Here is a 54,921-nt window from a genome sequence, read left to right on the forward strand (position 1 = left end):
GGGCTGGTTTCAACGGTGTGGCTATACCCTCACCCGGCAACCCTTATGAGCGCCGTCCTAGGCTCAGACCGGCCCTGCCCCTATCAGTGTGTCCCCCTCAGTGCCCTTCCAGATCGAAGTCCCACTCGAAACTCCGGCCCCAGGGCAGCGCCGCGTCCTCCAGGCGGTAGGTCAGGCCGACGCGCAGGGGAAAATAGGCGCGGGCGAGGTCGAGCAGCCTGGCCTGTCCGGCGGGGGTATTGAGCTGGTCTTCGGGGATGGCCTTGCGGAGCGCCGCCCGCACCTCCGCGCTGTAGATCACGTCGTTGGCGTATTCGCGGGCCAGCAGGGCGTCCTGGCGCACGGGGTCGGCCCCTTCCAGCGACAGGCGGGCGTGCGCCAGCGCCGTGCCGAGGTTGTTGCCCGGGGTGCCCCAGGCGGCCAGCGCGCGCAGGTTGGCGTGCTGCCGCAGCGTGGCGAGGTCGGTCCACAGGCGGGTGTTGCCCAGGTTGACCTGCGCCACGTCCGCGACGGCGACCGGCCCCCGGCGCAGCAGGCCGCTGATGCGGACCGCCGCCTGACGCGCGTCCCCGCCGTTGTACACGAAGAGGGTCAGGTCGGCCGGTCCCGATTCCACCACCCGGAAGCCGCTGGCCTGCGCGTGGTTCGCCGCGCTCTGGGTCAGGGGGATGCCCTCGTACCTGATCACGGCCTGCGCCTTCGCCGGGTCGCTGTACACCACCCGCACCGTCCGCTCGGCGGGGGCGAGGGCACGGGCCGCCAGCATGCTCAGCACCTCGTCGGCCCCGGGGTAGACGCGCACGTTGGCAGGAGCTTCCTTGGCCAGCGCCGCGCCCTCCGCCGGGGCCGGGCTGCCGGGCAGGGCGTCGTCCCAGGTCACGTGCAGTTCCCTGAACACGCCGTCGCGCGCCCACCCCAGCATCTCCCGCACCACCACCAGATTTCGCGCGCGGTCGGTGGCGTCCGGCTCACGCGGCAGGGTGATGAAGGCGTAGACCGGCTGCCGCGTCCGCGCCTGCCAGTCCCGCAACGGCTGGAGGCGGGCCAGGGCCTCGGGCACCGTCAGCGGGCTGGTCCGCGACTGCACCAGGCCGCCGTACGCGAAGGTGTCCAGTGCGGCGATCAGGGGCTGGTCGGTCGGCTGCGCGTTCAGCCAGGCCGTCAGCGCCGCCACGTCAGCCCCACGCTCCGCGTTGCCCAGCAGGTCGGCGGCGGGCACGTGGACCGGGCCGCCCTCCAGCCCCGCGATCAGGGCGGGCAGCACCCGCGTCGCCGGTCGGGAATCGAGCGGCACCAGAATCTGCGCCCCCGCGCAGGGAGCGAGCAGCAGCACAGGCAACAGGGCAACGCGGCGCATCATTCGGGCAGCCTAGAGGCCGCACGTGAGGGACAGCCGAGCGGACGGTGTAGAGGCAAGCCCCCGTCCCCGCACAGGGAGACAGGGGCCACAGCGAAGCCGGCGGACACTCTGCAACGGGAGAAACCCGCTTCAGGAACGCGGCACGTCGTCACTGACCGGGGTCGCCGGGGCCGGCGTCACGGTCTGGGGGATCACGGCCTGGGGAGCCACTGGGGTGACGGCCTGCGCGGGGGCGACGGGCGGCACGACGGCCTGGGCGGTGATCGTCTGGGCGGGGGCAGGCGCGGCGGTCTGGGCAGGGGCCTCGCGGAAGCTGCCTTCCAGCTCCTCCTTGAGGCCCTGGGTGCCCTTGCGGAACTCGCGGATGCCTGCGCCCAGGCTCTTGCCGAGTTCGGGAAGCTTCTTGGGGCCGAACACCAGCAGCGCGATCAGCAGGATGACAAGGAGTTCACCGGGTCCGATATTGGGCATGTTCTTACCTCCGTAACCTGACGGGCGCGGGCGAGAGCGGGCGCGTCCTGCTCGGAGTCTACGCCCGCCGGACGCCCCCAACCCTCAGCCCCGGATGAGAAGAACGGCGGGCGGCCGCAGGTTCCTCAGCGGTACGCCCGCAACGTGCCGTTCATAAAAGCGACGTAGAGGGTCCCAGCGGCGGCCAGCGGCGTCGCCTGCACGCCGTCGCGCTCGCGGCCGCTCCAGCGCACGGCCCCGCTCTGCACGTCCAGCGCGACGAGTTCGCCCGCCTCCGAGGCGAGGAAGACCAGCCCCGCGCTGACGACGGGGCTGGCGGTCACGCGCCCCTCCAGGGTGCGCGTCCAGGCGTCCTCGCCGTCCGCGAGGTGCAGGGCGCGCACCGTGCCGCCCCAGCCGGCCACGATCACCAGCCCCTGGCTGACGGCGGGAGCGGCCCAGATCTCGTCTTCCACGTCGTAGGTCCAGAGGGTCGGATCGGGGGCAGCGAGTTGAGCGCGGCCCGAGGCGGCCGTCAGGCTCAGGGCATGGACCTCGCCGGGCCAGGTGGGCACGATCAGGGTGGCCTGGCCGGGCGCGGTCGGCATCAGGGTGGGGGTGGCGTGGACGGTGCCGACCTCCACTTTCCAGAGGGGCGTGCCGCTGCGGGCGTCGAGGGCGTGCAGCCAGCCATTCTCGTCGCACAGCAGGGCCGCGCCCGCCCACACCAGAGGGCTGGCGGCGACCGGGCCGCCCGCGCGGTAGGCCCAGGCGAGTTCGCCGGTCTGGGCATTCAGCGCGTGCAGGTGGCCGTCACGGCTGGCGGCCAGCACCCGGCCCCCCCAGAGGGTCGGGGCACCTGTGAACTCGGCGCGGGCCTGGTGCTGCCAGCCCTCCTGCCCGTCTTGCAACCGCACCCGCCGCAGGGTGCCGTCCCACGCGCCGTACAGGATGTGGCCGTCCAGAAAGGTCGCCGGGGCCGTCACCTCGTCGCGGGCCGCGTAGGTCGCGTAGGGCCGCCCCGAAGCGTGCATCAGCACCAGTTGTCCGCCGCGTGTGCCGACCGCCAGCAGGTCGCCTTCCCCCACCACGGCGGCAGGCCACGTCACTTCGCCGGGGAGGGGGACGCTCCAGACCTCGCGCAACCCCTCCACGCGGGCGGGACCGTCGGGGTGTTCGCCGGTGCGTGCGCGGCCCCCCCGGTACTGGCCGCGCACGTGTTCGGCCCACACGTCCCGCCGGGCGAGCGCCCACAGGTGCGCGGCGGCCTCGCCGTTTTCCGGGCGGTCCTCCGGCTTCTTGGCGAGCAGGGCCAGCAGCACCCGCGCCACGGCGTCGGGGACGGCCGGGTTCAGGTCGCGCGGGTCGGCAGGCTCCTCGTACACATGCTGGAACAGCACGCTCTGGTCGCTGTCGCCCACGAAGGGCGGCGAGCCGCAGGCCACCCGGTACAGCACCGCCCCCAGCGCATAGAGGTCGCTGCGCGGCCCCACGCCCACGCCGCGCGCCTGCTCGGGGGCCATGTAGGCGGGCGTCCCCAGCGTCACGCCGCTGCGGGTGAGGTGGCGCGAATGCTCACTCAGCGCCACCAGCCCGAAATCCATGATGCGCGGCAACCTGGCCCCGTCGAGCAGGACATTTCCGGGCGTCAGGTCGCGGTGGACGATGCCCTGCGCGTGGACGTACCCCAGGGCGCGGGACGCAAAAGCCGCCGCCGTCAGGAACTGGGCCAGCGGCCCCGGCGCGTCCTCCAGCGGGCCGAGCGCCGTGACCGGGCCGCCCGTCAGCAGCGGCATGGTGAAAAAGGCGCGCACCGCCCCGCCCGCCTCCTGCGTCTCGCCCAGGTCGAGCACCGGGACCACCCCGGGATGCGTCAGGCGGGCCAGCGTCCGCACCTCCCGCAGAAAGCGGGCGCGGTCGCCGTCGGGCAGGTGGGGATGCAGAACCTTCACGGCCACCTCGCGGTCGAGGCGGGGGTCATAGGCGCGGTAGACCTGGGCGCTGCCGCCCTCGCCCAGCAGGGAGCGCAGCACGTAGCGGTCGTTGAGGGTCGCGCCAAGCTCCATCAGGGGGAGTGTAGCGCCGGAAGGAGGCAGCGGGCGGCCACGGGCAGGGCAAAGCAGGCGGAAAAGAAGGCAGGGCCAGGTATGCTCCCCCCATGCCTTCCCCTTCCCTGGACGCCGTGATCGTCGGAGCTGGCCCTAATGGCCTCGCCGCCGCCGTGACCCTCGCGCGGGCGGGCCTGCGGGTGCGGGTGCTGGAACGGCACTCACGGGTCGGCGGGGGGCTGAGCAGCGCGGCACTCACGCTGCCCGGCTTCGTTCACGATATGGGAAGCGCGGTTCATCCGCTGGGCTTTGCCTCGCCCGCCTTCCGGGAATGGCCGCTGCACGCTTTTGGGCTGGAATGGGTGCAGCCGGACGCTCCCTTCGGCCACGTGCTGGAGGACGGAACGGGCGTAGTCGTGGAACGCGACCTAACGGCAACGGCGCGGAGCTTCGGGGTGGATGCCGAAGGATGGCTGGCCCTCTTCGGGCCGCTGGTGGCCGACTGGCGCGGCCTGCTGGACGACGTACTCAGGCCGCTGCCCCGCCTGCCCCGGCACCCGCTGACGCTGGCGCGGTTCGGGGTGCGCGGCCTGCCTCCCGCCACCCTCACGGCGCGGCTTCTGAGAACGGCGGAAGCGCGGGCCGCCTGGGCGGGGCTGGCCGCGCACGCGAATCTGCCCCTCACGGCACTCGGCTCGGGTGCGGCGGCGCTGATGCTGGGCACGCTCGCCCACGCGGCCAGCTGGCCCTTTCCGCGCGGCGGGGCACAGGCACTCGCGGACGCGCTGGCGGCCTACCTGCGGTTTCTGGGTGGGGAGCTGGAGACGGGGGCAGAGGTGCGCTCGGCCCGTGACCTCCCCCCGGCCCGCGCGGTGTTGGTGGATTCCAGCCCCGCCGTGCTGCTGGACATCCTGGGCCGCCGGGCCACACCCGCCTACCGCGCCTGGCTGCGCCGCTACCGTTACGGCCCCGGCCTGCTGAAACTCGACTACGCCCTCAGCGGCCCGGTGCCCTGGCGCGACCCCGCGCTGAGGCGGGCCGGAACCGTGCATCTCGGGGGCGGGCTGGAAGCTATCACCCGGGCAGAAGCGAGCGTGGCGCGGGGCGTGGCCCCGGAGCGGCCTTATGTGCTGGCCGCCCAGCCCACGCTGTTCGACCCCAGCCGCGCGCCGGCAGGACACCACACCCTCTGGGCCTACGCGCACGTGCCGCCCGGCACACCGGACACCTACGCCGAGGCCATTGAGCGACAGATTGAGCGGGCCGCCCCTGGCTTCCGCGACCGGGTGCTGGCCCGCACCACGACGGACGCGCGGCAGCTTCAGGCCTTCAGCCCGGTCTTTCAGGGCGGCGACGTGAACGGCGGGCGGGGCGACCTGTGGGGCCTGCTCGCGCGGCCCGTGCCCACCGCCACCCCGTACCGGACACCCGTGCGCGGCGTGTACCTGTGCAGCAGCGCCACACCCCCGGGCGGCGGCATTCACGGGATGAGCGGGTTCTGGGCGGCACGGACGGCACTCCAGGACCTGTTCGGGCAGCACGGGTAAAACCCCCGCCTCCGACGCTCAGACGGTTTCCGTCCAATCCGTTATCGAAGCGAGAAAGCGCCGCTTCGATAACGCCTTTCCCGGCAACCGTCTCTTTCCGGCTCGCTCCGCTCGGGTTGAACAGTTTTTGTCACTGTTCAACCGGAATTCGTATCAGTCCCCCAGAAACACCTGCCGCACGCACCCTCCCCCGGCTTCCAGCGGCGGCAACCCGGCCTCGGCGGCCTCGCGCAGGCGTTGCAGGACCAGCGCGCGGGTCGGTCCCTCGCCGTAGATCTTGACGGCGTCCCCGGTCAGCAGGATTTCCAGGGCACCTGCTCCCCGCGTCACGCGGAAGACGCGGCCGGCGGGTTCCTCGTAGGTGGTGACCTGCGCTCCGGCGGGAAAGCCCTCGTGTTCCACCTGGGTCTGAAAGTCCATGCGGCTATTGTGCGGGGTTCAGGCCGGGGCTGCCGCCTCGCGGAGCTGGCCGGGCGTGACGGGCTCTTGCAGCAGGTGCGCGAAGTTCTGGGCGCCTTGCCCCATCCACCGCTCCACCAGATCGCCGCCCACACTGTAGGTGAAGATGTACGCGCGGAAGTTGGGCTGCGAGATGAAGCGCAGGCTCTGGCGGGCGCGCTCCTCGCCCATCACGCCGTAGCGCTGCAAAAAGGCCAGCACCTCGGCCTCCGGCGCGCCGCCTTCGTGCAGCATCAGCGCCGCCGTGCCGCTGACGTTCTTCAGGTGTTCGCGGGCGCGGCTGGCGGCCAGGTACGCCCGCAGGTCGTCCGGGTCCAGCCCGGCCAGGCCCGCCAGTTCGCCCGTGAGCCACGCTTCCAGCTCCTCGCGGTCCATCAGGGCGGCGCGGGCGTTCACGGCGACGCCCTCACTGACCACGCACTCGGGCGCATTGATCAGCTGAATGCTGTGTTCCTGCCAGCCGCGCCCCCGCACCAGCCGCGCCTCCTTGGTCGCGTGTTCGGTGTGGTGGCCGGGGTAACCCTCGTGGGCCAGCAGGTCGGGCAGACCCGGCAGCAGCACGGGGAGGTCGGTGTTGAGGTCGATCCGGCTTTTCAGATTCCCCAGCGGCCAGTTGTACCCGCCCCAGGGTTTGTCCTGCACCAGCCCGATGGAGAAGTCCTCGCCGTCCGGCAGGCCGAAGCGTTGGCGCGTCCGTTCGCGCAGCACGGCCAGAATCGGCTGCGCCACCCGCAGGATGTCTTCTCTAGGAACGACCACCCGTGCCCGCAACGCCTCCTCGCGCTCGGTGAGGGGGCCGGAGCCGGGCAGCACTGCGTTAAGCGCCGCCAGCGCCGTCTCCAGCTCCACCGTATCCGTCCGCACGGGGTCGATGTCGTACAGGCCGCGCACCTCCTCCGCGTAGGGCAGCGTCTCGCCCGACAGCAGGCGGGTCATGGTCTGCATCGCCCGCACCTGCACGGTCAGGAAGGTCCGGCGCGCGGCGTCCTCCACCCCGGCCACCTCGTCCAGCAGCGCGCCCACCTCGGCGCGGAGTTCGGCGGGGTCGCGCCGCGTCCGGTCGGCCCACGCTCGGGGACCGCCGTAGCCGTCTATAAAGCCCTCGGAGTGGGCATCGATGGCGTGGGCAAGGCGGACATAACGTTCAGCGGGGTCGGGGGCAGAGATCATGGGGGCAGGATAGGGCGTGCAGCCTGTCGCTGGCAGCGCACAGACTGGCAGCGCGCAGAGGAGAAACGCAGAGGAGAAAGAGGAGAAGCCCAGAGCGTTGGCTCATCGACAAGCCACAGGCCACATGCCACAGGCTCCTCCCCCGCTATCCTCCCTCCCGTGACCCTCTTCGATCCCCCCGCTCCCCTTCCCGAACGCCTGCGCCCGCGCACCGTGGCCGAGGTGGTGGGCCAGTCTCACCTGCTGGGGCCGGGCAAACCGCTGACGCGGGTGCTGGCGTCGGGGCGGCTGGGGTCGCTGATCCTGTGGGGGCCGCCGGGCGTGGGCAAGACCACGCTGGCGCGGCTGCTGGCGGCGGAGGTCGGCGCGCACTTCATCGCGCTCTCGGCGGTGTCGGCGGGCGTGAAGGACGTGCGCGAGGCGGTGACGGAAGCCGAACGCCTGAAGGCCAGGGGCCAGCGCACCATCCTCTTTCTGGACGAGATTCACCGCTTCAACAAGGCCCAGCAGGACGCGCTGTTGCCCCACGTCGAATCCGGCCTGCTGACCCTGATCGGCGCGACCACCGAGAATCCCAGTTTCGAGGTGAATCCGGCCCTGCGCTCGCGGGCGCGGACGCTGGTGCTGGAGGCGCTGACGCAGGAGGAGGTGCGCGGCCTGCTGGACCGGGCGCTCTCGGACCCGCGCGGGCTGCCGGGGGTCACGGCTGCCGGGGAGGCGCTGGACCTGCTCGCCCGGCTCTCGGAGGGGGACGCGCGGCGGGCGCTGGGAACGTTGGAGGTGGCGGCCACCCTCGCCAACCCGGTGACGCCGGAAGCGGTCACGGAGGCGTTCGGCAAGCACCTTCCCGCGATGGACAAGAACGGCGAGGACTTCTACAACCTGATCTCGGCGCTACACAAGAGCGTGCGCGCCTCACATGTGGACGCCTCGCTCTACTGGCTGGCCCGCATGATTGAGGGGGGCGCGGATATCCTGTACGTCGCCCGCCGCATCGTCCGCATGGCCGCCGAGGACATCGGCCTGGCCGACCCGCAGGCGCTGCGGCTGTGCGTGGCCGCGCGCGATACCGCCGAGTTCCTGGGCAGCCCGGAAGGCGACCTCGCGCTCGCGCAGGCGGTCGTATACCTGGCGTTGGCTCCCAAGAGCAACAGTGTCTACGTGGCCTGGAAAAACGCGCTCAACGCCGTGCGGGAAGGCGAAACCTTGCCCGTCCCGGTTCACCTCCGCAATGCGCCCACCGCCCTGATGCGCTCGCAGGGCTACGGCAAAGGCTACGCCTACTACTTCGACGACCCGGAAGGCAGCTTCGGGCAAAACTACCTCCCCGAAGGCGTGCAGCTTGACCTCTACGAACCGACCGGCGAGGGCTGGGAGGCGCGGGTGGCCGAGCGGTGGCGCAAATTGCGGGAAGCGCACGGGGAGGGAGAAGAGTAAGAACGCCACCTCCAGCGGGGGAAGTGGCGTCCTCGGGGGCGCGGGGAACGTCGCAACCGTGGTCGTGAGGTGTGACGTGTGCGAGGTGAAAAGTGAACCGTGCTGGGCGTGACCTGTGAAACGGGAGTCGAACCCGGACGCAGCCCCGCGTCACCCTGCGGTTGCGGCTTGACCCTGCCGCGGGGTTGGTTGCCGCCCGCCACCCGCGCCCCACGCCTACTCTGCGCCAGTTACGGCAGGTCGGTCAACCAGTTGGTCTGCTGGATGCGGGCTTCCAGTTCGCGGCGGTCACGGGCCAGCGCGTCCACCTGTTTCTGGAGGTCGCGGGCGGGGACCACCGCCACCATCTTCACCTCGCTGTTGCTGTAGCGGGTCTGTTTCAGGGTGGCGGCCTCCGCCATGCCGCGCAGAACACGCAGGCGCAGGTCGAGCAGGTCGCGGCGGGTCAGGGCCTCGGTCAGCGTGAGGCCGCCCTCCAGCACCGTCGTCAGGTTGGCGCGGTGGATGCGGGGCAGCAGGGTTTCCAGCGCCGCCGTGACGGTCAAAAACTCGTTCAGCAGCAGCAGGGGGTCCTCGGCGGGAAGGTCGCCTTCCTGCACCTGCATATTCGCCAGAATGCGCGCTTCCAGTTGCGCGGCCCGCTTTTGCAGGTCGGCGCGCTCGATCAGGGCCTCAGCGAGTTTCATGGGGGCAGGTTAGGGCATCACCGCGTTCAGTTCGTCCCTGAGCCGCCGCGCCGCCGCCCGGCTCGCCGCCACGTCCAGCCCGTCCGCGTACTGCACGGCGCGGCTGGCGCTGGCGAGGGCACCCGTTCCACCCGGCTGGAAGGCCGGGGCGAGGTCCGCCGCCGCCGCCCCCTGCGTCCCCAGGCCGGGCAGCAGCAGCAGCGCACGCGGCATCAGCGCGCGGAAGGTGGCGAGGTCCTGCGCATGTGTGGCCCCGACCACTGCGCCGACGCTGGCGTACTCGCCCTCTTCCTCCGCATTCAGGCGGGCGACCTCCACCGCCACGCGTTCGCTGACGCCCTGGCCCTGGAGATCACCCTGGTCGGGATTGCTCGTCTTGACCAGGACGAAGAGGCCGCCGCCGTTCGCCCGCGCCGCTTCCACGAAGGGCACGAGGGTCCCGAAACCCAGAAAGGGATTGACCGTCAGCGCGTCCCCGGCGTGGGGTCCCGTCAGCCAGCCGCGCGCGTAGGCTTCGGCGGTGGAGCCGATATCGCCGCGCTTGCCGTCCAGAATCACGGGGAGGCCCAGCGTGCGGGCAGCGGCGCAGACTTCCTCCAGCAGCGCGAAACCGGGCAGGCCCAGCGCCTCGAAAAAGGCGAGTTGCGGCTTGACGCAGGCGGCAAAAGGGGCGGTGGCCTCCAGCACGTCCAGCGTGTGCGCGCGCAGGTGCGCCGCGTCGCGGTAGGGGCTGACGCGGGGATCAAGGCCCACGCACAGCCGGGTCTGGAGGCGGCGGGTGCGGTCGGTCACGGCAGCGGCGAACGTCATCCGGGCGAGGCTAACACGGCCCGCGCCGCCCGCACGAGGTCGGCGTTATCCAGAGCGGGCGTGCCGTCCGGCCGGGCGAGGGTGTCCTCCAGGCCGGTGCGGGTGGACAGGCCCAGGCGGGCCGCCTCATGCAGCAGGGGCCACGCGCTGCGGCCCTCCCCGTGCAGCAGGCGGGGCGGCCTGACCCTGGTCCCGTCCAGCAGGGTCAGAATGCGGGCCGCGTCCGGCAGCGTGTCTTCCCGGTCCGGAAGTTCCACCAGCACACGCAGCGCCTCGTCTCGCCGGGGCCAGCGCAGGAAGGCGCGCGCCGCCTCCACCGTCCAGATTCCCGCCTCCACGCCAATGCCCAGTTCCAGCAACGTTCCCGCCAGGGGAACGGCGTGGGATTCGTGCCAGTTCACCGACACGAAGTCGGGGCGCACCGTCCAGGCACGGGCGGCGGCCAGTTGACCCGCGACGTCCGGCAGAATCCAGAAGCCGCTGGAGAGGCCGACGGGAACACCGGGACAGGCCGCACGCACGGCATTCAGCGCCGCCGCGACCGCCGCCGCGTCCAGCGTTTCGCGGCCCCGGTGATCCCGGGGATGCAGGTGCAGCGCCCCGGCACCTGCCGCCACGCTCCGCCGCGCCTCCCGTGCCAGTTCATCCGGCGAGACGGGCAGGGCCGGGTGGCTGCCCGCCGGACGGTTGCCGTTCAGGCAGGCTTGCAGGAGCGGCGCAGGGGGCATCCGGGGGAGGGTAAGCCCAGATGGCGCGGGTTCGCAAGAATCAACCGGGCAGAGCTGCTACCTTTTCCCATGACCTTTTCCATCGTGGGCCGCGACCCGCTGACCGGCGACCTGGGCGTGGCGGTGGCGAGCAAGTTTCTGGCGGTGGGCGCGCTGGTCCCGTTCGCACGGGCGGGCGTGGGGGCGGTCGCCACACAAAGTTACGTGAATCCGAACTTCGGGCCGGACGGGCTGCGGCTTCTTTCCGAAGGCTGTTCCCCGCAGGAGGTGGCCGCGCAGTTCCAGGCGACCGATACCGACATCCAGCAGCGGCAATTCGGCCTCGTGGGGGCGGACGGGCGCAGCGTGACTTTCAGCGGCGGGGCGTGCCATGCGTGGGCGGGGGGCGCGGCGCGGGAAAACGTGGCGGTTCAGGGCAACATCCTGACCGGGCCGGAGGTGGTGGCGGCGATGCTGGAGGCGTGGGACGCGGCAGAGGGCCGGCCCCTCCCCCACCGGCTGCTGCGGGCGCTCCAGGCCGGGGACGCGGCGGGCGGGGACAAACGCGGGCGGCAATCCGCAGCCCTACTGTGCGTGGGGCCGGGACGCGGATACGGCGGCCTCACGGACGACTGGGTGAACCTGCGGGCCGACGACCACCCTGGCCCCTGCACCGAGCTGGAGCGGCTGCTGGGCCTCCACGACCTGCTGTTCGGGCGGCCCCGGACCACGCGCGAACTGACCGTGGAGGAACTGGAATGGCTGCGCGCCCTCTTGATCTACGAGGACTATGCGACCTCTCTTCCCGCCGGTCCCTGGGACGCCGACACCGAGGCGGCGGCCTGGGCCTTGTACGGCACCGAGAATCTGGAGGAACGCTGGGTGCCGGGCGGACACTTCGACCCGGTGGCGCTGGACTACCTGCGCGGGCGCTTCGGCGGGTAAGCGGCCAGCCGCCCGCCAGGCTCCCCCCCGGCTGGTCGCCGGTCGCCGGAAGCTGGTAGCCTCCTCGCATGCGCCTGTCCGCCACCGACGTCTACGCCTTTCAGGCCCTGGGCTTTCTGGGCACGCAGGAGCTGACGCGCTGGGTGTCCAGCGAGGAGGTCAGCGAGGCGACCGGCGTCCACCGCCCCTATCTGGTCCGGATTCTGGCCGCGCTGACGGCCAAAGGCATCGTGAAGAGCAAGAAGGGCATCGGCGGCGGGTACGCGCTGGCCCGCAAGCCCCGGCTGATCTCGCTGTGCGAGGTGGTGCGCGCCATCGACGGCCCGGTCGCGCCCCTCTCGTGCATCAGCCTCAACTGGCACGAGCCGTGCGTGGAAGAAGACCGCTGCCACGTCCGCGCCACCGTCTACACCCGGATGCGGGACGCGATGCTGGCCGTGTTGCAGGAATTCAGCGTGGAGGACCTGGTGACCGATGCGCGCCAGGGCGTCAGCTACGGGCACTGTCTGGGGCATCTGCTGAAGCCGAATGCGTGAGGCGTCCGGGCAGGGGGAGCGCGCGGGTCCTGAGGCTCTCCCCACCCGTGTGGCCGGCTTCGGTGCCCACACCAGCAGGTTCAGGCAGGTCATCAAGACAACCCGCAGCAGTTGACTTGTTTTGTCAGTCATAAAAGATTACCTTTTTTGTCAATGATCTTCCGGCCCGCTCTCGCCCCTGCCCGGCTGTTCCAGTCCCGAATGTCGCGGCGATGTCGCTGACCTTTCCGGCCCGGCTGCCTCCCGCCTTCCCACACCGTCACGGAGCGACCCCATGAGCGACCTCGAAGCCCTGAAAAAAGAAGTGCCCCCCTTCCGGATTTTCGACCTGATCCCGCAGTATGCCGCCCAGGGCTTTGTGAATCCCGACCACACCGACCTGCTGAAGTGGGCGGGCGTGTATCCGCAGCGGCCCCAGGAAGACGGCTACCTGATGATGCGCGTGAAGGTACCCACCGCCGAATTCAGCTCCGAGACACTGCGCGTGGTGGCGGGCATCTCGGAGGACTATGGGCGCGGCTTTCTGGACGTGACCGACCGCCAGGCCTTCCAGTTCCACTGGCTGCGGATCGAGAACGTGCCCGAGATTTTCGAGCGGCTGGAACCGGTGGGCCTGCACACCAAGGGGGCCTGCGGGGACACGGTGCGCGCCGTGATCGCCTCGCCGCTGGCCGGGCTGGACGCCCGCGAGGTGATCGACGTGCGCCCCATCGCCGCCGCGATGGAAGGCACCCTCAGCGGCAACCCCGACTTTCAGGACCTGCCGCGCAAGTTCAAGATCAGCCTGACCGGCACGCCCGAACTCGAAGGCATTCACCTGATCAACGACATCGGCTTTCTGGCGCACGAGGTCGGGGGTGAAGTCGGTTTCGACGTGTGGGTGGGCGGCGGCCTGGGCGCGGTGGCCCACCTCGCCCGGCGGCTGGGCGTGTTCGTCCGGCCGGAGGAAGTGGTGGAGGTGGGCCGCGCGATCGCCGCCGCCTACCGCGACCACGGCTACCGCGTCAGCCGCAAGAAGAGCCGCCTGAAGTTCCTGATCAAGGACATCGGCCCGGAGAAGTTCCGGGAGATCGTGGAAACCGAATACCTGGGCCGCCCGCTGCGCGACGGTCCCCCCGCCCCGGTCGCCCGCTTCGGCGGCAACGACGTGCTGGGCGTGCAGCCCCAGAAAGACGGCCTGAATTATGTGGTCGTGGCGACGACGGTGGGCCGCATCGACCCCTTCAAGGCGCGGAAGCTCGCGGACCTGGCCGACCGCTACGGCCAGGGCGTGCTGCGGACCACCGCCTTCCAGAACATGATGATCCCGCACGTGAAGACCGAGGACGTGGCCGCGCTGAGCGCCGAACTCGCCGCGCTCGACCTCGCCCCCCGGACCACGCTGCGCGGCACCACCATCGCCTGCACCGGCACGCAGTTCTGCCGCCTGGCCCTGACCGAAACCAAGGCCCGCACCGCGAATCTGGTGGACCACATCGAGGCGAAGTTCAGCGATCTGGACGTGCCCTTCACCATCAACCTGACGGGTTGCTCGAACGCCTGCACGCGCTACCAGGTGGCGGACCTGGGCTTCATGGGGGCGCTGCGGGCCAACAAGGAGACGGGCGGCGAGGAAGAGGTGTACAACGTCCACCTGGCCGGGAGCATCGGGGAGGCCCAGCGCACCGGCACCAAGCTCAAGGGGTTCGTGCCCGCCGTCCGCCTGAACGAGTACACAGAAGCCGTCCTCTCGGACTTCCGCAGCGGTAAGCTTCCCGGCGAGAGCTTCGTGGAGTACGCCGACCGGGTGGGGCACGAGCGCTTCACGCCCGACGCGCTGCTGGCCCCGGTCCGGGAGGTCGTGACGGCATGACCGCCACGCTGAACCGTCCTGAGGTCGGCACGGGCCGCGTGGTGTGGTTCACCGGGCTGTCCGGCGCGGGCAAAAGCACCCTGGCGAGTGCCCTGCACGCCGAACTGACGGCACGCAGCGTGGCGACCGAACTGCTCGACGGCGACGCCGTGCGCGAGAACCTCAGCAAGGGGCTGGGATTTTCCAGGGAAGACCGCGACACCAACGTGCGCCGCATCGCCTTTGTGGCGGGCCTGCTCGCCCGGCACGGCGTGACGGTCCTCGTCAGTGCGATCAGCCCCTATGAGGCCACCCGCCGCGAGGTGCTGTCCGCCCTCCCCAACCCCACCGAGGTCTACGTGGACGCTCCGCTCTCGGTCGTGACTGAGCGCGACGTGAAGGGGCTGTACCTGAGGGCGCTGGCGGGCGAGATTGCACACTTCACGGGCGTCTCGGACCCCTACGAGGCTCCCCGGAATCCGGACCTGCACCTGAGAACGGACCGCATCAGCGTGGACGAGGGCCTGACGGCGCTGCTCGCGCACCTAGGGTATGGGGCATGACCGCGCTGGAGGCCCCATCTCCGGCCCCCAGCCGGGCTGTAGCCCCACGGACAACGCCGGGGACACCGCACCAGCCAGCAGAACAGCGCAGAAGCCCCGCCTTTCCCCCCGACACCGATCCCCTCGACGTGATCCGCTGGGCGCTTGAGCAGCACCCCGACCTGCGGATGCCGAGCGCCTTTAACCTGAACGGCGTGGTGCTGCTCGACCTCGCGGCGCGGGCGGGCTACCGGGGTGAGGTGGTGTTCGTGGACACCGGCTACCACTTTCCCGAGACGCTGGCGACCCGCGACCGCCTCGCCGCCAGATACCCCGGGATGACCTTCGTGACCCTTCAGGGCGGGGCACATCCGGAAGACGGGCAGACGCCGCCCGACCTGTACGCCAGCGACCCGGACGCCTGCTGCGCCGTCCGCAAGGTCGCGCCCCTCCAGACCTACCTGCGCGAAAAGGCCCCGTCCGCCCTGCTGAACGCCCGCAGCCGCGATCAGGCCACCACCCGTGCCGACATTCCCTTTGTGGAGGCCGGCGGAGAGCGCGTGAAGATCAACCCCCTGGCCCACTGGACCCGCGAGCGGTTGGAAGCCTACGCCGCCGAACACGACCTCCCCGTCAATCCGCTGTATTTCGACGGTTTCCTGAGCGTCGGCTGCTGGACCTGCACCCGCGCCGTCCGGCCCGGCGAGGACGCCCGCGCGGGCCGCTGGGCGGGCCAGGGCAAGACCGAGTGCGGGCTGTGGGCCGGGGACAACAAGCTGTAAGACCGCGCCTGCTTTCCCTGACCTTTCTCTTTCCCCAAAAGTTGACCAACTTCATCCACTTCTTTTTCTGCGAGGCTGCTCATGACGACCCTGCCCACCTCCTCCCCCCTTCTTCTTCCCACGCCCCTGGGCGGCACCCTCGTGAACCGCGTGGGGCGACCCGGCCACGACTTCGACCCCGCCGAACTGAAGGGCCTGCCCCGGCTGGAGCTGAGTGACCGCTCCTCCGCCGACCTGGAAATGCTGGCAACCGGCGCGTATTCACCACTGACCGGCTTTCTGGGCGAGGCCGATTACCTGAGTGTGATCGAACGCCTGCGGCTGGCGGACGGCACGCCCTGGAGCATCCCGATTACCCTGCCGGTGGCGCGGGAGGAGGCCGGACTGTACACGGGCCGCGTCGTGCTGACGCGCGGCGGCGAGGTGGTCGGGACGCTGGACGTGCAGGAACGCTACAGCGCCCGCAAGAGCCTGGAAGCGCGCGAGGTGTACCGCACCGAGGACCCCGCCCACCCCGGCGTGGCGGCGCTCTACGCCCAGGGTGACGTGAATCTGGCCGGGCCGGTCACGCTGTTCGAGGTGCCGCGCGGCAACTTCCCGCGCCACCACCGCACGCCTCTGGAGGTGCGCGAGGTGATCGAGGCGCGTGGCTGGCGCACCAGCGTGGCGTTCCAGACGCGCAACCCGATTCACCGCGCGCACGAGTACCTGCACAAGGTCACGCTGGAACTGGTGGACGGCCTGCTGCTGCACCCGCTGGTCGGGCAGACCAAGGGCGACGACGTGCCCGCCGCCACCCGCGTGAAGGCGTATGAGGTGCTGCTGGACAGCTATTACCCGCAGGCCCGCACGCTGCTGAGTGTGTACCCCGCCGCCATGCGCTACGCCGGACCGCGTGAGGCGATCTTGCACGCGCTCTCGCGGCGGAACTACGGCGTGACGCACTTCATCGTGGGCCGTGACCATGCGGGCGTCGGCAGCTACTACGGCACCTACGAGGCGCAGGAGATCTTCGGGAACTTCAGCGGTGAAGAACTGGGCATCAAGATTCTGAAGTTCGAGCACACCTTCTACTGCGGCGCGTGCGGGCAACTGGTCAGCCCGCGCACCTGCCCGCACGGCCGCGAGCATCACCTGGTCCTGAGCGGCACCCGGGTCCGCGAGAAGCTGCGCGCCGGGGAAGCGTTGCCCGCCGAGTTCACCCGCCCCGAGGTGGCCGAGGTGCTGCGCGAAGCCTACGCCGCCCAGGGTTAATTTCGCCTCCATCTCAGGCACGCACGGCCCTCACCGGGACCGTGTTCACTGACTTCAACCCTCTGGAGGAACGAATGACCCGAATCCTCAGTCTGCTGACCGCCGCCCTGCTCGCCACCTCCGCCCAGGCGCAGAACCCTGCGACCGTCCGCCTCGGTTACTTTCCCAACCTGACGCACGCGCCCGCGCTGGTCGGGCTGGAACGGGGCATCTTCCAGAAGGCGCTGGGCAGCGCGAAACTGGACGCCCGCGAGTTCGTTTCCGGCACCACCCTGATGGAAGCCTTCGCGGCGGGCCAGATCGACCTCGCCTACGTCGGCCCGGGACCGGCGATCAACGCGGCCACGCGCGGCATGCCCCTCCAGATCGTCGCGGGGGCGAGCGAGGCGGGCGCGGGGCTGATCGCGCGGCGGGACAGCGGGATCAAAACCTACAAGGACCTGGCCGGGAAACGGGTCGCGGTGCCCAGCCTGGGCAACACGCAGGACATCAGCCTGCGGCACCTGCTGAAGGAGCAGGGCCTGAAAGCCCAGGCGGACGGCGGCAACGTGAACGTGACGCCCGTTCCGCCCGCCGATGTCCTGGCCGCCTTCGCCGCCGGGCGGGTGGACGCCGCGCTGGTGCCCGAACCCTGGGGCGCGGCCCTGGAGGCACAGGGGCACCGCGTGATCGGCAGCGAGAAGACCGTGTGGCGCGGCGGACAGTACCCGACCACCGTCGTGATCGTGAACGCGAAGTTCGCGCAGGCCAATCCGGCACTCGTGACGGCCTTTCTGAAGGCGCACTCGGATGCGGTCGCCTTTCTGAACAGGAATCCCGCTGCCGCCCAGACCGCCGTGAACCGCCAGTTGGAGAAGCTGACCGGGCAGAAACTGGACCTGCGGGTGCTGCAACGGGCGATGACGCGCACACGCTTCACGACCAGCCTCGACCTGAACGCCCTGAACGAGTACGCGGCGCTGAACGTCGAGGCCGGATATGCCCGCAGCGTCCCGGACCTCAAGACCTTTCTCAATCCGAATTTCCTGAAGAAGTGACCCCATGACCACCACTTCCCCCGCACTGGATACGGCCCCGACCCGCCGCCGCTCCTCCCGCTGGCGAACGCTGGCCTGGCAACTGGCCGGCCTCGCGCTGCTGCTGGCCCTGTGGTGGCTGGTCACCGACGTGCTGAAGCTCTATCCGCCCTACGTGTTCCCCAGCCCGAAGGCGGTCTGGACCGAGATCAGTTACGGCCTGTGGGGCAGTGGACCGCAGGACGGCAAACTGCTCTCGGCCATCGGCAACAGCCTGCGGCGGGTGCTGCTGGGCTACGCCGCCGCCGTGCTGCTGGGCGGCGTGGTCGGCCTGCTGATGGGCGCGTGGCGGCCCCTGCGCGAGACGGTCGGGGCCTACCTCACCGGGATTCAGAGCGTGCCCTCCATCGCCTTCGTGCCCTTTGCCATCCTGTTTTTCGGCCTGAACGAACGCGCGGTGCTGTTCGTGGTGATTCTGGAAGGCTTCATCCCGGTCGCGCTGGCGGTGTCGGGGGCGCTGATGAACGTGCCCCCGGCGCTGCGGGTGGCGGGGCGGACGCTGGGGGCACGCGGCCTGAGCCTCACGACCGGGGTGCTGCTGCCCAGCGCCGTGCCCAGCATCCTGACCGGACTGCGCACCGCCTGGAGCTTTGCCTGGCGCGCGCTGGTCGGCGGCGAACTGCTGGTCAGCGCGAGCGCCAGCCTGGGGTCGCAGCTGGAAGTGGGGCGCAACACCGCGAACATGGCGCTGGTGATCGCCACCATTCTGATTATCGGGACCATCGGCGGCCTGTTCGACGCGCTGCTGCGGGCGCTGGAAGCCCGCGTCCGCCGCGACTACGGCCTGGAGGTACCCCAATGAGAGGTGTACAGTGACCGCCACGATGACCCACCCGGCCACGACTGCTGCCACGGCTCCGCAGGGCGTCAGCCTGACCCTGGACGGCGTGACGTACCGCTACGGGCGCGGCCACGCGGGCCTCGGTCCCCTCAGCCTGCAAGTGAATGCGGGCGAGTTCCTGTGCGTGGTCGGCCCCTCGGGCAGCGGCAAAAGCACGCTGTTGTCGCTGCTGGCGGGCTTTCTGCGGCCCCAGGTGGGCGAGATTCGCCTGGGTGAGACGGCCGTGCGCGGCCCCGACCCGCGCCTGACGCTGGTGCAGCAGGAAGCCGCCCTGTTTCCCTGGCGCACGGTCGCCGGCAACGTCGCCTTTGGTCTGGAACGCCAGCGCCTCCCCCGCGCCGGGCGCGACGCCCGCGTGGAGGACACGCTCCGGCTGGTCGGCCTGGGCGGCTACGGCCCGCGCCGCGTGCATGAGCTGTCGGGCGGCCAGCGCCAGCGCGTCAGCCTCGCGCGCGCCCTGGCCGTGCAACCCCAGCTGCTCCTGCTCGACGAGCCGTTCAGCGCGCTGGACGACCGCACCCGCACGGCCCTCTCCGACGAACTGCTGGGCATCTGGTGGTCCCAGAAGGTCACGGTGGTCTTCGTCACGCACAACCTGGAAGAAGCCCTGGCCCTGGGGCAGCGGGTGGTGGCCCTGCGCGGCGGGGAGGTGGTGCTGGATGGGGCGGCGCGGGAGCTGAACGTGGGGCGGCTGCGGGAGACGCTGGAAGGCTAGAGCGTTTAGACCAAGCCTTTCCAAGCGAAAAGCACATCCGTGTGAACGTGTTTCCGAGGGCGCAAGAGATTCGAAAGACGCTGGCGCTGCACCGCATTTGCTGACCAGAGCGGGCACCTCAAGTGCTAGTTTTGTGGAGTGAGGATGAAAGTTGCTGGCGTGGCTGCTTGCGCGTTGAGTTCAGCCCTGGTCGCCCAAGCGCTGGGTGGCTGGGAGGGACCAGCCAAGGAGCGCAAAGGACTGACCACCTACTCTGGGAAGGTTCAGGGTTGGAAGAAGGGTGTCAAAACTGTAGGAATTTTGGGAGAAGACGAAGGCGACAAACTGGTGACGGGTAAAATCGACGCCAATGGCAACTTTACCCTGAACTTTTCCAATGACAAAAAGATGCTGGATGAATATGCCTTGCCGCTTTCCTTGACCGTGCCCTACAAAGATATGTGTACTTACGATGTTTGCGAAATAACCATTTCTAACCCAGAAGCACTATGGTTAAAGTCTCCAGCCTTTTATACTGTCACAAATGGAGATCACGGCGAAGCGTTTATCAATGGCGAAGAGGTTAAAGCACCGAAACCGATAGACCTCTTCAAGATAGCCAGTGTAAACCATCTCGTTTATGCCTCCGATAATGTAGATGTCGTGGGTCAGGTCATCAACAAGGAGAACGGATCAACAGTAACGTATGATCTGCATCTTCCTGCCGGTTGGTCTTTTGTCCAGGAGTGGAGTGATCGAACCTTTGATGCCAAAGGCGGCATCGTCCGGACAGAGCGTGTCTTCAGGAGTGTTCCACCGCCGTCAACGGCATGGGAACAGTGAAGTGATGCCCCAGGGCGTGTAATCCAGAGATAAAGAGCCGCTCTCACCTGGAGCGGCATCTTTCTATTTCTCTGACTCCCGCACAACCCCTGGCCTCCTCAGTGCCCCGCCACCGCCTCCTGGCCCCGCTGCGCCTCTGCCAGCGCCCCCCAGTTCACCCGGCGGCGCCGCCACTCGAAAATGCTGATCTTGGCGAGTTCGTCGAGAACGCGGGCCAGGAACACGCCCCATACGCCCAGCGGGGTGTACAGGCCCAGGTAGATGGCGAGGGGCAGCCCCACCACGAACGCGCCGACCACGTCGCCCGTGATGACGCCCTTGCCGTCCCCGACGCTGGGCAGCGCCCCCCCGCCCAGGATCATGTTGCGGACCTTGACCACCTGCGCGGCGGCGTTGATCAGGATGCCGCCCAGGGCAATAGAGCGCACGTCAGCCCCGACCGCCGGAAAAAGCAGGGGCAGCAGCAGCGCACTCAGGGCAAACAACACGCCGAAGCCCAGGCCGGTCAGCAGCCCCGCGCGGCTCACGCGGCCCAGCCACGCCCGCGCGCCGGGACCGTCGCCCGCGCCGAGCGCCCGCCCGACCAGCACGGTGGCGGCGCTCATCAGGCCAAAGCTGCCCACCACAAAGATGCCCTCCAGCGTCCCGACGATCTGGCTGGCGGCCAGCGCCTGCGTGCCCACCCGCGCGAACACGGCGGCGTAGATAAAGCCCCCCAGGCTCCACACGAACTCGGTAAAGCCGATCGGGGCCGACAGGGTGATCAGGGGCAGCGCCACCGCCCGGCGCGTCCCCGCCCTGGGCAGGGCGAAGGCCGCCAGCTGACGCGGGCCGTACACCAGCGCCGCGAGCAACAGCGCCTTGAGCGTCTGCGCGATCACCAGCGCCCAGGCCGCCCCCACCACGCCCAGCTCGGGCAGCGGGCCGACGCCGAAGACCAGACCCAGGGCCGCCAGGCTCTCGACGACCACCGTGACCATCGTGGCGACCATCGGCGTGCGCGCGTGGCCCAGCGACCGCAGCGCGCCGCTGAGAATCCAGCCCACCACGCCCGGCACCAGCGACAGCATGCTGACCTGCATGTAGGGCACGGCGGCCGTCGTCACGTCGGGGGCACCCCCCGCCAGGCGCAGCAGGCCCCCCGCCCCCAGGATGATCGGCACGGTCGCCAGGCCCGCCAGCAGCACGCTGACCGCCAGCGCAACGGTCAGCGTGCCGTTCACGCCCGCGCGGTCGCCAGCTCCCGCCCGCCGCGCCACCAGGATGGAGGTGCCCGACCCCAGCGCCCCCAGCGTCACGAAGAACATGAAACTCACGCTGCCCGACAGACCCACCGCCGCGACCGCCACCGCCCCCAGCGTGCCCACGATCACCTGGTTCACGAAGGTCAGCACGAGTTGCAGCACCATCTCCAGGCTGACGGGGACGGCGATGGCGGCGATCTCACGCGACGGCGGATGGCTTTGAATCGATTCAGATGCGGAGGCGGGGACGGCAGACATACCGCGTCAAGGTACACCCGGCAGGTGAAGGCACCGTCAGCCGAATGGCGGAGGGCTAAAGCCTTTGCCATAAGAATGCGGTGTTTTTCCGCATTCGTTGACCGAGCGAAGCGAGTGAATTGAACAGGAGCAGTGGGCAGAATTACGGCCCTTGGGGGAAAGCACCCCCAGTGCCTCCATCCTGCCCACTGCTCTAAACACGGGAGAGGCGGCGCGCGAATCCTGCCACCGCGCGCCGCCTCTCCCGTTCCGCCCGCCTACTCCGTCTGCTTGTCTTCCCGCGCCGCGAGTTCCGCCGCGCGTCCCTCACGGGGGTTGACGCTGTTCAGCACGCGCTCGAAGGCGGCGACGACCTGATCGATCTGCTCCCGGCTGATGGTGACGGGCGGCAGGAAACGCACGACCAGCGGCGTGGCGGCCAGGGTCAGCACGCTTTCCTCGTGTTCCAGGGCCGAGATGTAGGGGGCGCTCTTTTCCTTGAGTTCCACACCGATCATCAGGCCCATGCCGCGAACCTCGCGGATCTTGGGCGAGTTGATGGCCCGCAGCTTCTCCATGAAGTACGCGCCCTTCTCGCGGGCCTGCTCGGCCATCCCCTCGTTTTTCATGGCGCGGATGGCGGCGACCCCGGCGGCCATCGCCAGCGGGTTGCCGCCGAAGGTGGTGCCGTGCCCGCCGGAGGGCATCCGGTCGGCCACCTCCTGCGTCATGGCAAAGGCCCCGATGGGCATGCCGCCCGCCATCGCCTTGGCGAGCGTCATGCCGTCGGGCACCACGCCGAAGTGCTCGCTGGCGAACATCTTGCCGGTGCGGCAGAAGCCGGTCTGAATCTCGTCGAGAATCAGGAGCGCGCCCTTTTCCCGGGTCAGCTCGCGGGCCGCCTGGATGAACTCGGGCGAGGCGGGCCGCACGCCACCCTCGCCCTGCACGGGTTCCAGGATCACGGCGGCGGTCTGGTCGGTGATGGCCGCGCGCAGTTCCTCGATGTTCCCGTAGGTCACGAAGTCCACGTTCTTGTTGTCCACCGCTTCACCGAACGGCTCGCGGTACTTGGGTTCCCAGGTGAAGGCGAGGGCACCCAGCGAGCGGCCCGAGAAGCCGCGCCGCATGCTCACGAACCGCTGGCGTCCGGTCGCGGTGATGGCGAACTTCTTGGCCGCCTCCATCGCCTCGGTGCCGCTGTTGCACAGAAAGACGCGGTCCAGGCCCTGCGGCAGCACCCCCACCAGCTCGGTCAGGAACTCGGCGCGCTTGTCGTTGGGGAGGGTCTGGGGCATCACGATCAGGCGTGCGGCCTGTTCCTGGATGGCCTTGACCACGTCGGGGTGACTGTGGCCGATATTCGCCACGCCGTACCCGGCCACGCAGTCGATATAGGCGCGGCCCTGCTCGTCCCAGACGGTCGCGCCCTGGCCGCGGACCATCACGACCTGGTGTTTGTTGTAGACGCCGGAGTCGTAGCGCATCTCGGCACCCAGCCACTTGCTTGCGTTGGTGTTGGTTGTGGTCATGAAAAAGCCTCCTCGAAATCTGGGTTCAGTGTAGGGGGTCGGGGCAGGAAAACGGGTGGGGGTGTCCAGCCTGTCCGTCACGCGCGGGCGGGCAGGGGACGGCGGGCCGGGACGTTCATCAGCAGGAGGCCGGCCAGCACCACGGCCACGCCGGCACCCGACAGCCAGGTGGGACGCTCCCCGGCCACCGCCGCCCAGAACAGGCCCCAGACGGGCAGGACGTAGGTGACGGCCAGCACCTGCGTGGCCGAGATGCGCGCCAGCAGCCCGTAGTACAGCAGGTACGCCAGGCCGCTGCCGAACACGCCCAGCACCAGCACGGCGGCCCAGGCGGCCAGATTGACCCGCGCGGGGGGCGCGCCCAGCAGGGTCGGTGGAAGCAGCATCAGCACGGACAGGCCGAGCTGCGTGGTCGCCAGCCCGATGGGATTCAGGCCGCCCAGGGTGCGCTTGGCGACGGCTGTCGCGGCGGCGTAGCTCAGGCTGGCCGCCGCGATGACCAGCACGCCGAACAGGGTCGCGTGCCCCCCGTGCATGCCGTCCAGCACGGTCAGCCCCACCCCGCCGAAGCCCAGCAGGACCCCCGGCAGCATCCGCGTGCCCGCAGACGTGCCGCCCAGCCCCAGCCCGATCAGCAGGCTGAACAGCGGCGTGGTCGCGTTCAGGACCGCCGCGACGTTGCTGGAGACGGTCTGCTCGCCCCAGGCGAAGAACGTCCAGGGCACGACGTTGTTCAGCAGCGCCACCAGCAGCAGCGGTTTCCACAGCCGCAGCGGCGGCAGGGCGTGCCGGCCCAGCTTCAGCGCCAGCCACAGCACCAGCACCCCGAACACCGAGCGCAGCAGCGCCACCCACAGCGGCGGGAACGCCTCCCCCCCCAGGCGGATCAGCAGGAACGAGACGCCCCACACGGCGGACAGAAGCACCATCTGGAAGACGTCCTGGCGGGTCACGGGGTCTCCGCCAGGGGCCGGGGGCGCAGCTGTTCCGGCGACAGGGCGGGCCAGTCCTGCGTCTGCGCGGCGGCGTCCGCCCAGTTCTCCTTGCCGCTCCAACGTTCGACGGCGAGCGAGTAGACACTGGTGCGCGCGAGGTCGGCGGCCGTGATGGGCCGCGTCTGTCGGCCGATGGTGAGGCCCGGAAACAGCCGTTCGGACAGGACGCGCAGGGCCTCCCGCGCCTCCGCCGGCTCGGTCAGCAGCCGGGCGGTGCCGAAGGCGACCACGCTGCGGTACTGCACCGACAGTTCGAGGGGATCGTTGCTGGGCAGCAGCGCCCCGATCTCGGACGCCTCGAAGGTGGCGGGATGGCCCTGGGCCGTGTTGGCCCGCAGCCGCCCGACGACGTTGGTGTGATACACGAGGTCGTGCGTCTCCGGGCGGTACGCGAAGGCCAGCGGCGTGATGAAGGGGAAGGCCTCGCCGTCCTCGCCTGCCCAGACGGTCGCCACCCGGCCTACACCGACGCGGGCGAGCAGCGCGCGAATCCAGGCGTCGCCTTTGCGATTCTGGGGGCGGCGGCTGAGCGCGGGGTCACGGCTGCGGGGATCGTAAAAGTCGGTCATGTCAGCTCCTTTTCCTTTTCAAATTCCTTTTCAAAGTGGGGGCCGCTGCTGGTCAGCCCCACCATGAGGGAGAAACGGTGGGCCGCCCAGCGCCTCTCCCCGTGACACTCCAGCCGTCATGCTTCTAAGCTAGAGCCATGCTGGACCCCAGGACAGAGCCGGAACGGGCACGAATGAGCAGTCCACTTGACGCGCTGCCCGTTCCACTGACGCTGGACCGCTCGGCCCCCGCGCCTCTCCACATGCAACTGGCCGCACAGGTCCGGGCAGCGGCCCTGGCGGGCACCCTCCCGGCGGGGACAGTGTTGCCCGGTTCGCGCTCGCTGGCGGCGGCCCTGGGCGTGACGCGCGGCGTGGTCACGGCGGCGTTCGAGACGCTCCTGCTCGACGGCACGCTGGAAGCGCGGCCCGGCAGCGGCACCCGGGTGGCGGCTGGAGTGGCCGCCAGAGGCGAACGCGGCGGGGCCGGCGACCTGCCCGCCTGGCTGTCCCTGCCCGGCCCGCCCCCGATGGACGCGCCGGCGACCGCTCCCGGCATCCACTTTCGCCACGGTGTCGCCGGAACGCGCGTGCTGGACCTGCGGGCCTGGCGGGCCGCCTGGACAGCAGCGGCGCGGCAGGTGCCCGACGGCGACTACGGCGACCCGGCGGGCGAGCCGGAGTTGCGCGCGGCGCTGGCCGCCTTCGTGGGCCGGGCGCGGGGCCTGCGGACGGACGCGGGGCAGGTGGTGGTGACCTCGGGCAGCCTGATGGCCCTGGGCCTGATCGCCCGCCTGCTGCCGCCCAGCAGCCGCGTGCTGAGCGAGAATCCCGGCTACCGCGCCGCGCGGCAGGTGCTGCTCGATGCCGGGCTGGAGGTCTTGCCCCTGCCAGTGGACGGGGACGGCCCGGTCACCGGCGACCTGCCCCCGGCGCGGCTGGTGGTCGTGACGCCCAGCCACCAGTACCCGCTGGGCGTCCGCATGACGCTGCCCCGGCGGCTCGCGCTCCTGCGCTGGGCGCAGCAGCACGACGCCCTGATCGTGGAGGACGATTACGACGGCGAATTCCGTTACGGCGCGCCGCCCCTGCCGCCGCTGGCGAGCCTGGAAGGGGCGGCCAGCCGGGTGCTGTACCTGGGCACCCTCAGCAAACTGCTGACGCCCGCCGTGCGGACGGGCTTCGTGGTGGCCCCGCCCGCGCTGGTGCCGGCGCTGGTCCGCGCCCGCGCGCTGGCGGACGGCGGACAGAACCGGGTCACGCAGGCCGCCCTGACCCATTTTCTGCTGGGAGGGCATCTCGACCGGCACGTGCGCCGCGCCCGCCGCTGGCATGGACAGCAGCAGGCGGCCCTGGCCCGCGCCCTCGCCCCCCTGGCCCCGGACGCCGTGCTGGGCGGCATCGAGGCGGGATTGCACGCCTGCCTGCACCTCCCGGCCCACCTGCCGGCCGGGGAGGTGGCGGCCACCCTCGCGGGGCGGGGCGTCCACGTTTCCACGCTGGAGGGCTACACCTTCAGCGGTCAGGCCCCGAATGCCCTGCTGCTCGGCTACGGCGGGCTGACGGTGGCCCAGATCGAACGGGGCGCGCGTGAGATCGTGCGGGTGGTCGGCACGCGGCTGGGGAAGGGCGGAGACGGGTAATCCGCGCCGCCGGCCCGCGCTACTGTTTGCGGTTGTGCCGCTCGGGGGGCACGCTCAGGTGGGACTTGTCCACCCCCTCGGTCGCGGGGGGCAGGTCCAGCGGTTCTTCGGCCAGGTCGCGCATCTCGCGGTCGGCGGCCTCGGCCACGTCCGGCGTCCAGTGACCATGCTGGGTCTGCGTGTCCGGGTTCTGGTTGTCCGGGTTCTGGTTGTCCGGGTGCTGCTTGTCCGGGGGCTGCGGCGTGTCGTTCGTGGGTTCTTCCTGCTCAGGCATGAGGCACCTCCTCCCCCATTCGACCTGTTCTGGGCAGCCGCCGGACAAGAAAACGGGCCGCCCCCCTGCCGAAAAGCTTCACACGGGAGGGCGGAGCCGGGCCTACAGCCCCCGTTATAAGAATTCCGGTTGAACAGTTTTTGTCACTGTTCAACCCGAGCGGAGCGAGCCGGAAAGAAACGGTTGCCGGGAAAGGAGTTATCGAAGCGGCGCTTTCCCGATTTGAGAACGGATTGGACGGAAACCGTATTACAGCCCCAGCCAGTCCTTCCCGGCGTCCTCCACCTGCTGCCCGACCTCCCCCGCCACCTCGTCCCAGCGGGTGGCCCAGGCGGGAAAGGGGTAATTGACCAGCACCGGGTTGGGCACGTCTGGCTGACTCACCAGCATGGTTCCGGGCTGGAGGATGCCCGCGCGGGCACGGAAGCTCTGCGGCAGGAAGCGGTATTCGGGCCGCTCGGCTTCCGCGAGGTCCAGGCGACCCACCACGCGGATGGCCGCGTTGGACACGATGCGCCGCTCGACCTCCGAGGCAGTCTGCTGCGCGCCGATCAGGATGATGCCCAGGGACCGCCCGCGTTCGGCGATGTCGAGCAACACGTCCTTGATCGGGCTGTCGCCCTCGCGCGGGGCGTACTTGTTCAGCTCGTCGAGCACCACGAAAACAGTGTCCTTGCGCCCCATCCGCTCCTTGTACTCGAAGAGGTCGCGCAGCAGCACGCCCACCACGAACATCTGGGCGTGGCTGCCGAGCTTGTGGATGTCCACTACGCTGGTCTGAACGCCTTCGCGGAGAATGTCGGGGCGGAAGAGGCGGGTCTGTTCGGCGCTCAGGTCGCCCCGGATCAGCGGCGAGAGGTGCTTCTGGACGCCCCGCAGGCGGCGGATAAAGGCTTGCAGCGTGGCGGGCGACTGCTTGCCCACCCAGCGGCGGTCGCCCTCGCCCTCGTTTTCCTCGAGCAGCTTGTATTCGAGGTAGGACACCAGTTGCGCGAAGGTCTCGATGCGGGCCTCACCCAGCTCCCCGAAGCGCACGTTCTCGTCGAGAATCACGTCGGTGTCGGGTTTCCAGTCCTCGACGGTGAGGTAAGGTGCGTCGTCCCCCTGGGCCAGGCGGGAGAGCCGGTCCTCGATGGAGCCGATCACGAAGCCCAGGTTCAGCGAGGCGTCGCGGTCGGCGAAGGCGTAGGGCAGCATCCGCCCGGTGCAGAACTCGCGCAGGCTGAACACGAAGGGCGTCACGCCGCTGCTGCGCTGCTCCACGTTGGGCAGGATGACGCCGCCACCCAGACCGCCGGGCCGGGGCGGGGCGAGAAACTGCACGTCGCGGAAGGGGGTCATGGGCAGCCCCAGCAGGTCGTAGCGCCCGCGCGGCAGGTTCTTGGCGGCCCGCACGCCGTCCTCGGTGGCCTGCACCTCGCGGTTGGGCTGGTCGAGAAACAGCAGGTCCTCGCCCTTCACGTTGAAGATCAGCGCGCGGCCCGCGTGCGCCCGGGTGCCCATCACGCCGCTGCGGAAAATCGAGTGCAGCAAGAAGAGCGCGTAGCTGGTCTTGGTCGCCACGCCCGAGATGCCGCTGATGTTGATGTGGCCGCCGTTCTCGCCGTTCACGAAGCGGTAGTTCAGCGGCAGCACCTGCCCGTCGGCCAGCAGCCCGCCAGGAAAGGCCGCGTCCTTCATCTTGTCGGCACTAAGGGCCATGTGCAGGTCGTCGCCCCGGGCGTGCCGCACCTCGTCGCCGGGCTGGGGCGGAATGAAGTTCTCGGGGTTCACGCGCGTCACCAGCACCCGCGCCGCGTAGCTCACGCTGGCGGGAAGCAGGCCCGCCACCACGTCCTGCACGTCGCTGTCGAAGGTCACGCCCTCGTGCCGGGTCCGGACCGAATCCACGATGCCGTAAAAGCGCACGGGCACACCGTCGGGTTTGCGGGTCTGCACCACCACCAGATCGTCGAGCTGCACGCTCGCGCCGGGGCTGACGGCAAACCAGAAGGTGACCGGCGTGGCGTCCTCGGTGCCCAGCACCATGCCGAGGCGCTCGCCCTGCGGAGATGCGGTCACGCGCCCACCGCCCGGCCATACTCCTGCGCGAGGTGCGCGCGGATGCGCCGGGTCACCAGTTCCGGGCTGCCCATCGCGCGGCCCATCGCCTGTTCGAGCGCGGCGGTGGGAATCAGGTTCTGCGGCGCGCGCGGGTCCTTGTGCGGCTGGCTGGCGAGGCGGCACAGCAGCGCGCCGGAAAGGTCCGCGATGTCCTGCACGCCGCGCGGCACGAACTCGCTGTCTTCCGGGGCGTGCATTTCCAGGCGCATCACGCCCGCCAGCGGGTGCTGGTAAAAGGGCGCCTCGCACAGCCGCACGTACCAGGTAAAGCGCTGCTCGCGGCCGCCCTCGCCGCCCTCGCCCCGGTCGCCCAGCGTGAAGCGCAGGATCGGGGTGCGCTCGCCCGGCTTCAGCTCGGTCAGCAGACCGATGCGGTCCGCGCCGAGGTAATCGGTGTGCAGCGTCTTGACGTAGCCCACCACCGCGCGGCCCGCCTCACCGATCCGCACCGGGCCGTCTTGCAGCACCAGCGTGTCGGGCAGCGCGTCGGGGTCCGTCTCGTCCAGCGGCAGGGGCGAGGCGAGGTCGGCGCTCATCTGCTGCTCGGCGTCCAGCATCAGGCGCTGGATTTTGCTGCGCGCGCCTTCCACCTGCGCGCCGCTGAAGGGATGCGGGTCGTACTCCAGGCGGCCCGAGTGCGGATTGCGGGGGCTGAGGCGGGCTGCCTCCAGCCGGGCATCGCCGCTGTAGGCCAGCACGCGCCGCGCCGCCACGCCCTGCAACTCGGCGCGGCGCGTGCCGTGCGGGCAGAGGTCCACGGCGCCCACCACGAAGGCCCCGAAACCCGCCACGCTCAGGGTTCCGGCCTCGTCGTCGAGCAGCAGGCGGGCTTCCATGCGCGGCTTACCGTCCACCACCAGCACACGCCGCACCCGCTCCGGCACGCCGCGCGTGGGCAGGGCCGCCCAGCGGTCCATCTCGGCATTGAAGACCAGCCCGGCGAAGGGACTCAGGGTCAGTTGCCCGTCGAAGGTGTCCACAGGCCAGGGGTCAAGGCGAATCCGCATGCGGGGCATTCTAGGTTGTGGGGTACGGGGTGTGGGTGCAGGAGCGGTCTTTTCCCGGGAATCCCTTACGCCTGATACCCGCTCAACGCCCGCAACCCCGCCTCGTCGGTCAGGGTCAGGCAGCGGTAGGCGGGGGTGAGCAGGCCGTCGTCACGCATCTCGCCAATCAGCTTGCTGACGCTCTCGCGGGTGGCGCCGGTGCCCTCGGCAATCAGTTCGTGGGTGGCGCGGACATAGCGGACGCCGTCGCGGTGTGCCCCACCCAGGCTGCTGTCCGCGAGGTTGAGCAGGTAGCGGGCGATCCGTTCGCGCAGCTCGCCGTCCTGGATATGCACGCCGTCGGTCATCATGCGCTGAAGCTGGGTGCTGAGGCTGCGCGTGATCTCCCACAATTCGGCCTGCCCAAGGTGCTGCGGATGCAGAGGCGTCAGGGTCGCGTCGGTCAGGGCGCTCACCTGGTGGCCGCGCACCAGGCCGTGTAGGGTTTCCTCACCGAAAACGTCGCCGGGCCGGATATGCCGCACCGTCAGGGTCCGGCCCTGGGGCGTCAGGCGCACGGCGCGCAGCAGGCCGCTGTCCAGACGGTAGAGGCTGGGCGCGGGGTCGCCCGCGTAGTACAGGGTTTCCCCCCGCCGCAGCGAGCGGTAGAGGAGGTCGGTCGTGGCGGGCGGGGAGATATGCAGAGTCATGACGTACTCCTGAAGACGGGGAAAGACAGGGGGGAGCAAAGCTGCCCAGACTGTACAAAGTTTGTCCAAGGTTCGAGCGTTCAGCCCCCACTTTGTGAAGGTCCTCCCAAGTTCGTGCCCGGTCCGCTCAAGCGAAGACTTCCAGGCCGTCCTGCACGACGCTGGCGTGGGCCGCGACGGTCAGCGCCGGGTCGCGGTTGTAGCCGCCCGCCAGCATTGTCACGACGGGGACGCCCGCGCGGCGCGCCCAGGTCAGCACCGCGCGGTTGCGCTCCCGTACTCCGTCCAGCGTGAGGGCGAAGCGGCCGAAGCGGTCCCCGGCCAGCACATCCACCCCGGCAAGGTACAGCAGCAGGTCCGGGCGGAACGCCTCCAGCGCGGGAAGGGCCTGCCCACGCAGCACGGCCAGATACTCGGCGTCCGTTACCCCGTCGGGCAGGCCCAGGTCGAGACTGCTGACCTCCTTGCGAAAGGGGTAGTTGCGCTCGCCGTGGATGCTGAGCGTGAAGGCACGTGCCTCTGCGCCCAGCAGCGCCGCCGTGCCGTTGCCCTGATGCACGTCCAGATCGAGGATAGCCACCCGCCGCGCCAGGCCCCCCTCCAGCGCGAGGTGGGTCAGGATCGCGGCGTCGTTCACCAGGCAGAAGCCCTCGGCGCGGTCGCGGAAGGCGTGGTGGGTGCCACCCGCCAGGTTCGCGCCCCAGCCGTGTGCGAGTGCGTCGTGCAGCGCCGCGAGGCTGCCGCCCGCCGCACGCCGGGCACGCTCGACCACGCCCGCGCTCCAGGGCAACCCGAAGGCGCGTTCCTCGGCGGCCGTCACCTCCCCGCGCCGCCAGCGCCGCAGCCAGGCGGGATCATGCAAGCGCGCGGCGTCCGCCCAGCGCAGGGCCGGGGTGTCCAGCACGGGCAGCAGGCCCGCCAGATGCTCCGCTACGCCCGCGTATTTGTAGGCCGGAAACCGGTGGCCCTCCGGCAGCGGAAAGGTGTACGCGGCGGGCGTGTAGGCCCGGAAGGGGTGCCGGAAAGGGCCAGAGTCGGTCACGTCCGCAGTGTGGCGCAGGCGGGCCGGGAACATGGCTGGCGAGGTCACTCAAAGGTTGAACAACCGGACCCGCTGTGGGACGGGACGCGGAGCTTTACGCTGTCGGGCATGACCTCACCCCTGCCCCTGATCGTGAGTGCCGGAGAGGCGCTGACCGACCTCGTGACCGCCGGAGGCCACACCTGGCACGCGCATCCGGGCGGGGCGGGCTGGAACGTCGCGCGGGCCTGCGCGCGGCTGGGGGTGGCCAGCGCCTTTGCGGGGGCCGTCGGCCAGGACAATTTCGGGGAGGACCTGCACCGCGAGAGTAAAGCGGCGGGCCTCGACCTGCGCTTTCTCCAGCAACTTCCCCAGCCGACGCTGCTGGCGGTGGTCTACCGCGTGACACCGCCCGCCTACCGCTTCCTGGGCGAGAACAGCGCCGACCTGCACTTCGACCCGGACCGGCTCCCGGAAGGCTGGGCGGGGGCGGCCCGCTGGCTACACGTGGGCGGCATCAGCCTGAGCCGCTGGCCGCTGGCGGACACGCTGCTGGGAATGCTCGAAACGGTGCGGGCGGCGGGCGTCAAGATCAGTTTCGACCCCAATGCCCGCAGCACGCACCGCCACCCCGACTACCCGGCGGTGTTCGGAAGGGTGGCCCGCCACGCCGACCTGCTGAAACTCAGTGACGAGGACCTGCGCTTCTTCTTTCCCACGCTCTCCGAGGCCGACGCGCTGCGGCACCTGCGCGGCCTGAACGCCCGCTGCCCCATCGTGATCACGCGCGGCGCACAGGGGGCGACGCTGTACCACCCCGCAGGCCGCGCGGACCTGCCGGCCGTCCCCGTGCAGGTCGCGGATACGGTCGGCGCGGGCGACGCGCTGTGTGCCGGGCTGCTGGTGGGCGCGACCGAACGCCCCCAGGCGCTGTGGACCGAGCACCTGCGTCTGGGCCTGCGGGCCGCTGCCGCCGCGTGTGCCCGCCCTGGCGCTTATGCCCCTACCCGCGCCGACCTGGACGCCCTGGGGGGCTGAGGCCGCTCCTCGCGGATATCCGGCCAGGCCAGCAGCACCCTGGCGCGCACAGCGGGCAGGCTTCCGGCAAGAAAGCCCGCAGAGAACGGGGCGTCACCGCCGTGCAGATCAGGTCGTCGGCCAGCACCACGCGCTCGCCAGGACCGGGGACAGTCACCCGGCGGTCACGACACTAGCCGCACGTTGTCGTGCTCGGTCATCAGCCGCACGAAGGCGTCCACGTATTGCGGATCGAACTGCCGCCCGGCCTGCAAACGGATCTCTTTCAGGGCATGTTCGTGCGACCAGGCGGGCTTGTAGGACCGGACGCTGGTGAGGGCGTCGTAAACGTCCACGATGGCAAAAAGCCGCGCGGACTCGGGGATGCTCTGGCCGCGCAGACCGGCCGGATACCCACCGCCGTCCCAGCGCTCGTGGTGGTAACGCACCAGGTCGAGCGTCTCGGCGGGCAGGAAGTGCAGGTCCTGGAGCATGTCGTAGCCGATGACGGTATGGCGCTGGATGATGCGGCGCTCGTCGGGGTCGAGGGGACCGTCCTTGTGCAGGACGCGGTCGGGAATCGCCAGCTTGCCGAGGTCATGCAGGTACGCGCCCCACCGCAGTGCCCGCACCCGGTCCTCGTCCCAGCCCAGTTGCCGCGCCAGCCGGACGCTGGTGCTGACCACGCGCAGGGTGTGGCCGCCGGTGTCGTCGTCACGGCATTCCAGGGCCGCACCCAGCGAGCGCAGGGTGAGGTCGTTGGCGTCACGCAGGTCGCAGATGGCCTGCCACTGCCCCAGTTGCGCGCCCAGCAACCGCGCGAAGGCGGCGATGACCGCCGTCTCTTCCTCACTGAACGCACTGCCGGGACGGGTCAGGATCAGCATGCCCAGGTGACGCTCGGTGCGGTCGTAGACGGGCGCGACGTGGTGGTGGAGCCGCTCGCCGCGTTTCAGGAGCGCGAGCACTTCCTCGGCCACCCAGTGGTCGGCCTGCACGCTGCGGCTGTCGTCGTCGCTGGGCTGGATGGGCCGTTCGAGGTGCCGCTCGAAGGCCCCCCGCGCCCCGAGAATCTGGGGCGTGCCCTGGCGGTAGGCCACAAAGGCCACATTCGGCGCGACCCCCAGCCGGTCGAGGATATCCACCCCCGCCCGCACGATGGCCTCGCCGTTGCGGGCCTGGGCCAGCCGCTCGCTGCCCGTCTGGAGCGCCTGCATCGTCTTGCGCGTCCAGGCGAGTTCTGCGGCGGTGGCCTGCCCCCGCACGGTCAGCACGCCCAGCGTGGCCAGGACCAGCAGCCCGCCCAGCAGCTCGGCCAGCGTCGGGGCCGCGCCCGGGGCCGCCCGGTGCAGCGCCAAGGACGCGATGAACGCGACCGGATAGGCCACCAGTGCCGCCCAGCGCCACGCCTCACCCCGTGACCCGGCCAGGACGGTCAGCAACAGCGCGGCCCCAGCCATCAGGCCTTGCTGCCGCGTCAGGGCGGCATACCCGAGGGCAGCCAGCCCCAGCAGCAACGACAGGAAGAACAGGGGGCGGCGGTGAATCACGCCAGAAGTCTAGCATCCAGATAAAGACTTCCTAAAGCAACCGGGCTTCATCCTCATGCAGATGCCAAAACGGCAATGAGAATTTTTCGACATTCCCAGGTCTGGCCCCTGGCGGGTCAAGAAGAAGGAGGGCCTCCGGCATACAGCCTGGCCCTCCCTTCTCCTCCGGCGCTCAGGCGGGCTGGAGGTCCAGAATCCGGTTTTTCGCGTCCACCAGTACCACACGCGGCTCCAGGGTCCGGGCTTCCTCCTCGGTGAAGTTGCCGAACGCCGCGATGATGACCATGTCGCCGGGGCGCATCAGGTGCGCGGCGGCCCCATTGATCCCGATCACGCCGCTGCCGCGCGGACCGCTGAGGGCATAGGTATGGAGGCGGTTCCCGTTGGTGATGTTCCAGATGTCCACCCGCTCGTTGACCAGGATGTCCGCCGCGTCCAGCAGATCCTGGTCGATGGTGACGCTCCCGACGTAGTCGAGGTCCGCCTGCGTGACGGTCGCGCGGTGAATCTTGGCCCTGAACATGATGCGTTCCACGAGGCTGGATTGTACGCGCTGGGAAGCCGGGGGGACGTGATGGGAAGCTTTATTCGGCGCGGCAAACTCCCGGTGATCCGGGGCTATGAGCCGTGGGCCATAAGCCGTAGTCCACGCAGCTGACGCCGGACGCTGATGCTTTCGGGTGCTGATTTTCTCAGCTCACCGCTTCAGACCTGGCCGCTCAACGCTCCTCCTCCGGCAGCGTGCCGTCCACGAATACCGTCTTCTGGTCGGTGTAATGGACCTGTCCGGCGGGCGAACCCCGGGGCCGCCACACGAACTTGATGCGGGTGTAGTCCACCGGCACGTTGCTGCTGCCGCGCGCCTTGCTGTGGGCGGCAGCCAGCCGCGCGGCGTACAGGATGTCGGGCAGCGCCAGGTCACGCCCGCCCGTCCGCACCAGGACGTGACTGCCGGGATACCCCTGCGCGTGAAACCAGTAGTCCAGACTGCGCCCGATCCGGTGCGTGAGGGTCGCGTTCTCCTTGTTGTTGCGGCCCACCAGCACCTCGAAGCCGCCGGGAGTGGTAAAGCGCATGCCGTAGGGGCTTTTCTCGGGCCGCTCGGCCTGGAGGGTGGCGGCCAGGGCTTCGAGGTCTTCCAGGCTGGCGGCGTCGAGCTGGTCCAGACGCGCCTGGGCCTCGGCCAGTTCGGCACGCAGGGCGGGTTCACGTTCGGCCAGCCGCTCGTAGACGTCCTCGCGGCGGCGGGCGCGGGTATAGCGCTTCTCGGCGTTCTGCACGGCGCTGAGCTGCGGGTCGAGGGCGATGGGCACCTCGCCGCTGCCATCGAAAGCCGGGAGCAGGACGGAGGCCGCGCCCGGTTCGGCGGTGTGTGCGTAGGCCATCAGCAGGTCGGCCTCGGTGCGGTCCTGGGCGGCGGCGTCCAGCCCGGCCTCGGCGCGGGTCACGTCGGCCAGCTGGTTGGTGACCAGGGTCAGGCGCTTGTCGAGCGGTTCACGCAGCGCCTTGCGCAGTTGCGCGGCCTTTTCGATGCGGGCGGCCTCGCGTGCCCCCTCGTGCATCACGCCCTCGCTGACGGTGGGGTCGGTCACCAGGGAACGCAGCGCGGCCAGCACCTCCGGCCAGCGGTCGCCGGGAGCCTCAGCCGGGGCAAGGTTCGCGCGGCGGGCCAGCTCGGCGCTCAGCAGCGGCCCCACCCCGTCCAGCCGCTCGCGCCACTTGCCGATGGGGAGGGCGGCGAGAGTGCGGGCCTCCTCCTCGGTCAGCGTGCGCGGGTCGAGCTTCTGATAAGGGGGCGGGGGCGTGTAGGTGCCGCCCGTCCGCACCGTGCGGAAGCGGTTGCGGCTGCCGGTGATCTCGCGCGCGGCCAGCACGATGCGCCCGCTGAAGCCCTCCCCCTCCTCCAGCACCAGCACATTTGCGTTGCGGCCCGTCACCTCGAACAGCAGCCGGGTGGGGGGCTGGTCCACGAAGCCCGTCTCGCCCGCGAAATGCAGCGCGAACACCCGGTCGAGCTTGAGCTGTTCGGCCCGCAGCAGGTCGCCGCGCACCCGGTTTGCCAGAAAGCGCTGGAAGGGGTTGTGGGGGTCGCCCCGCAGCCGCTCGCGCGAGACGAAGACCACCGGTTGCGGCGGGCGGTACGACAGCACCAGATTGCCCACGCCGTCGAGCAGCAGCGCGGCGGTCGTCTCGTCGGGAAAGACCCAGCCCAGCGTGCGGGCGGGCAGGTGCGGCGTCAGGTCGCGCAGCACCCGCGCCAGCATCAGCCCTTCCATGCACGGTCCTTGTGGGTGGGGAGTCGGTCGCGGTTCACCGGGGCATGGTAGCGGGTTGTGGGATGTGAGCGCGGGGAACCACAAAAAAACGCCCATGCCTGGGCGGGGAGCGGGGCAAAGAAGGGGGCAACCGGGGGAGAGAGGCTTAGTTCAGGGCGTGCAGGAGCGCCGCCGGGCCGGTGAGGAAGGTGCCGAGGGCCGCAATCAGCACGGCCACCTCACCTATCTTCACTGGCTTTCGCGGGCGCTTGGGTTTATCCTTACGGTGTTGGGCCATAAGGATTCACCTCCTTTCCGCACCCGGAACGCAACTCCGGGTGCTTTCGCGTATTCCCGTGTTGCGCCCCCCCTCCCGGTTGTCATGCACCCCGTCCCAAATGGGACAACGTGAGTCCAGCTCATCCCGTGAGCCTGCCCCACAACCAAAAAGAGAGGCAGGCCCCGTAAGGCCCACCTCTCCCCTTCCTGCGCGCTTTAGAAGAAGTTCCCGATGCGGAAGTAGAACTTGCCGGTGCCGTTCTGGGGGCTGTAGCCGTAATCGAAGCGCAGGCTGGGAAGGCGTGCGCCGCCCAGGCCCAGGTTGAGCTGGACACCCGCGCCGACGCCGTACTTCAGGCTGAGCGCCTCGCCGTCGTTCCAGGCGTCTCCCGCGTCCGCGAAGACCACACCGTACAGGCCCTGGGTAAAGGAGTTGGTGAGGTTGAAGTCGTAGCGGTACTCGGCGCTGGCGGTGAAGTAGTTGGTGCCGAACAGCTGGTTGTTGTCCAGGCCGCGAATCTGGTAGGCCGCCGCCGGGGAGCTGCCGCCGCCCACGCTGTAGCCGGTGCCGGTCGGCGCGTTGCCGTTGATGGTCCCGGCGTTGGCGCGCACCGCGAAGGCCTGCTGGCGGGTCTGGACGCCCAGGCCCTTGTCGAGCGTGCGGCCCAGGCCCAGGTAGGTGCTCGCGCCGCCCTGCACGTCGGTCCAGCTGACCGGGTTGCTGCCCGAGGCGCCGAAGTTGTACGAGGCGTCAGTGTTGGCGCGCACGCCCCGGCTGGGGAATTCGGCATTGTCGGTGCTGTCGTAGTTCAGGCTACCGCTGAAGCTGGTGGTGCGGGTGGTGGGCGTGAGCAGCGCCGTCCCCTGCTCGTCGGTGGTGGTGCTGGTCTCGTCGCCCTTGAGCGGTTCGAGGAAGTACGTGCGGTAGCTGAAGCCGGTGCCCAGCGAGGCCGACAGGTTGCGGGTGATGTTGCGCCCGGCCCGCACGCTGAAACCGCTGGTGCGGACGGTGTACTGGCGGCCCGTGTCCACGGCGGTCCCGCTGCTCTTGTCCATCAGGGCCAGGTTGCCCGCCACCTGGCTGCCCACCTGCACGCCCAGGCTGGTGGGGTTGGTGCGGAAGTCCAGGAAGTTCAGGTCCAGCCAGGGAATCGTGTAGGAGACGCTCCCCACCAGGTTCTGCTTGGCGTCGTTCTGCTGCGCGCCCGCACTGATCGCGAAGTTGTGGCCCAGGCCAAAGGCGTTGGGGTTGCTGTACGCCGCGTCCCCAGCAAAGCCCGTCATGCTGTCGTACGCGAGGCCCAGGCTGATCGGAATGCCCTGGTTGCTCTCGGCCACGGTCAGGACGTAGGTCACGCTCTCGGGGTTCTGCGGATCGCTGCGGACATTCTCGCCCACGACCTGCACGTAGCCCAGGCGGCTCACGCGGGCCAGCCCGGCACGCAGGTCGGTGAGGTTGAAGAGGCCCCCGGCGGCGGGCAGCTCGCGCAGCACCACACGGTCCTTGGTGTTGTGCTTGCCCTGCCACTGGAGTTCGTAGCCCGCGAGCTTCACCTCGCGGATGTTGAAGGTGAGGGTGCCCTCATTGAAGGTCAGGGCGTCGCGGGTGCTGATCTCGTAGCCGGCCTTGCGGTAGGCGTCGCGCACGGCCAGGAAGTCCTCCTGCGCGAGCTGCGGGGAATACACGTCGCCCACCTTGGTCTTGAGGGCGGCGGCCAGGGTCGCGGTGGGCACCTGCGTGTTGCCCTTGAACACGATCTGCTTGACCGGCCCGCTCGCCACGTCGGCGGCCCCGAAGTACACCGCGACCTGACCAGCATTCTGCGGATCGGCCTGGAGCGCGAAGCCCACCGGCATCCCGGTCTTGTTGGAGAGGGCGCGCACGTCGGCCCGCAGCCGCTCCAGCGAGAGGGGCTGCCCCACCTTGGTCTGGAGGGTCACGCCCGCCGCGTCCACGCCGTCGAAGTTCACGCTGGCGGCCCGGCCCTCGACCACGCGCACCTTCAGCACGCCGCCCTCCAGGGTGCTGGCCTGCACGTTCACGCCGCTCTGGACGAATCCGGCAGCGTCATACGCCTGCTGAAGCTGCTGCACCGCGTTGTAGTAGGCGGGCACCGTGAACTTCTTGGCGTCGTAGAGGGGCTTGAAGATATCGGTGACGGTCTGCGCGGGCAGCAGCGACACGCCCTCGACCTCGACGCGCTTGAGGGGCGCCGTCTCGTCCACCACGAAGCTCACGGCGACGGTGCCGTCCTTGTTCGTCTTGGTGGTGGCGCTGATGCTGGGCGTGAAGGGGAAGCCCTCGGAGCGGTAGTTCTGGGCCAGGGCTTCCTTGGCCTGATCGAGCCGCTGGGTATTCAGGGTGGCTCCGGGCGCGATGTTCAGCAGTTCGCCGATGCTCTTTTTGAAGGCGTCGGCGGGCAAAAAGGTCAGGCCGGTCGCGTCCACCGTCGCAATGGTGGGGTTGGGGGCCACCGTGATGACCAGCGTGTCGCGGCCACCGACGGTCCGCAGCTCGGCGGTCGCGGTCCTGAAAAAGCCGGTCGCCAGCACGTCCTGCTCGACCTGCCGCAGATTCACGCTGGAGAGGGCCGCGCCGGGCTGAATGCTCAGGACGGTGCGGACGTAATTCGAGAGCAGATCGCTGGTGCCGTTGACCACCACGTCCTGCACGGTCCCGGCCTGCTGCGCCAGGGCGACGGGGGCCGCGAGGAAGAGGGTGAGGGCGAGCGTATGAGGGTGTCGCATGCGTCTCCTAGTGTTGCACAGGCGCGGAAACTCCCCCGCACGAAAACAAGCTGGCGGGGGCACCTGGCAAGTGCCTTACCTCACCTTTCCTGCTGCGCCGCTGAGAAGGGTGAAGGAATGTTGACGAGGCATCCACCTCTCGCCGCCGCCGGGGGGCTTCCCGCCTGGACTTGAGTGCCGCGCCCGGACAGGCCACAATGCCCGGCGTGAAGCACAACGGAAAGAGGACCGGATGAAGGGGGAACGCACGTCCCTTCGGAAAGGGCCGGGCCGCACCACGAGAAGGGGACAGGCCGCGTGAGTCTGCCGGAAGTTCTGGCCGGCATCCGCGCGGCCGAGGAGCGGGCGGGCCGCGCGCCGGGCAGCGTGCGCCTGGTGGCCGTGACCAAGGGCCAGGACCCGGACGCCATTCGCGGCCACGTGCTGCGGTATGCGGCCCTCCAGCCGGGCGGCTTTCCGCTGGGCGAGGGCCGCGCGCAGGAACTGCGGGACAAGGCGGCGCAGATGACCGGCCCCGACTGGACCAGCCCCGAGTCGCCCGGGCTGGAGTGGCACTACATCGGGCCGCTGCAACTGAACAAGGTCAAATACATGCGCCCCGTGACCCTGATCCACGCGCTGGAGGACGTGCGGCAGGCCCAGGCTCTGGCAGACGCCGCCGCGAAGTGGGGCCGCGCACCGGACGTGCTGCTGCAACTGCACAACGGCGAGGCCCAGAAACACGGCATTCACCCGCAGGACCTCCGCAGCGTCTACGCTGAGGTGGTGCAGACCGGCCTGAACGTGCGGGGCCTGATGGTGATGGCCCCCGACCTCGGGGACGCCGCGGCGGCAACGGAAGCGGCCCGGCAGGTGTTCAGGGACGCGGCCCGGCGTGCCCACGATCTGGGCCTCCCGGAACTCAGCATGGGCATGAGCGGCGACTACCCGGTCGCCATCGAGAGCGGCGCGACCCTGGTGCGCGTCGGAAGGAGTCTTTTTATATGAGCCAGTCCCCACTGCATCCGTCCGCCACCAACCAGCCCCTCACGCCCCTGGATATCGGCCACCGGCAGTTTCCCGGCCGCCCCGGCGGGTACGACCGCGCCAGCGTCCGCACCTTTCTGGGGCAGGTCGCCGACCAGCTCGAAGCCCTGCTGCACGAGCGGCAGGACCTGCGCGCCCGCGTGACCGAACTGGAGCGTGAACTCGACGAGCGCCGCCAGGCCGAGGACGAGATTCGCCGCGCGGTGGTCGCCGCTGAGCGCATCGGGCACGACCTGCGCGAGAACGCGACCCGCCAGTGCGAGCTGATGATCGAGCAGGCCCAGACCCAGCGCGACGGCGTGGAGCGCGACGCCGCTGCCCGCCTCACCGAGACCGAGGCCCAGCATCAGGCGCGGATGCAGGAGCTGGAAGCGGCTTTCCGGGGCCGCTTCGCCGACCTCGAACGCGACCACCACCAGCTCACGCTGGAACGCGACCGCGCGCATGCCGAACGCACGGTTTATCTGGAACGCGCCTTCGGTGAGCGGCACGCCGATCTGACGGCCCGCCTCAGCGCCGTGCGGGGCGAGTACGCCCAATTTGTCAGCCAGTACCGCGCCCTGATGCAGTCCTTTACCGAACTCAGCGCCCGGCACCTGCCCGCCGGGGACGATCTGCCGCTGCCGAATGCCACGTTGCCCCTGGGCACGGCCCCGGCAGGTCTGGCCCTCGACGCGCCGCCAGCGGGCGAGGACCGTCCGGCAGAGCGGCCCGCCGACCTCGCCCGCCTTGAGGAGCAGTCCTTCGTCTGATCCGGGAGGGCCGGCCCTCCTCTGCGGTTCACCGTTCAGCTCGCGGCATCCGGGCGCGCCCTTCAGGTTTCCACCGCCTGCCAGTCGAAGCCGCCGCGCTCGGTCATGGCCCGCAGCAGACTGCGGCGATCCCCCAGGGCCGCGAGGGCCGCGTGAACCTCGGTGTCGGGGCGCACCGGCAGTCCGGCGGCCCGCAGCGGCGCGAGGTCGGGGAAGGGAGGCGGGACGGGTGCGCGCCCGCCGTACACCCGGCGGTAGGTGTCCAGCACGCTGGAGATGGACGACCGCAGGATCCTCAGCCCCCTGGGCGGCGGGAGGTCCAGGGCGTGCTCGATCAGGGTCAGGGCCTCGTCGAGGGCGGGCAGCGCCAGTTCCAGGGACTCCTGGGGGTGGCGGTCGTGAAAGCGGAACAGGGCGGGCGTGTTCTTGTGCTGGGCATCCAGGGCATTCAGATCATCCCGCACGTCCCCGATCAAGCCGGCCAGGCCCTCCGGATGATCGTGCCAGGCGGTCAGAATCAGGCCCTGCGCGGTGCCCCCCCAGCTGTGCAGCCGCAGCGCCACAATGCGCCGGTCGGCCTGGGCCTGCGCGGTGGGCACGATAAACGAGATGGCGAACGTGAACAGGAAAAAGCCGTTCAGCGCGGCCACGTCGGTCAGCAGGCGCCACCCGTTGCCCAGCGGTTTGAGGTCCCCCAGGCCCAGCGTGGCGAGGGTATAGCCCACGAAGTACAGCACGTCCCAGGGGTCGGCGGGTGTGCCGGTTGAGGACCCCACCAGTTCCCCCTGCCCCGACCAGAACACCAGCGCCCAGCCCACCCAGGTCAGGAGTGCCCAGAACAGAAAGGTGCCGACCACCAGCAGACTGCCCGACCAGGCCAGCAGGGTGCGGCGGCCCGTCACGCCCGCGAGCCACCGGACGGCGGCGTACAGCGGGCGGTGAATCATCCACGCGAGGCGGCCCTCGCCGGATTGCAGGCTGCTGGCGAGTACATCGAGCAGCGCCGCGACAATCAGGACCACTCCGGGAATCCACAGCAGCGCGCGTAGCATTGCGGGCATTCTGTCAGGACGGGGGCCAGCGGCAGCAGGGCTTTCCTTTAACCCTCTCCCGGCGCGGCCAGTCGACATGACCCCCGGGGACAGCGCGCAGGTCTGGGACGTAGGTGCGGCGCGTTCCGGGTCCTGGCCGCCCCTGGAGCCTTTCACCTGCGCGTCTCCCGCAGCCCGGACCGGGCGAGGGCGGGGCGGGAACACGCGGCGATGGCGTCGGCATTGGCGGAAGGGCTTCCCACGCCGGTTCTCCTGACCACCCGTTCATTCACCCGCCGCCTTATCTCCCGTTCCAAACGCAGCGGGCGCCCCGGGCACTGACCTGAAGCGGCCTGCCTCAGCGCCCGATCAGCTCAGCGTCCGGTCTGCTCAGTATCCGGGGCGAAAGGAACGAGCCAGATCCGTCCCAGCTCTCCCGCCACGGCCTGTGCAGCCGCTTCCTCCTCGCGGCCCAGCGCCAGTAGCGCCACCACACAGGCTGGGCTGCGGGGGAGGCTGCGGGCCAGGGCCTTGGCCGCGGTGCGCCCCGCTTTCTCGCGGCTGCCCAGCGCCGCCTGCGCGTGGGCGAGAACGGCCAGCAGATAGGCGTCGGCCTCCTGCCCGGTCAGTTCGGCGACCTTGAGACCTTCGGCCAGGGCGCGGAGGGCAGCCCTCGGGTCCGGGGAAAGCAGGACTTCCCCGAGCAGGGTCGCGGCGGCGACGAGCGCCCCGGCGTCCCCCTCCGTGCGGGCGAGGGACCGGGCGCGGCGGGCCAGGTCGGGAGCCTGCGCCGGCCTGGCCTGCCAGGTCACGCGGGCACGCAGCAGGGCGGGGCGGGCGGTGTCCGGCTGGCCTTCCAGCGTGGCGAGGGCTTCGGCGGGCTGGCCCAGCCGCAGGTGCGCGGCGGCGAGCGTGAGGGGATCGTCGGCCCAGCGGACCGCCAGCGTGGGCCGACCGAGGTGCAGGGCCAGTGCCGCGCCCTGGGACCGTTCGGCAGGCGCCAGGGCACGCAAGGCGGCGAGGGCCGCCGGGTCGTCCCGCCTGTCCAGCGCCTCCTGCACGGCAGCCAGACTCACGCCCGGTCCGCCAGAAGTGCCCCGAAAGCGCGCAGGACGCCGGGCAACTGCGCCGCCCAGGTGCATTCGTCATGCCCGCCGGGGGTGACGCTCAGGGTGGCCTGCGCTCCCCGTCCGGTCAGGACGGCGTGCAGGGCACGGGTCTCCTCTACCTGCCGGGCGGAGGCGGCGGGCCTGTCCCCCTCGGCATCTCCGGTGGTCAGGTGGTACGTCTGCCCCCAGCGCGGATTCACGCGGGCCGCGTCCCGCAGCGCCGCGCGGTCCGCCCACCACACGCTGGGCGACAGCACGCCCAGGAAGCCGAAGGTAGAGGGGAAGCGCAAACCGGCCTCCAGGGCGAGCAGGCCGCCCAGGCTGCTGCCGATCAGGGCGGTGTGCCGTTGCCCGGCCAGGGTGCGGAAGCGGGCGTCCACCCAGGGCTTCACGGCTTCCACCAGGGCGCGCAGGGTCGTCGCCCCGTTTCCTCCGCCATGACGGGAATCGGGCCGCACGGTGTACTCCGGGATACGCGCTTCGCTGCCGTGCGGCAGGGCCACCAGCAGCAGTTCCAGCCCCTTCGCGGCGAGGGCTGCTCCCGCGAGGTCGGCCTTCCAGCTGCCGTGCGGTATCCCAGGCCCGAACACGTTCTGCCCGTCGAGGAGGTACGCGACCGGGAGGGGCCGCCCGCTTCTCTGGTAGTCAGGCGGCAACCAGACCTTCACCTCACGGCGGGTATCCAGCGCGGGCCAGGGCACGAGCAAGGTCTGAACGGTGCCCGGAGCGGCCTGCATGCCTGCCAGCATAGCGGGCGGCCCGCTCACCGCCTTCAGGAAGGTCAGGCGCTCAGGCCGAAATCCAGACCCAGGAAGCGCCACAGTGAGCGCCGGGGCACACGCAGGCCGCTGGGATGTTCGACCGCGCCGAGGCGGCCGTCACGAATCCAGCGGCGGACGGTGCGTTCATGGGTTCCGGTGAAGTCGGCGACCTCGCGGACCTTCAGGAGCTTGGGGAGCGTCTGGAACTGTTCGGTGAGCGTCAAGGGAACCTCCGAAAAGCACGCGGGGCCACCCGAAAGGCAGCCCCGACGACGTTCTGAATGGTGACCGGCCAGCGGCGCCTCTGGACCCCCACCACCCAGGAGTGGGAGGGACACCGGACGAGCAGAGAAGCCAGTCAACTTGACGGCAGGGTACCACGCCCACCGTCAGGGCGCGGTCAAGAGTAAAGGTCCGCTTAGACCCCCGGGGCGGCGGCCAGACGACCGGGTAAGACAAAGGGGCCAGACAAAGGGGCAAGGGGCAAAGGTGCCTGAGCTGTGAGCAGGCGGTGCGGGCGCGGCAGCCCTCCTCACTGCCGGGGATTCGGAGAGAGCCGAGCAGAACGGCTCTTTTCCGTCCTCCTCCGGCCCATCACACCTGCGGCTCTAGCCTGCGGGCGTTCCCAATCTGGTCGCCACCCTCCCCACAACGCCCTCCGGGGCGTCCGGCAGGAGAGGGGGCCGGGTTGCCCGGACCTTTCCCGCCCACCCCAGTTTCCCGCACCGCCCCGGAGGCCCCATGACCCGACTGACCCTGACCGCCGCCACCCTCGCCCTCACCGCCCTGCTCGCGTCCTGCGGCAGCAACGGCACCACGACCACGAATGCCAGCGTGCCCGCGGATCAGACCAGCGCCGCACCGACGCTGAATGTCGCCTCGCTGCCCGTGGACCCCTACGTGAAGACCAGCGGGCTTCAGGAGCAGGCCACCGAGCCTTACAACATCACCCTGAAGTTCGCGGCAGGCAGCTCGACCAGCGTGGTGAACGCGATGAACGCCGCCGCGAGCCGCTGGCAGCGCGTAATCACCCAGGGCCTGCCCAGCGCCAGTGCCAACATTCCCGCCGGAGCCTGCGGCAGCAACGCGGCTTACTCGGGGACCATCGACGACATCCTGGTGTTCACGGGCAACACCAACATCGACGGCCCCGGCGGCATCCTGGCCCAGAGCGGCCCGTGCAGCATCCGCAGTGCCAGCGGCCTGACCACCTATTCCACGCTGGTGTTCGACACCGCCGACCTCTCGCAGTTCAGCAGCCAGCTGGCCGACATCGCCGTCCACGAGCTGGGGCACTCGCTGGGCATCGGGTCGCTGTGGTCGACGTTCGGTCTGGTGAGCGGCGTGGGCACCACCAACCCGGTCTACCGCGGCAGCAACGGCGTGCGCGAGTACCGCGCGTTCGGCGGCACACTCTCCACCGTGCCCGTGGAGAACCAGGGCGGCCAGGGCACGGCGGGCGCCCACTGGCGCGAGACGACCTTCAAGACCGAGCTGATGACCGGGTACCTCAACAGCGGCGTCGTGAACCCCCTCTCGCGCATGAGCGTCGGCTCGCTTCAGGACATGGGCTACGCCGTGAACTACGCCGCCGCCGACAGCTACAGCCTGCTGGCCGGGCAGAGCGCCGCCGAGGCCCTGCACCTCGGGGACCACGAGCAGGTCATCACGCCCAGGTACCGCAGCGAGTAACCGCCGCCAGTTCCACTTCCTCCGGGTCCGCCCTCACCTCGCGTGGGGGCGGCGCCTTTTGACGCTAGAGCATTTGTCCGAATTACACCGCCCTGGGGAAAGCGCCTCCAACGGTTCCATTCTCCCAAACGCTCTCCCTCTTTCACTCGCTGTCTTGTGCAGAACGGACGCCCTTGAGGACGCCTGCCCGCCCGCTCGGTCAAAAAGAAGGTCTCTTTTTGACAAATGCTCTAGGGTGAGCACCGATGAGCCTGCTCGCGCAACTGTCCGGCACCCTGATCAACGTCACGACCGTCTTGCTGGGGACGCTGCTGGGTCTCACGCTCGGCGGACGGCTGCCCGAGCGCACGCAACGCACGCTGCTGCAAACCCTCTCACTGGTCACGCTGTTCATCGCACTGGACATGGCCGGCAGCCTGAACCGGGTGGCGGGCGGCAACATTCCCGGCGTGATTCTGGCGCTGGTGGCGCTGGCGCTGGGCGCAGTGATCGGGGAGGCGCTGGGCATCGAGGAGGGCCTAGCGCGTCTGGGCGAGACGCTCAAGCGGCGCTTCCGGGGCGGGGGCCGCTTCACGGAAGGCTTCGTGGCGGCCAGCCTGCTGTTCTGCATCGGCCCGATGACGGTGGTGGGCGGGCTGCAAAACGGCCTGACCGGGGACTCGTCCACCTACGTCCTGAAAAGCACGCTGGACGGCATCGCGGCGCTGGCGCTGGCGGGAGCCTACGGCATCGGCGTGGGCTTCAGTGCGCTGACGGTACTGGTGCTGCAAGGCGGGATCAGCCTGGCGGCGGGGGCCTTCGCGGCGGGCCTGCTGGGCGGGGCCGACCCCGGCGTGCTGAAAACCAATCCCTACGTTCTGCTGATCACCGGTATGGGCGGGCTGATTATCGCGGGCATCTCCTGGAACCTGATGCTGGCGGGGCTGGGCTGGGAAGACCGCCGGGTCCGGGTCGGGAGCATGCTGCCCGCCCTGCTGCTGGGGCCGCTGGCGCTGTGGGTGGCGGGGAGGTTGTAGGAGGCTGTAGATCGTGGGATGCGGGGTGTCGGGGCTTTAGCCAAAGCTCCAGCTTGCCCAGCACCGGGGCGAGCCTGACACGGCCCTTTCTGCGACCGTCCCACCGCTTCCGGCCTACTGCGCCGCCTTCACCTGCCTGGCCCACCACACGCCGACCCAGTGACGAAAAGCCGGGTATTTCGCGCCGAGCAGCACGCGCACCTTGCGGTCCTTTTCCACCCGCATGGCGGCGATCCGGGCATTCAGGCTCGCGGCCTCCTGGCGTCCGATCACGTGCCGGCCCGCTTCCCCGTAAGCCGCCTCACGCTGGGCCAGGCGGCGCAGGCCCGCGACCTGGAACGGGGTCAGGGCCAGGGCACGGGTGAGGGCCGCGCCGTCCGCACGCCCCGAGGGCAGGATGAAGAGGCGCACCAGCACCGGGCTGGCCGGCCAGGGGTCGGCCGTGGTGGGCGCAGCGTGCGCACCCAGGGGCAGGGCCGTCAGGGCGAGGGCGAGCAGCAGGCGGGACATACGGGACAGGGTAAAGCGGCACCCATCGTCACCGACAGCCCACCCCCGAAACGTCACGCTCTGGTCAGGTCTGGCTCACCCGCCGCCCACCTGGAGGCCAGGAGCTTGAAGGGACGTTCAGGCTCGTGGACCACAGGCTTTTCTAAAGGGCCGCTATCAGTGCTCCGTCAGCTTCGCGGCTTACCTTGTCCCGCATCACAAGGAGGCACCACCATGCGGACGAACCTGAAGGGAATGCTGAGCATGACGGCCCTGCTGGGCCTGAGCGCCGCCACGGTCGCCGGCGCCGGCCCGGCCAAGATCACCGCCCAGAGCATCATCGTGAACCCGGTCGAAACGAAACTGGACGTGCAGGTCTGGGTCAACAAGGACGCCAGCGGGCGCGGCAACCCCGTGTACCGCAAAGGCGAGAGCATCAGCGTGGGCCTGAAGACGAACCAGGACGCCTACGTCTACCTGTTCAACGTGAATGGGAACGGCGTGATCGACCTGTTCTTCCCCAACAGCTACGAGGAGAGCAACTTCGTGCAAGCGGGCGTGACCCGCGTGTTCCCCGCCGACGGCGCGAAGTACACCCTGACGGTCGGCGGCCCCAATGGCCAGGACAAGCTGCTCGCGCTCGCCAGCACCAAACCGCTGAACATCGACGACATCGCCCGCTTCGTGCAGGGGGAGGGCTTTGCACAGGTGAAGGTGAAGGGCCAGGAAAACCTCGCCCGCGCCCTGAGCATCGTGGTCAGCCCACTGCCGGAAGACGGCTGGGTGACGGACGTGGCAACCTTCCGGGTGGGCAACGCGGGCGGCACTGGGGGCGGCGCGACGGGGACCGTGACCGAAACGCCCAGCCAGCCGGCCCCCACGCCGCCTGCCCCGGCGCAGCCCGTCACCCGGATTCAGCCGGGCGAGCGGCAGGACGGCAGCTTCGATCAGGCGATGGTGCAGGCCTACGACCGCCTGAAGGGCAGCGAGTCGCTGGGCGAGGCCAGCGGCTACGCGGCAGGCTGGAGCGACGGCGCATGGCAGAAGTTCAAGGGCGTGGCGGCCTACGGTGACGCCGTGCTGCTGCACGCCAACGGCAGCAGCCGCGCCTACGCCGTGCATGGCCGCCTGCTGGAGCGTTATTTGGCCCTGGCGAGGGCGGAGAACGGCGCGACCCGGCCCCCCTCCCGTCTGGGCTGGGCGGCAGGGGACGAGAAGGTCATTCCGCGCAACAGTTTCGGCACCAGCGGCCTGTACGGCTTCTTCCAGAACGGGGCGCTGTACGGGACCGAGAAATACGGCACCTTCTGGCTGACCGGGCAGGTTCTCAAGACCTACCAGGGCCTGGGCGGGAGCGGCTCTTTCCTGGGCTTCCCCACCCGTGACCAGTACCTGCTCAACGGGGCCTGGGCCGCCGACTTCGAGGGTGGGACGCTGCGCACCGTGAACGGCGCGGTGAAGGTGTACCGCAAGTAACCCGACTTTCCGAGCCGGGGGTGACTGGCTTTTTCCCCGCCCCACCTCCGGCCTGAACCTTCCCGCGTCCCGCACGGGCCGGGTCTGAATCGGCGCGCGAACGGGCGGTGAGTCCCCCCTGACGCGCAACCCTTTCGCCTCTTTCATCCAGACGGGAAACCAGCAGGCGAGCGCCCCAGCCGGGAGTGGTTGGGGCGCTCGCCTGGGTGGCGCTGCGCGCGCTGATAAGGATTCCGGTTAATCAGTGATGAAAGAACTGGTTAACCCGACCGGAGGGAGAAGGAAAAACGGTGACGGATAGGAGTGGAGGCACCGCAGCGGAGCGGAGGGGCCGTAACGGATTATCCGGAATCCGTATGAGCAGGCACCCAGGCACTTCAGCTTTTGCCGCCGCCGGGTTGCTCACGGCTCATGGCCTCAGCTCAGCTTCGCCTTGAACTCCTCGTACCCGAACGCCTTCACGCGCTCATACGTGCCGTCCAGGTGCAGGATGCCGATATCGGGGTGCTTCACGCCGTTGAAAAAAGTCGTCTTGACCATCGTGTAGTGAATCATGTCGTCGAAGACCACCCGGTCCCCGAGATTCAGCGGGTGGTCGAACACGTACTCGCCCACCACGTCCCCGGCGAGACAGGTCGTGCCGCCGATGATGTAGGGGAACCCGGCGGGGGCGTCGGTCGCCTCCCGGTGATCCTGCTCCGGTGGGTCGCCTGCGCCCAGGATGCGCGGGCGGTAGGGCATCTCCAGCACGTCGGGCATGTGGGCACTGACGGAGATGTCGAGCACGGCGATGTCCTTGACATTGTGGACCACGTCCAGCACGCTGCTCACCAGCCAGCCGGTCTGCCAGCCGAAGGCGCTGCCGGGTTCCAGAATCACGTGGACGCCCCACTTCTCGCGGAACTGGCGCACCACCCGGATCAGCCGCGCGATGTCGTAGCCCTCGCGGGTCATCAGGTGGCCGCCGCCGAAGTTGACCCACTTCATGTGCCTCAAATACTCCCCGAAGTTGCGCTCGACGACTTCCAGCGTGCGCTCCAGCGTGTCGCTGTCCTTTTCGCAGAGGGTGTGGAAGTGCAGGCCGTCGATGCCGTCCAGCAGCTCCGGGCGGAACTCGCGGCGCGTCACGCCCAGGCGCGAGAACGGGCCAGCGGGGTTATAGAGGTCCGTCTCGACCTCGGCATATTCGGGGTTCACGCGCAGGCCGACGTGCAGTTCTTTGCCGGCGGCGCGGGCGGCCTCCACCTGCGGCCTGAAGCGTTCCCACTGCGAGAAGGAATTGAACACCAAATGGTCGGCCAGTTCGAGGATGCGCGGAAACTCCGCCTCGCTGTAGGCGGGGGCGTAGACGTGGACCTCGCCCCGCATCTCCTCCTTCGCCAGAAGCGCCTCGTTCAGGCTGCTGGCGGTCGCCCCGGTGATGCCGTACTCGCGCAGCAGCGGGAACACACTCCACATCGCAAAGCCCTTGAAGGCCACGATAATCTGCGCGCCGCTCTCGCGCTGTACGGACTGGATCAGGCTGAGGTTGCGGCGGAGTCGCGATTCGTCGAGGACAAAGGCCGGGCTGGGGATGGCCTGCCAGTCGATCGAGTCCGTGGGGGTCACGGCGGGGAGGTGCAGATCAGAGACGGTCATGGGGAACAGGGTAACGGGTCGGCAGCTGGGGGAAAGGCCATACTGCTCCCATGTTGGGCATCGGTTCCATCGTCTGGGGCGTGCAGGACCTTCCCCGGGCCATCACGTTCTGGACGCAGGCGCTGAACTATCAGTTGCGCGACGAGCCGGACGACGACTGGGCGGTGCTGGTTCCGCGGGAGGGCCACGGCGTGCAACTGGCGCTGAAGCTCGTCACCTCCCAGAAGGCAAAACGGCATCACCTCGACCTGTACGCCGGGGACCAGGCGGCAGAGGTGGAGCGGCTGCTGGCCCTGGGCGCCGGGCAAGTGGACTGGCGGTATGAGCCGGGCGCAGATTACGTGGTGCTGGCCGACCCGGACGGCAACCGCTTCTGCGTGGTTCAAAAGGGCGAATAGACCGCCCCAACCTCCCCACCTCTCCAAGCGACAGGCAACGCGCCCGTCTCACCCCGCCACAAACCGCAGCGCCTCCGGTATCTCCTGTGCCTCGCCCAGAACCGGCACCAGCGTGCTGGTACTCACCTGCGCGGCGTAGCGCACGTCATCGCCCAGGCCCAGGCCGACGAGGTGCTGGCCGTGGCCGCTGCTACCCAGGGCCTCGATGGGGTTGCCCGCGTTGCGGCGCACGGTGAGGGCGATGCGGGTGCCGTCGTCGATGGAAAATTCGCCCATCGCCAGCAGGTACTCGGCCAGCACGCCCGCCGCATACACGTCCTCCAGGCCGACATGCAGATCGGTCCCGGCGCAGACGATGGCGATTTCCTCGGTCGCCAGGGCGCGGGCGCGGCGGGCGGCGGCGTGGGCGTTGGTCAGCGCGGCGAGCAGGACGTGCTTGCCGGTCTGCGCGGCGGTGTGGGCGGCCCCGGTGCCGTTGGTGGTGTTCATCACGACCACCCGGCCCGTGAAGTTCTGGGCGGCGGCCTCGACGGGGCTGTTGCCGAAGTCGAAGCCGGGAATGGGCAGCCCGCCGCGTTCCCCGCCCAGCAGCAGCCCGCCTTCCGGGGCCTCGCCACGCAGCGAGAGCGCGACTTCGGGCGTGGCGGTGAGCAGGAGGGCCTCTGCGCCGCGTTCCAGATACGTGACGGCGGTGGTGGTGGCGCGCAGCACGTCGATGACCAGCACCACGTCGGGGTAGTTGCCGTGCGGCAGCAGGTCCACGCGCAATCTCAAGCCAGCGCCTCCCGCAGACGCCTCAGCCCGGCGTGGGGACCGTCCGGCCCGAAGACACTGCTGCCCGCCACCAGGACCGTCGCGCCCGCGTCCGCCAGCAGGCGGGCATTGGCGGGTGTCACACCGCCGTCCACCTCCAGCTCGGCCTCACTCCCCAGCTCGTCCAGCCAGTGGCGCAGGGTGCGGACACGCTCCACACTCTGGGGAATGAACTTCTGACCGCCGAAGCCGGGGTTCACGCTCATCACCAGCACGAGGTCCACGTCGCCCAGCACGGGTCGCACGGCCTCCAGCGGCGTGCCGGGGTTGAGAGTCACGCCCGCCCGTTTGCCCAGTTCGCGGATCATGCCCACCGCGCGGTGGATATGCTGGGTGGACTCCACATGCACCGTCAGGCCGTCCGCGCCCGCCTCGGCAAAGTCGCGCAGGTAGCGTTCGGGCCGCTCGATCATCAGGTGAACGTCCATGAAGAGGGGGCTGGCGCGGCGGGCGGCGGCCAGGATGGGCAGCCCGAAGGAGATGTTGGGCACGAAGAGGCCGTCCATCACGTCCACGTGCGCCCAGTCAGCGGGACAGTCGGCGTCGGCGAGGCGGCCCAGTTCCTCTCCCATCTGCGTGAAGTCGCAGGAAAGGAGGCTGGGGGCAAGCTTCACACGCCTCGCCGGAGAGGCAGCGGGGGCGGCTGGGTCGGAGATCACGAGCGGCAGTTTAACATTCTCATTTCTGCCGGGCCGGACCTGCTCCGCCTAACGTCCGTTCGTTCGCCACGTGGCATCATGCACACAGACGGAGGAACTGCCATGACCCCACCTGACCTCTCCGCGTGGCTCGACCTTTCTGCCTGGCGGGCGCTGGCGCAAAAGGACCTGCGCGGCGCGGACCCCGAGACGCTGAACCACACGACACCCGAGGGTCTCACCCTCAAGGCCCTGTACACGTCCGCCGACCTGCCCGCAGGCTCGGACACCCTACCTGGCCTGCCGCCCTTCACGCGTGGCCCGCGCGCCACCATGTACGCCGCCCGCCCCTGGACCATTCGCCAGTACGCGGGCTTCTCGACCGCTGAGGAATCGAACGCCTTCTACCGCCGGAATCTGGCGGCGGGACAGAAGGGCCTGAGTGTGGCCTTCGACCTCGCCACGCACCGGGGCTACGACTCCGACCACCCGCGCGTGGTGGGCGACGTGGGCAAGGCGGGGGTGGCGATTGACAGCGTCGAGGACATGAAGATTCTCTTCGACGGGATTCCGCTGAATGAAATGTCGGTCAGCATGACCATGAACGGCGCGGTGCTGCCCGTGCTGGCCGCCTTCATCGTGGCGGGCGAGGAGCAGGGGGTGCCCCGCGCGCAGCTTTCCGGCACCATCCAGAACGACATCCTCAAAGAGTTCATGGTGCGGAACACCTACATCTATCCGCCAGAGCCGTCCATGCGGATTGTGGCGGACATCATCGCCTTCACCGCGCGGGAGATGCCGAAGTTCAACTCCATCTCCATCAGCGGCTACCACTTGCAGGAGGCGGGGGCGAACGCGGCGCTGGAGCTGGCCTACACGCTGGCCGACGGGCTGGAATATGTGCGAGCGGCGCTGGCAAAGGGCCTGAGTGTGGACGAGTTCGCGCCCCGGCTGAGCTTCTTCTTCGCCATCGGGATGAACTTCTATACCGAGATGGCGAAGCTGCGGGCCGCCCGGTTGCTGTGGGACGAAATCATGGCGCAGTTCGGGCCGAAGAACCCCATGAGCCGCGCCCTGCGCACCCACTGTCAGACTTCGGGCTGGTCGCTGACCGAGCAGGACCCGTACAACAACATCATCCGCACAACGATTGAGGCGATGGCGGCGGTCTTCGGCGGCACGCAGAGCCTGCACACCAACGCCTTCGACGAGGCCATCGGCCTGCCTACCGATTTCAGCGCCCGCGTGGCGCGCAATACCCAGCTCGTGATTCAGGAGGAGACGGGCATCCCGCAGGTGGTGGACCCCTGGGGCGGCTCGTACCTGATGGAACGCCTGACCTTCGACCTGGCCGAAAAGGCCCGCGAGCTGATGCGCGAGGTGGAGGAACTGGGCGGCATGGCGAAGGCCATCGAGAGCGGCGTGCCCAAGCTGCGCATCGAGGAATCCGCCGCGCGCAAGCAGGCCCGCATCGACCGCGGCGAGGACGTGATTGTCGGCGTGAACCGGTACCGCACCACCGAGGAGACACCGGTGGAGGTGCTGGACATCGACAACGTGGCCGTGCGTGAGTCGCAGCTTGCCCGCCTGGGCCGCGTGAAGGCGGGGCGCGAACCGGAAGCGGTGGCCCGTGCCCTCGCCGCGCTGGAGGAGGCCGCCCGCACCGGCGAGGGCAACCTGCTGGCCCTCAGCGTGGACGCCATGCGCGCCCGCGCCACCGTGGGCGAGGTCAGCGACGCGCTGGAGCGGGTGTGGGGCCGCCACCGGGCAGAGGTCCGCACCTTATCGGGCGTCTACGCCCAGGGTTATGACGGCGACGAGGGCTTCGCGGCCCTTCAGAACGAGATTGAAGCCTTTGCCGAGGCCGAAGGCCGCCGCCCCCGCATCCTGGTCGTGAAGATGGGCCAGGACGGGCACGACCGGGGCGCGAAGGTGATCGCCACAGGCTTTGCCGACCTGGGCTTCGACGTGGACGTCGGCCCTCTCTTCCAGACGCCGGAGGAGGCCGCGCGGCAGGCGGTGGAAAATGACGTTCACGTCATCGGCGTGAGCAGCCAGGCCGCCGGACACCGGACGCTGATTCCGCAACTGATCGGGGCGCTGCGCGAGGAGGGCGCGGGCGACATTCTGGTCGTGGCGGGCGGCGTGATTCCGCAGCAGGACTATGCGGCGCTGCGGGCGGCGGGGGTGGCGGGCATCTTCGGGCCGGGCACGCCGATTCTGCATTCGGCGCGGGAAGTGCTGGGGCTGCTGCGGGAACGCCAGCAGGAGACGCCCCTCACACCCTGAGGACACCCGTGAAAGAACGGTGAGCCTGTCTCCCCCGGCCCCCTCACGCGAATAGGTTACAAGGGAGCATGAACCCATTCAAGCTGGCTGCCCCGCTTGCCCTCGGCCTGCTGGCGGCCGCACCCGCCTTCGCGCAGACCACGCCGCCGCCTCAGCCGACCGAGTTGCAGGAAGCCCGCGTGCAGGTGGCGCGGGAGACGGCGCAGGTACGGTTACTGGAGCGCAGCGGCCAGCTGCGGCCCGCCCCCGTGGCCGCGACCTGTCTCGACCGCTCCGGGCACCAGCGGCTCCGTGTCCTGACCGATGCCGGGGGGACACCGCGCGTGGTCCGCTTTGACCAGCAGACCCCCGACAACGCCATTCAGTTCACCGGCTACTACGATGCGGCGGGAAGGTTGCGGTACGCCACCGGAAGCGCCTCGGGCTTCTCCGGCCCGCTGTACAACCTCACCGCCGAATACGACGCGCGCGGGCGGCTGCTTTACGAGTCCGGGATGCGCCGTCCCGGGTGGAGCAGCGATCTGCGCTTTCTGGGCGGCCTGAGTACGGCGGCGCTGCGTCTGGGCCGCTGCCCGGCCTGACCCCGCCCTCAGCCCCGTTCCTCCGCCTGTGCAGGCTTCCAGCCGGGCGGGC

At 70.0% G+C, this 54,921-nt stretch carries 53 protein-coding genes (1 of these 53 only partly in view); 22 read left to right on the plus strand and 31 right to left on the minus strand.

The annotated features are described in order from the left end of the window. Nucleotides 1-97: 97 nt before the first annotated feature. The 3 genes from DEIPH_RS15190 to DEIPH_RS15200 form a co-directional block, all read right to left on the minus strand. Nucleotides 98-1,357, minus strand: a complete 1,260-nt coding sequence (locus tag DEIPH_RS15190) for a DUF4127 family protein (protein WP_034359864.1) — start codon at nt 1,355-1,357, stop codon at nt 98-100. Nucleotides 1,358-1,489: 132 nt separating this feature from the next. Then, a complete protein-coding gene (gene tatA / locus DEIPH_RS15195; RefSeq protein ID WP_034359742.1) occupies nt 1,490-1,831 on the minus strand; it encodes a twin-arginine translocase TatA/TatE family subunit in 342 nt (113 codons plus the stop codon). A 125-nt stretch (nt 1,832-1,956) separates the two neighbouring features. Next, nucleotides 1,957-3,876, minus strand: coding sequence for a serine/threonine-protein kinase (locus DEIPH_RS15200; RefSeq protein ID WP_034359744.1), 1,920 nt, complete (start codon nt 3,874-3,876; stop codon nt 1,957-1,959). A 92-nt stretch (nt 3,877-3,968) separates the two neighbouring features. Here DEIPH_RS15200 and DEIPH_RS15205 point away from each other — a divergent pair, with 92 nt between their 5' ends. Continuing rightward, nucleotides 3,969-5,405, plus strand: coding sequence for a phytoene desaturase family protein (locus DEIPH_RS15205; RefSeq protein ID WP_034359746.1), 1,437 nt, complete (start codon nt 3,969-3,971; stop codon nt 5,403-5,405). Between the two features lie 153 nt (nt 5,406-5,558). On the opposite strand, the gene DEIPH_RS15210 is transcribed toward DEIPH_RS15205, so the two are convergent. Next, nucleotides 5,559-5,825, minus strand: coding sequence for a hypothetical protein (locus tag DEIPH_RS15210; protein WP_034359748.1), 267 nt, complete (start codon nt 5,823-5,825; stop codon nt 5,559-5,561). 18 nt (nt 5,826-5,843) lie between these two features. After that, entirely contained in the window at nt 5,844-7,034 is a 1,191-nt protein-coding gene (locus DEIPH_RS15215) for a DUF885 domain-containing protein (protein ID WP_034359750.1), read from the minus strand. A gap of 159 nt (nt 7,035-7,193) precedes the next feature. Here DEIPH_RS15215 and DEIPH_RS15220 point away from each other — a divergent pair, with 159 nt between their 5' ends. Beyond that, nucleotides 7,194-8,471, plus strand: a complete 1,278-nt coding sequence (locus DEIPH_RS15220; protein ID WP_034359752.1) for a replication-associated recombination protein A — start codon at nt 7,194-7,196, stop codon at nt 8,469-8,471. Nucleotides 8,472-8,701: 230 nt separating this feature from the next. Here the strand turns inward: DEIPH_RS15220 and DEIPH_RS15225 are convergent, their stop codons facing one another. The 3 genes from DEIPH_RS15225 to DEIPH_RS15235 are packed head-to-tail and all read right to left on the minus strand — an operon-like array spanning nt 8,702 to nt 10,695. Further along, complete coding sequence (locus DEIPH_RS15225) at nt 8,702-9,157, minus strand: DIP1984 family protein (protein ID WP_034359754.1); 456 nt, start codon at nt 9,155-9,157, stop codon at nt 8,702-8,704. Nucleotides 9,158-9,166: 9 nt separating this feature from the next. Beyond that, entirely contained in the window at nt 9,167-9,967 is an 801-nt protein-coding gene (pyrF, locus tag DEIPH_RS15230) for an orotidine-5'-phosphate decarboxylase (RefSeq protein ID WP_034359756.1), read from the minus strand. Continuing rightward, the gene (locus DEIPH_RS15235) at nt 9,964-10,695 is read right to left on the minus strand and encodes a 3-keto-5-aminohexanoate cleavage protein (RefSeq protein WP_034359758.1); all 732 of its coding nucleotides are present in this window, start codon (nt 10,693-10,695) and stop codon (nt 9,964-9,966) included. Before DEIPH_RS15235 ends, pyrF begins: the two co-directional genes overlap by 4 nt. Before the next feature lie 69 nt (nt 10,696-10,764). On the opposite strand from DEIPH_RS15235, the gene DEIPH_RS15240 reads away from it, so the two are divergent. From DEIPH_RS15240 to DEIPH_RS19970, 10 genes are all read left to right on the plus strand, one after another. Continuing rightward, complete coding sequence (locus tag DEIPH_RS15240) at nt 10,765-11,619, plus strand: DUF1028 domain-containing protein (protein WP_034359759.1); 855 nt, start codon at nt 10,765-10,767, stop codon at nt 11,617-11,619. Nucleotides 11,620-11,687: 68 nt separating this feature from the next. Next, complete coding sequence (locus DEIPH_RS15245) at nt 11,688-12,155, plus strand: Rrf2 family transcriptional regulator (protein WP_034359761.1); 468 nt, start codon at nt 11,688-11,690, stop codon at nt 12,153-12,155. 274 nt (nt 12,156-12,429) lie between these two features. After that, the gene (locus tag DEIPH_RS15250) at nt 12,430-14,007 is read left to right on the plus strand and encodes a nitrite/sulfite reductase (RefSeq protein ID WP_034359763.1); all 1,578 of its coding nucleotides are present in this window, start codon (nt 12,430-12,432) and stop codon (nt 14,005-14,007) included. Continuing rightward, complete coding sequence (gene cysC, locus DEIPH_RS15255) at nt 14,004-14,549, plus strand: adenylyl-sulfate kinase (protein ID WP_034359765.1); 546 nt, start codon at nt 14,004-14,006, stop codon at nt 14,547-14,549. Before DEIPH_RS15250 ends, cysC begins: the two co-directional genes overlap by 4 nt. Beyond that, on the plus strand, nt 14,546-15,310 hold the full coding sequence (locus DEIPH_RS15260) for a phosphoadenylyl-sulfate reductase (RefSeq protein WP_034359767.1): 765 nt from the start codon (nt 14,546-14,548) through the stop codon (nt 15,308-15,310). The genes cysC and DEIPH_RS15260 overlap by 4 nt, the downstream gene beginning before the upstream one ends. Nucleotides 15,311-15,391: 81 nt before the next feature. After that, on the plus strand, nt 15,392-16,564 hold the full coding sequence (sat, locus tag DEIPH_RS15265; RefSeq protein ID WP_034359769.1) for a sulfate adenylyltransferase: 1,173 nt from the start codon (nt 15,392-15,394) through the stop codon (nt 16,562-16,564). A gap of 74 nt (nt 16,565-16,638) precedes the next feature. Next, nucleotides 16,639-17,601, plus strand: a complete 963-nt coding sequence (locus DEIPH_RS15270) for an ABC transporter substrate-binding protein (protein ID WP_034359771.1) — start codon at nt 16,639-16,641, stop codon at nt 17,599-17,601. 4 nt (nt 17,602-17,605) lie between these two features. Further along, nucleotides 17,606-18,442 carry an ABC transporter permease gene (locus tag DEIPH_RS15275; RefSeq protein ID WP_034359773.1) on the plus strand — a complete coding sequence of 279 codons (837 nt, stop codon included), beginning with the start codon at nt 17,606-17,608 and terminating at the stop codon, nt 18,440-18,442. 10 nt (nt 18,443-18,452) lie between these two features. Then, on the plus strand, nt 18,453-19,196 hold the full coding sequence (locus DEIPH_RS15280; protein ID WP_034359775.1) for an ABC transporter ATP-binding protein: 744 nt from the start codon (nt 18,453-18,455) through the stop codon (nt 19,194-19,196). Nucleotides 19,197-19,340: 144 nt separating this feature from the next. Continuing rightward, nucleotides 19,341-20,018, plus strand: coding sequence for a hypothetical protein (locus DEIPH_RS19970; RefSeq protein WP_152544982.1), 678 nt, complete (start codon nt 19,341-19,343; stop codon nt 20,016-20,018). Nucleotides 20,019-20,116: 98 nt separating this feature from the next. Here the strand turns inward: DEIPH_RS19970 and DEIPH_RS15285 are convergent, their stop codons facing one another. From DEIPH_RS15285 to DEIPH_RS15300, 4 genes are all read right to left on the minus strand, one after another. After that, nucleotides 20,117-21,520, minus strand: coding sequence for an MATE family efflux transporter (locus DEIPH_RS15285; protein ID WP_034359777.1), 1,404 nt, complete (start codon nt 21,518-21,520; stop codon nt 20,117-20,119). 257 nt (nt 21,521-21,777) lie between these two features. After that, nucleotides 21,778-23,031, minus strand: a complete 1,254-nt coding sequence (locus DEIPH_RS15290; protein ID WP_034359779.1) for an aspartate aminotransferase family protein — start codon at nt 23,029-23,031, stop codon at nt 21,778-21,780. A 77-nt stretch (nt 23,032-23,108) separates the two neighbouring features. Then, entirely contained in the window at nt 23,109-23,984 is an 876-nt protein-coding gene (locus DEIPH_RS15295) for a DMT family transporter (RefSeq protein WP_034359781.1), read from the minus strand. Beyond that, complete coding sequence (locus DEIPH_RS15300; RefSeq protein ID WP_034359782.1) at nt 23,981-24,595, minus strand: pyridoxamine 5'-phosphate oxidase family protein; 615 nt, start codon at nt 24,593-24,595, stop codon at nt 23,981-23,983. Before DEIPH_RS15300 ends, DEIPH_RS15295 begins: the two co-directional genes overlap by 4 nt. A gap of 137 nt (nt 24,596-24,732) precedes the next feature. On the opposite strand from DEIPH_RS15300, the gene pdxR reads away from it, so the two are divergent. After that, nucleotides 24,733-26,217 (plus strand): MocR-like pyridoxine biosynthesis transcription factor PdxR, encoded by a 1,485-nt coding sequence (pdxR, locus tag DEIPH_RS15305; protein WP_051517428.1) that lies wholly within the window; start codon nt 24,733-24,735, stop codon nt 26,215-26,217. Nucleotides 26,218-26,236: 19 nt separating this feature from the next. On the opposite strand, the gene DEIPH_RS15310 is transcribed toward pdxR, so the two are convergent. The 5 genes from DEIPH_RS15310 to DEIPH_RS15330 form a co-directional block, all read right to left on the minus strand. Continuing rightward, the gene (locus DEIPH_RS15310) at nt 26,237-26,491 is read right to left on the minus strand and encodes a hypothetical protein (protein WP_034359787.1); all 255 of its coding nucleotides are present in this window, start codon (nt 26,489-26,491) and stop codon (nt 26,237-26,239) included. Nucleotides 26,492-26,740: 249 nt separating this feature from the next. Further along, nucleotides 26,741-28,519: an ATP-binding protein gene (locus DEIPH_RS15315; RefSeq protein ID WP_051517435.1), complete on the minus strand. Its 1,779-nt coding sequence runs from the start codon at nt 28,517-28,519 to the stop codon at nt 26,741-26,743. A 29-nt stretch (nt 28,520-28,548) separates the two neighbouring features. Then, entirely contained in the window at nt 28,549-29,601 is a 1,053-nt protein-coding gene (locus DEIPH_RS15320) for a DNA double-strand break repair nuclease NurA (RefSeq protein WP_034359790.1), read from the minus strand. A gap of 65 nt (nt 29,602-29,666) precedes the next feature. Next, complete coding sequence (locus tag DEIPH_RS15325; RefSeq protein WP_034359792.1) at nt 29,667-30,290, minus strand: cyclic nucleotide-binding domain-containing protein; 624 nt, start codon at nt 30,288-30,290, stop codon at nt 29,667-29,669. Between the two features lie 127 nt (nt 30,291-30,417). Continuing rightward, nucleotides 30,418-31,365, minus strand: coding sequence for a histone deacetylase family protein (locus tag DEIPH_RS15330; protein ID WP_051517429.1), 948 nt, complete (start codon nt 31,363-31,365; stop codon nt 30,418-30,420). 75 nt (nt 31,366-31,440) lie between these two features. Between DEIPH_RS15330 and DEIPH_RS15335 the strand changes: the two genes are divergently transcribed. Next, nucleotides 31,441-32,349 carry a carbohydrate kinase family protein gene (locus DEIPH_RS15335; RefSeq protein ID WP_034359794.1) on the plus strand — a complete coding sequence of 303 codons (909 nt, stop codon included), beginning with the start codon at nt 31,441-31,443 and terminating at the stop codon, nt 32,347-32,349. Between the two features lie 164 nt (nt 32,350-32,513). Here the strand turns inward: DEIPH_RS15335 and DEIPH_RS15340 are convergent, their stop codons facing one another. The 5 genes from DEIPH_RS15340 to DEIPH_RS15355 form a co-directional block, all read right to left on the minus strand. Continuing rightward, nucleotides 32,514-33,878 (minus strand): HD-GYP domain-containing protein, encoded by a 1,365-nt coding sequence (locus DEIPH_RS15340; protein ID WP_235183262.1) that lies wholly within the window; start codon nt 33,876-33,878, stop codon nt 32,514-32,516. A gap of 172 nt (nt 33,879-34,050) precedes the next feature. Then, nucleotides 34,051-34,413, minus strand: a complete 363-nt coding sequence (gene panD, locus DEIPH_RS15345) for an aspartate 1-decarboxylase (protein ID WP_081790944.1) — start codon at nt 34,411-34,413, stop codon at nt 34,051-34,053. 184 nt (nt 34,414-34,597) lie between these two features. After that, a complete protein-coding gene (locus DEIPH_RS15350) occupies nt 34,598-36,154 on the minus strand; it encodes an Rqc2 family fibronectin-binding protein (RefSeq protein ID WP_034359796.1) in 1,557 nt (518 codons plus the stop codon). 145 nt (nt 36,155-36,299) lie between these two features. Beyond that, complete coding sequence (locus tag DEIPH_RS20855) at nt 36,300-36,431, minus strand: hypothetical protein (protein ID WP_267134657.1); 132 nt, start codon at nt 36,429-36,431, stop codon at nt 36,300-36,302. A 197-nt stretch (nt 36,432-36,628) separates the two neighbouring features. Beyond that, nucleotides 36,629-39,160, minus strand: a complete 2,532-nt coding sequence (locus tag DEIPH_RS15355) for a BamA/OMP85 family outer membrane protein (RefSeq protein ID WP_034359798.1) — start codon at nt 39,158-39,160, stop codon at nt 36,629-36,631. A 297-nt stretch (nt 39,161-39,457) separates the two neighbouring features. Between DEIPH_RS15355 and DEIPH_RS15360 the strand changes: the two genes are divergently transcribed. Then, on the plus strand, nt 39,458-40,147 hold the full coding sequence (locus DEIPH_RS15360; protein WP_034359800.1) for a YggS family pyridoxal phosphate enzyme: 690 nt from the start codon (nt 39,458-39,460) through the stop codon (nt 40,145-40,147). Continuing rightward, nucleotides 40,144-40,938 (plus strand): DivIVA domain-containing protein, encoded by a 795-nt coding sequence (locus DEIPH_RS18905; protein ID WP_051517430.1) that lies wholly within the window; start codon nt 40,144-40,146, stop codon nt 40,936-40,938. The genes DEIPH_RS15360 and DEIPH_RS18905 overlap by 4 nt, the downstream gene beginning before the upstream one ends. Nucleotides 40,939-41,000: 62 nt before the next feature. Here DEIPH_RS18905 and DEIPH_RS15370 read toward each other — a convergent pair whose 3' ends face one another. The 4 genes from DEIPH_RS15370 to DEIPH_RS15385 all read right to left on the minus strand — a co-directional run bounded on the left by DEIPH_RS15370 (nt 41,001) and on the right by DEIPH_RS15385 (nt 44,063). Continuing rightward, on the minus strand, nt 41,001-41,990 hold the full coding sequence (locus tag DEIPH_RS15370) for a potassium channel family protein (RefSeq protein ID WP_081790945.1): 990 nt from the start codon (nt 41,988-41,990) through the stop codon (nt 41,001-41,003). Between the two features lie 353 nt (nt 41,991-42,343). Next, nucleotides 42,344-43,045, minus strand: a complete 702-nt coding sequence (locus tag DEIPH_RS15375; protein WP_051517431.1) for a hypothetical protein — start codon at nt 43,043-43,045, stop codon at nt 42,344-42,346. Further along, nucleotides 43,042-43,815, minus strand: coding sequence for an alpha/beta hydrolase (locus DEIPH_RS18910; RefSeq protein ID WP_161636079.1), 774 nt, complete (start codon nt 43,813-43,815; stop codon nt 43,042-43,044). Before DEIPH_RS18910 ends, DEIPH_RS15375 begins: the two co-directional genes overlap by 4 nt. A gap of 44 nt (nt 43,816-43,859) precedes the next feature. After that, entirely contained in the window at nt 43,860-44,063 is a 204-nt protein-coding gene (locus DEIPH_RS15385) for a helix-turn-helix domain-containing protein (protein WP_034359803.1), read from the minus strand. A 517-nt stretch (nt 44,064-44,580) separates the two neighbouring features. Between DEIPH_RS15385 and DEIPH_RS15390 the strand changes: the two genes are divergently transcribed. Together DEIPH_RS15390 and DEIPH_RS15395 are read left to right on the plus strand one after the other, a co-directional pair. Beyond that, nucleotides 44,581-45,531: a leishmanolysin-related zinc metalloendopeptidase gene (locus DEIPH_RS15390; protein ID WP_051517433.1), complete on the plus strand. Its 951-nt coding sequence runs from the start codon at nt 44,581-44,583 to the stop codon at nt 45,529-45,531. 245 nt (nt 45,532-45,776) lie between these two features. Further along, nucleotides 45,777-46,547 carry a DUF554 family protein gene (locus DEIPH_RS15395; protein WP_034359805.1) on the plus strand — a complete coding sequence of 257 codons (771 nt, stop codon included), beginning with the start codon at nt 45,777-45,779 and terminating at the stop codon, nt 46,545-46,547. A gap of 114 nt (nt 46,548-46,661) precedes the next feature. Here the strand turns inward: DEIPH_RS15395 and DEIPH_RS19975 are convergent, their stop codons facing one another. Beyond that, nucleotides 46,662-47,057: a hypothetical protein gene (locus tag DEIPH_RS19975; protein ID WP_152544984.1), complete on the minus strand. Its 396-nt coding sequence runs from the start codon at nt 47,055-47,057 to the stop codon at nt 46,662-46,664. Nucleotides 47,058-47,270: 213 nt separating this feature from the next. Here DEIPH_RS19975 and DEIPH_RS15405 point away from each other — a divergent pair, with 213 nt between their 5' ends. Next, the gene (locus DEIPH_RS15405) at nt 47,271-48,512 is read left to right on the plus strand and encodes a DUF4384 domain-containing protein (protein ID WP_034359807.1); all 1,242 of its coding nucleotides are present in this window, start codon (nt 47,271-47,273) and stop codon (nt 48,510-48,512) included. 417 nt (nt 48,513-48,929) lie between these two features. Here DEIPH_RS15405 and nspC read toward each other — a convergent pair whose 3' ends face one another. Then, the gene (nspC, locus tag DEIPH_RS15410; protein ID WP_034359809.1) at nt 48,930-50,150 is read right to left on the minus strand and encodes a carboxynorspermidine decarboxylase; all 1,221 of its coding nucleotides are present in this window, start codon (nt 50,148-50,150) and stop codon (nt 48,930-48,932) included. 50 nt (nt 50,151-50,200) lie between these two features. On the opposite strand from nspC, the gene DEIPH_RS15415 reads away from it, so the two are divergent. Beyond that, on the plus strand, nt 50,201-50,548 hold the full coding sequence (locus DEIPH_RS15415) for a VOC family protein (protein ID WP_034359811.1): 348 nt from the start codon (nt 50,201-50,203) through the stop codon (nt 50,546-50,548). Between the two features lie 48 nt (nt 50,549-50,596). Here DEIPH_RS15415 and DEIPH_RS15420 read toward each other — a convergent pair whose 3' ends face one another. Both DEIPH_RS15420 and rpe read right to left on the minus strand, forming a co-directional pair. Next, on the minus strand, nt 50,597-51,322 hold the full coding sequence (locus tag DEIPH_RS15420; protein WP_034359813.1) for a 2-phosphosulfolactate phosphatase: 726 nt from the start codon (nt 51,320-51,322) through the stop codon (nt 50,597-50,599). Next, nucleotides 51,319-52,020 (minus strand): ribulose-phosphate 3-epimerase, encoded by a 702-nt coding sequence (gene rpe / locus DEIPH_RS15425; RefSeq protein WP_267134658.1) that lies wholly within the window; start codon nt 52,018-52,020, stop codon nt 51,319-51,321. The genes DEIPH_RS15420 and rpe overlap by 4 nt, the downstream gene beginning before the upstream one ends. A 102-nt stretch (nt 52,021-52,122) precedes the next feature. On the opposite strand from rpe, the gene scpA reads away from it, so the two are divergent. Together scpA and DEIPH_RS15435 are read left to right on the plus strand one after the other, a co-directional pair. Further along, complete coding sequence (gene scpA, locus DEIPH_RS15430; protein WP_034359817.1) at nt 52,123-54,288, plus strand: methylmalonyl-CoA mutase; 2,166 nt, start codon at nt 52,123-52,125, stop codon at nt 54,286-54,288. 68 nt (nt 54,289-54,356) lie between these two features. Next, the gene (locus DEIPH_RS15435) at nt 54,357-54,869 is read left to right on the plus strand and encodes a hypothetical protein (RefSeq protein ID WP_034359819.1); all 513 of its coding nucleotides are present in this window, start codon (nt 54,357-54,359) and stop codon (nt 54,867-54,869) included. Nucleotides 54,870-54,877: 8 nt separating this feature from the next. On the opposite strand, the gene DEIPH_RS15440 is transcribed toward DEIPH_RS15435, so the two are convergent. Continuing rightward, nucleotides 54,878-54,921: the 3' end of a sterol desaturase family protein gene (locus DEIPH_RS15440; protein WP_034359821.1), read on the minus strand. The gene runs 817 nt beyond the window's last position; the window shows 44 of its 861 coding nt (coding positions 818-861); its start codon lies off the right edge, out of view; the stop codon is at nt 54,878-54,880.

Origin of the sequence: Deinococcus phoenicis (genome assembly GCF_000599865.1) — a bacterium.
Classification (GTDB): domain Bacteria; phylum Deinococcota; class Deinococci; order Deinococcales; family Deinococcaceae; genus Deinococcus; species Deinococcus phoenicis.

Excerpts from the sequence above, each read along its gene's own strand:
- DEIPH_RS15190 (WP_034359864.1), bottom strand. The coding sequence starts at position 1,357 with ATGCGCCGCGTTGCCCTGTTGCCTGTGCTGCTGCTCGCTCCCTGCGCG.
- tatA (WP_034359742.1), bottom strand. The coding sequence starts at position 1,831 with ATGCCCAATATCGGACCCGGTGAACTCCTTGTCATCCTGCTGATCGCG.
- DEIPH_RS15200 (WP_034359744.1), bottom strand. The coding sequence starts at position 3,876 with ATGGAGCTTGGCGCGACCCTCAACGACCGCTACGTGCTGCGCTCCCTG.
- DEIPH_RS15205 (WP_034359746.1), top strand. The coding sequence starts at position 3,969 with ATGCCTTCCCCTTCCCTGGACGCCGTGATCGTCGGAGCTGGCCCTAAT.
- DEIPH_RS15210 (WP_034359748.1), bottom strand. The coding sequence starts at position 5,825 with ATGGACTTTCAGACCCAGGTGGAACACGAGGGCTTTCCCGCCGGAGCG.
- DEIPH_RS15215 (WP_034359750.1), bottom strand. The coding sequence starts at position 7,034 with ATGATCTCTGCCCCCGACCCCGCTGAACGTTATGTCCGCCTTGCCCAC.
- DEIPH_RS15225 (WP_034359754.1), bottom strand. The coding sequence starts at position 9,157 with ATGAAACTCGCTGAGGCCCTGATCGAGCGCGCCGACCTGCAAAAGCGG.
- pyrF (WP_034359756.1), bottom strand. The coding sequence starts at position 9,967 with ATGACGTTCGCCGCTGCCGTGACCGACCGCACCCGCCGCCTCCAGACC.
- DEIPH_RS15235 (WP_034359758.1), bottom strand. The coding sequence starts at position 10,695 with ATGCCCCCTGCGCCGCTCCTGCAAGCCTGCCTGAACGGCAACCGTCCG.
- DEIPH_RS15240 (WP_034359759.1), top strand. The coding sequence starts at position 10,765 with ATGACCTTTTCCATCGTGGGCCGCGACCCGCTGACCGGCGACCTGGGC.
- DEIPH_RS15245 (WP_034359761.1), top strand. The coding sequence starts at position 11,688 with ATGCGCCTGTCCGCCACCGACGTCTACGCCTTTCAGGCCCTGGGCTTT.
- DEIPH_RS15250 (WP_034359763.1), top strand. The coding sequence starts at position 12,430 with ATGAGCGACCTCGAAGCCCTGAAAAAAGAAGTGCCCCCCTTCCGGATT.
- cysC (WP_034359765.1), top strand. The coding sequence starts at position 14,004 with ATGACCGCCACGCTGAACCGTCCTGAGGTCGGCACGGGCCGCGTGGTG.
- DEIPH_RS15260 (WP_034359767.1), top strand. The coding sequence starts at position 14,546 with ATGACCGCGCTGGAGGCCCCATCTCCGGCCCCCAGCCGGGCTGTAGCC.
- sat (WP_034359769.1), top strand. The coding sequence starts at position 15,392 with ATGACGACCCTGCCCACCTCCTCCCCCCTTCTTCTTCCCACGCCCCTG.
- DEIPH_RS15270 (WP_034359771.1), top strand. The coding sequence starts at position 16,639 with ATGACCCGAATCCTCAGTCTGCTGACCGCCGCCCTGCTCGCCACCTCC.
- DEIPH_RS15275 (WP_034359773.1), top strand. The coding sequence starts at position 17,606 with ATGACCACCACTTCCCCCGCACTGGATACGGCCCCGACCCGCCGCCGC.
- DEIPH_RS19970 (WP_152544982.1), top strand. The coding sequence starts at position 19,341 with ATGAAAGTTGCTGGCGTGGCTGCTTGCGCGTTGAGTTCAGCCCTGGTC.
- DEIPH_RS15285 (WP_034359777.1), bottom strand. The coding sequence starts at position 21,520 with ATGTCTGCCGTCCCCGCCTCCGCATCTGAATCGATTCAAAGCCATCCG.
- DEIPH_RS15290 (WP_034359779.1), bottom strand. The coding sequence starts at position 23,031 with ATGACCACAACCAACACCAACGCAAGCAAGTGGCTGGGTGCCGAGATG.
- DEIPH_RS15300 (WP_034359782.1), bottom strand. The coding sequence starts at position 24,595 with ATGACCGACTTTTACGATCCCCGCAGCCGTGACCCCGCGCTCAGCCGC.
- pdxR (WP_051517428.1), top strand. The coding sequence starts at position 24,733 with ATGCTGGACCCCAGGACAGAGCCGGAACGGGCACGAATGAGCAGTCCA.
- DEIPH_RS15310 (WP_034359787.1), bottom strand. The coding sequence starts at position 26,491 with ATGCCTGAGCAGGAAGAACCCACGAACGACACGCCGCAGCCCCCGGAC.
- DEIPH_RS15315 (WP_051517435.1), bottom strand. The coding sequence starts at position 28,519 with ATGGTGCTGGGCACCGAGGACGCCACGCCGGTCACCTTCTGGTTTGCC.
- DEIPH_RS15320 (WP_034359790.1), bottom strand. The coding sequence starts at position 29,601 with ATGCGGATTCGCCTTGACCCCTGGCCTGTGGACACCTTCGACGGGCAA.
- DEIPH_RS15325 (WP_034359792.1), bottom strand. The coding sequence starts at position 30,290 with ATGACTCTGCATATCTCCCCGCCCGCCACGACCGACCTCCTCTACCGC.
- DEIPH_RS15330 (WP_051517429.1), bottom strand. The coding sequence starts at position 31,365 with ATGTTCCCGGCCCGCCTGCGCCACACTGCGGACGTGACCGACTCTGGC.
- DEIPH_RS15335 (WP_034359794.1), top strand. The coding sequence starts at position 31,441 with ATGACCTCACCCCTGCCCCTGATCGTGAGTGCCGGAGAGGCGCTGACC.
- DEIPH_RS15350 (WP_034359796.1), bottom strand. The coding sequence starts at position 36,154 with ATGGAAGGGCTGATGCTGGCGCGGGTGCTGCGCGACCTGACGCCGCAC.
- DEIPH_RS20855 (WP_267134657.1), bottom strand. The coding sequence starts at position 36,431 with ATGGCCCAACACCGTAAGGATAAACCCAAGCGCCCGCGAAAGCCAGTG.
- DEIPH_RS15355 (WP_034359798.1), bottom strand. The coding sequence starts at position 39,160 with ATGCGACACCCTCATACGCTCGCCCTCACCCTCTTCCTCGCGGCCCCC.
- DEIPH_RS18905 (WP_051517430.1), top strand. The coding sequence starts at position 40,144 with ATGAGCCAGTCCCCACTGCATCCGTCCGCCACCAACCAGCCCCTCACG.
- DEIPH_RS15370 (WP_081790945.1), bottom strand. The coding sequence starts at position 41,990 with ATGCTACGCGCGCTGCTGTGGATTCCCGGAGTGGTCCTGATTGTCGCG.
- DEIPH_RS18910 (WP_161636079.1), bottom strand. The coding sequence starts at position 43,815 with ATGCAGGCCGCTCCGGGCACCGTTCAGACCTTGCTCGTGCCCTGGCCC.
- DEIPH_RS15390 (WP_051517433.1), top strand. The coding sequence starts at position 44,581 with ATGACCCGACTGACCCTGACCGCCGCCACCCTCGCCCTCACCGCCCTG.
- DEIPH_RS15395 (WP_034359805.1), top strand. The coding sequence starts at position 45,777 with ATGAGCCTGCTCGCGCAACTGTCCGGCACCCTGATCAACGTCACGACC.
- DEIPH_RS19975 (WP_152544984.1), bottom strand. The coding sequence starts at position 47,057 with ATGTCCCGCCTGCTGCTCGCCCTCGCCCTGACGGCCCTGCCCCTGGGT.
- DEIPH_RS15405 (WP_034359807.1), top strand. The coding sequence starts at position 47,271 with ATGCGGACGAACCTGAAGGGAATGCTGAGCATGACGGCCCTGCTGGGC.
- nspC (WP_034359809.1), bottom strand. The coding sequence starts at position 50,150 with ATGACCGTCTCTGATCTGCACCTCCCCGCCGTGACCCCCACGGACTCG.
- DEIPH_RS15415 (WP_034359811.1), top strand. The coding sequence starts at position 50,201 with ATGTTGGGCATCGGTTCCATCGTCTGGGGCGTGCAGGACCTTCCCCGG.
- scpA (WP_034359817.1), top strand. The coding sequence starts at position 52,123 with ATGACCCCACCTGACCTCTCCGCGTGGCTCGACCTTTCTGCCTGGCGG.
- DEIPH_RS15435 (WP_034359819.1), top strand. The coding sequence starts at position 54,357 with ATGAACCCATTCAAGCTGGCTGCCCCGCTTGCCCTCGGCCTGCTGGCG.